Genomic DNA, 55,681 nt, shown 5'->3' with positions numbered 1-55,681 from the left:
TTGTAACATCAAGTGCCGTCGTCGGCTCGTCGGCGATCAGGAGCTTTGGTTTGCAAGACAATGCCATGGCAATCATCACGCGCTGGCGCATGCCACCGGACAAGCGGTGTGGATAATCCTTGAGGCGGGCTGCGGCTGAGGGAATGCGCACACGGTCCATCAAGCGCACGGCTTCGGCTTCTGCCTGCCGTTGGCTCATGCCATGATGGGTAATCAGCACTTCCGCCAATTGGCGGCCGATCGTCATGCTCGGATTGAGCGAAGTCATCGGCTCTTGAAAGATCATGGAGATCTCGTTGCCGCGAATGCGGCGCATGCCAGCGTCGCTCAAGGTGGTCAGGTCTTGGCCCGCGAACCGGATAGTGCCCTCGATCTTTGCGCTGCCGCTTTGCAGGAGACGCATGATCGCAAGCGAGGTGACGCTCTTGCCGGAGCCCGACTCGCCGACAATAGCAACCGTTTTGCCAGCTTCTATGTCGAAGGAGACATCGTGCACCACGGGTGCACAACCGTCGCTGCCCTTGAAGGAAACGCGAAGATTTTCGACGGAAAGAAGCGCGGTTGTCATCGGTACCTTTCCCCGGATCATTCGAAGAAGCTGAGAACGAAGCGCAGACAAATGAGCAGCAGGAAGAGACCGAAGGCAACTTCCAGCCTGCGCTTCGACAGACCATGCGCAAGCTTCACCCCAAGCGGGGCGGTGAGCATGCTGGTGGGAACAAAGAGCGCCAGGCCGATTAGCGATACGTAGCCCAAAGCCATCGGCGGCTGGAGGGCAGCGACATCGGGATATTCGGCGGCGCGTGGCCAGCCGGCATAGATGTAGCCCAGCATACCGGGAACGGAGATGAGAATGCCGAGCCCCGAGGAGGTCGCCACGGCCTGATGGATCGGCCGGTTGTAGAATGTCATGAACAGGTTGGACAGCTGGCCGCCGCCAATCCCCATCAGCGAGGACAGGACGCCAATTACGAGACCCGTGATGCGGATAGCCATCTTGCCGGGAAGGGTTTCGCCGAAGCGCCAATGATCCTTGCCGGACAAGAGCCGGATGGCGGAGATGCCGGCAACCACGACGAAAACCGTCTTGAACAGCTCCGCTGGTGCGTAACGAGCGACGAGACTGCCGATCAACACGCCCAGTACCACCGGCACGGCCCAGATTTTCAACAGGTCTGTATCGACCGCCCCACGCGCGAGATGCGCGCGGTAAGAACGGATCGAGGTCGGGATGATGATGGCGAGCGATGTGCCGACACAAAGAGGCATGCGAACATCGTCGGGCACGCCGAGATAGCGGAACAGCTCGTAGAGAATCGGCACGATCACCGCGCCGCCGCCGACCCCGAACAGACCCGCAAGAAGGCCTGTGATGCCGCCGGCTGCGAGCAATCCAAGCCCGAGCCAGACCATTTCCTGCAGGCTGATATCCATGCTCAGTGTTCTTTCTGGATGAGAGGCGTGTCAGCGACCAACCGCATAGGCCTGCATTAAGCGCGGTGTTGCGGCAGCGTGCAGCAGCCCGTTCGGTTCGCGCTCGGCAGCGGTCAAGCGGCCCACCGTCCATTCGTCCACCACTTCCACGTCGTGGCCGCGCTTTCGCAGATCCGCAATCACGCCTTCGCCAATGGTTTTCTCAATGACGAGGCGGCCTGGAATGGCTTCACGCGGATAGAAGGAAGACGGGAAGTGCATCGTGTGGAACAGCGGCAGATCGATGCTCTGCTGCAGGTTGAGGCCGTGATGCACGCGGCGCAGGAACATCAGCAACTGCCATTGATCCTGTTGATCGCCACCAGGTGTGCCGAACACCATGCGCGGCTTGCCCTCGAAATCGGCCAAGGATGGCGTCAGCGTTGTGCGCGGACGCTTGCGCGGAGCAAGGCTGGTCGGCAGACCTTCTTCCAGCCAGAACATCTGAGCGCGCGTGTTCAAGGCAAAGCCGAGTTCCGGAATGATCGGCGAGGATTGCAGCCAACCGCCGGATGGGGTGGCCGAAACCATGTTACCCCACCGATCGATAACGTCGATATGGACGGTATCACCGCGCTTTTCGGTTCGCAGATGCGCCATGGTCGGCTCGCCTGCACCAGGTCCTTCAACCTTGGTCTGGCCGGCATAGCGGAACTGACCAACGCCGCGCTGGCGCTGGTCCTCGTAGCCGGGAACCAAGCCGGGGTTAAGCACGGTGGACGCCTTGTCGCCGATCAACTTGCGCCGTTCGGCAGCGTAGCCGTCGGACAGAAGATGCTCCATCGGCACGGTGACGAAGTTCGGATCCCCGTAATAGATGTCGCGATCGGCAAAAGAGAGCTTCATCGCCTCGATCGTGGCATGCACGAAGTCCGGCCCTCGCGTATCCATGGACGCAAGATTGATGTCCTTGAGCAAGGATAGGCTTTGCAGGAAAGCCGGACCTTGGCCCCAAGGCTGCATCTTGGACACCGTCCAGCCATGATAGTCATAGGTCAGAGGCGCTTCGTAGGTGGCACTCCAACGCGCCATATCATCGGCGGTCAGGATACCCTTGTGCCGCTGGCCGCTGGTGTCCATCGCTTCGGTTTCGCGGCAAAAGCGTTCGATCGCTTCCGCAACAAAGCTGCGGTAAAACAGATCGCGCGCTTTGCCGATGATAGCCTCGCGCCCCCCGCCGGCTTGTTCCGCCTCATCGACGATGCGGGTGTAGGTGTTGGCAAGCGCCTCGTTGCGGAACAGTTCATGAGCCTGAGGCAAGTTGCCGTTGCGTGCCCAAAGGGCATAAGAGGTCGGCCATTCCTTCTCAAAGAAGCCGGCTTGATCACGAATGGTGTTGGCCACGCGCGGCAGCATGGGATGACCATTCGCCGCGTAATAGATGGCAGGTTCCAACACTTCGCGCAGGCTCAATGAGCCATGATCGCGCAGCATCAGCATCCAGGCGTCGAATGCGCCGGGCACCACCGTCGCCAGCAAACCGGAGCCCGGAACGAGATCGAGCCCCTCAGCCTTGTAGTGCTCGATCGTAGCCGCGTCGGGCGTCACGCCCTGGCCGCACAGAACCTCGGTTTTTCCGGTTTTGGTGGAATGGAAGATGATAGGCACTTCGCCGGAAGGGCCGACGAGATGGGGTTCGACGATCTGCAGCACGAAGCCCGCTGCCACGGCCGCATCGAAGGCATTGCCGCCACGTTCGAGCATCGCCATACCCGCCGACGATGCGAGCCAGTGGGTTGAGGTGACAACACCGAAGGTACCGAGAATTTCCGGTCGCGTCGTGAACATGCAAATTTCCTTCTTACCAATCAGTGTTCGCGCGGATCGATCGCGTCGCGCAGTCCGTCGCCGAGCAGATTGAAACCAAGCACGACCAGGAAGATCGCGGTGCCGGGCCAGATCGACATCCAGGGGGCCTGCGAGATGAAGTTCTTCGAACTGTTCAGCATCGATCCCCAGGACGGGTTTGGTGGCTGCTGCCCAAGACCGAGAAAGGACAGGCTCGCTTCGGCAATGATGGCAGCCGCAATGGTCAGCGTTGCCTGAACGATGATCGGCGCGACCGCATTGGGAACGATGTAGCGCAGGATGATGCGGGGATGACGCAGGCCGATGACCCGCGCGCCTTCCACATACTCCTCCGAGCGCACCGACATGACCTGACCACGGGTCAATCGAGCGAAGATCGGTGCCGCAGACAGGCCGATAGCAATCATCGCATTGGTGAGGCTCGCACCGAGAAACGCGGCAAGCGCGATCGCCAGGATCAAGAACGGGATCGCCAACATGGCATCGATAACCCGCGAGATGACGCTGTCGATCCAGCCGCCGAAATAGCCTGCTATGATGCCGAACGGCACACCAAACAGAAGGGCGATCAGCACGGAAACACCGCCGGCCAGCAACGACGTTCGCGCACCATAGGTTATGCGGGCGAACAGATCGCGGCCAAGCTCGTCCGTACCCAGCCAATGCGCCGCCGACGGCGCCTTGCGAACAGCCGTGAAGCTCGTCTTGAACGGGTCCTCCGTCGCGATTACCGGCGCGAAGATCGCGATCAGAACGAAGAAGCCCACCAGAATGGCACCAAGGACTGCGGCGCGGTTCTTGACAAATTTGCGAACGGCGCTGCTGCCAAGGCGCTTTGGCGCTGCCGGAAGAGGTACGGCGTTGCTCATGTTGCGTCCCGCAAACGTGGATTGACGAGGATGTAAAGGATGTCGGCCAGCAGGTTCATGAGGATGAAGCCGACCGCCGTGCAAAGGACCACGCCCTGCACCACGGCATAGTCACGCGTGAAGACGGCATCCACGATCAGCTTTCCGAAACCGGGGATCGTGAAAATCTGCTCGGTCAGCACCGCACCGGCCAGCAGTTCACCAAACAGCAGTGTAGATAGGGTGATGATCGGCACCAGCGCGTTGCGAAGCGCGTGGCGGATGATGACCGTGCGCTCGTTCAGCCCTTTGGCTCGGGCTGTGCGAACATAGTCGGAGCGCAGCACGCCGAGCATGGCGGAGCGCGTGTGACGCATCAATACGCCTGCCAGACCAGTGCCGAGAACCAGTGCCGGCATGATCATGGTGCGAATGTTTTGGCCGAGATCTTCCAGCGGCGAGGTGTAACCGGACGATGGCAGCAGTTGCCATTGAACGGAAACAACCAGGATCATCAGGATGCCCAGCCAAAAATTGGGAATCGAAAGCCCCGACAAGGCTGCAACGTTGATCGAATAGTCCGTCACTGTTCCTTTGTGCACGGCCGAGATGATGCCGGCGGGGACGCCGATCAAAAGCGCCACAACCATCGCGAAGGCTGCAAGCTGGATGGTTACCGGAAGCTTTTGAAAGATGAGATCGGCCACAGGCACATCGGTGCGCACGGATACGCCGAAGTCTCCGGTCACGATCTGCTTCAGCCAAACCGCATATTGCACCGGGATCGGATCGTTGAGCCGGTATTTTTCCTGCAGATACGCCATTGTCTGCGGATCGCGATCCTCGCCGGCCAAAGCCAGGATCGGATCCCCGGGCAACAGCTTCTGCATCCCGAACACCAGGATCGAAACGATAATCAAAGTCGGCAGCACCACAAGGCAGCGCCTGGCGAGCAATCCTAACATGGGCACTATCCCCATTGCCTGAACCAGCCAATTTCCGGCGGTCGTTCAAGCGTCCCAAAATAACTGCACGTGTAAGCGTGGGCGGGAAAGCACGGGGGCAACGTGCCCCCGGCCAAGCTTTGGTTCAGCCGCCGAGCGATACGCCCTTCAAGCGGATCATCCCATCTGGATAAGCGGTGAAGCCCTTCAGGTCAGCACGCGCCGCAAAGGGCCAAGGCTGATAGTAGAGGTAGACGATCGGCATTTCGTCCGCGAGGATAACCTGGACCTCGTCATACAGGGCCTTGCGCTCGGCCTGATCGGAAATGCCTCGTGCCTTGTTCAGGAGCTCGTCGACCTTTTCGTTGCAGTATTTCGCATCGTTGAGGTTGCCCTCGCAGGTGACATGCTGATGGATGTTACCATCTGGATCGGCACGGCCTGACCAGCCGCTCTGGCCGACTTCAAAGGCGTTTTCCTTCAAAGCGCTCTGCAGCGCAGCGAACTCGGTCGGCCGCAGCGATATGTCGAACCCTGTTTCGGATGCCATCGCCTGGATCAGCTCGTAGACCTGCTGCGAGGTCGAATTGTTGCCATAGGCGATCTCGAAGCTGACGCGCTCGACCCCAGCTTCGGCAAGAAGCGCTTTTGCTTTTTCCACGTCGCGCGTCGAGGTTTCGAACTTCTTGTCATAAGCGAAGCTGCTCGGTGGGAACGGCTGATATGCCGGTGTGAACACGCCCTGCCCGACCACTTCGTTGATCGCGTTGCGGTCGATCGACAGTTCCAGCGCCTGGCGGATTCGCTTGTCGTGGCCGATCGGGAAGCTGTCCTTGTCGCCCTTCTTCAGGTTGATCGTGAGGGCCTGGTAGCCGGTACCGGTCACTGGATAGAAGGCCAGCTTGTTGTCCGACTTGGCGGCCTCGATATCCGACGAAGCGATACGCTCGATCAGGTCAAGCGAACCGGAGCGAAGGTTGGCGAAGCGAACGGTGGTGTCCTGAATGGGCAGGAACGTCACCTTGTCGAATTTGTAATTGGCCGCGTCCCAGTACCCTGCGTACTTCTCCAACACGATGCGATCGTTCTGGACGCGGCTGACGAACTTGTAAGGGCCGGAGCAGATCGGGTTCTGGCCGAAATCGCCATCAGTAAAGGCTTTCGGCGAAAGGATCATACCCGCACGATCAGCCAACTGCGACAACAGTGACGCGTCCGGGCTTTTCACCTTGATATCGAGGGTCGTAGCGTCGATGGCGTCCACGGACTCAATCGATGCGACCTCGCTCTTGCGAAGCGAGTCCGGCAGCGACTTGGCCCGTTCCAGATTAGCTTTGACGTCAGCCGCGGTGATTGGCGTGTCGTCATGGAATTTCGCATCGTTTCGCAACTTAACATGCAGAGTCTTGCGGTCTTCCGACCAGTTCCATTCCCTGGCGAGCTGCGGCTGAATCTCCAGCTTCTCGTTGATGTCGAACAGCTTGTCGCACATCGACGTAAAAACGATGCGGCCGACAAAGGTTCGTGCACGATGTGGATCGAGGACGTCCGGATCATCCTGCAATCCGATCCGCAAATCGGCGGCGAATGCCGCTGTTGTACCGGCCACAGCGCAAAACAACGCTGCGCCGCCTAGTAGTTTCGAAACGAATTTCATGCTGAGTTCCCTTCTTTGCTTCTTATGTCTTGAGATGCTGCATCGACATTTGTCGGCCGCGCAGCAACCGACTTGCGTGATGCACCACCGATCTCCGCCAACACGGCATCTCGCAATGACAAAAGATGCGCTCGCATGGCATCTTCTGCGTCGAGCGCATCGAGGCGCCTGATTGCGTCTATGATCGCCGCGTGTTGTTCTACAGACAGCAGGGTGCGACCCGTAGCGCGGACCCTGGATCGAAATTCCTGCCATGGTGCATCGTGGCGGATCCCGTCGATCAACTCCATGATCGCGTTGAAGAGCCGATTGCCGGAAGCAGACGCGATTTTGGCGTGAAAAGCAGCATCCCACTGCTCCCATTCGGGCGTATCGGCAGCAAGAGCTGCCTTCTCTGCAATCGCTTCAAGCTGCTGAATCAGCTTGGGTGTCGCACGCGCCGCAGCCATCCGAGCAAGCGCAGGCTCGATCTCGATCCGGACGTCCATGACTTCAAGTGGGTTGGTATGCTCAGAAAGCAGGCGGGAGGTCGTGGAGCCAGGTCGACCACCAAAGGTGCCTTTACCTTGCTGACGCCAGATACGACCCTCGTCCTCGAGGGTGTTCAGCGCAGCACGAATTGCCCGGCGTCCGACGCCGAACCTTGCCGCAAGATCTCGCTCTGAAGGCAAGCGGTCAGTCTTTCTTGCGTCCAACAACTCACGCAACTGCTCAGCGATGTAATTCAGGCCCGCTTCAGACATGACTGTGAAGATCTACGAACCAGCAGGTAAATTGGTTCGGGCCTAATTTCTCAGCAGACTGCACAGATTTTGACACCGACTTTCCCCAGAAACAGCCTCTTTTCTCGAATTCTCGGCTCTTTCACAGCGGATACTAGACGCATGTTTCCGTAATCATCAAGTCGGAATTTCTGAACCAGATGGTTAAAGCCGGCCAGCTTGGTTCGTCGGCGGTTCGCGCGGTATGTTCGCAAGAACGAGCATTGTTAAAACTGAACATGTTATGCGCGACCTCTTGCGCGGCAGCGTGTTGGATGATCTGAGGCGGCTCCCTCCTCCCGTCGACCTGGAATTCCCGCATGATCCGCCTCGAAAGCATCGGCAAGCAAAACGGCAAGCAGATCGTCTTCATTGAGGCGTCGGCGGCACTCCAGCGCGGAGAGAAGATCGGTCTTGTTGGCCCAAACGGTGCAGGCAAGACGACGCTGTTTCGCATGATCACCGGTGAGGAACTGCCGGATGAGGGTCAGGTCTCCATCGATCGTGGCGTGACCATCGGCTATTTCAGCCAGGATGTGGGCGACATGGCGGGGCGCAGCGCAGTGGTCGAAGTGATCGACGGCGTTGGACCGGTCAGCGCGCTGGCAGCCGAAATGGCAGAACTGGAAGCGGCCATGGCCGATCCAGACCGCGCCGACGAGATGGACGAGATCATCACCCGCTACGGCGAAGTGCAGGGCCGCTACGACGAACTCGACGGCTATGCGCTGGACGGGCGCGCCCGCGAAGTGCTTGACGGCCTCGGCTTCAGCCAGTCGATGATGGATGGCGATGTCGGCAAGCTGTCGGGCGGCTGGAAGATGCGTGTGGCGTTGGCGAAGATCCTGCTGATGCGCCCCGACATCATGCTCCTCGACGAACCGTCAAACCATCTCGATATTGAAAGCCTAATCTGGCTCGAAACCTTCCTCAAGGGTTTCGACGGCGCCGTTCTGATGACGTCGCACGACCGTGAATTCATGAACCGGATCGTCAACAAGATCATCGAGATCGATGGCGGCGCGCTGACGTCCTATTCCGGCGACTACGAGTTTTATCGCCAGCAACGCGCCATCGCGGAGGTGCAGCAGCAGGCGCAGTTCGAGCGACAGCAGGCGATGCTGGCAAAGGAGGTTGCCTTCATCGAGCGCTTCAAGGCGCGCGCCAGCCATGCCGCGCAGGTGCAGAGCCGGGTCAAGAAGCTCGACAAGATCGAGCGCGTCGAGCCGCCCAAGCGCCAGCAGACGGTGCGCTTTGAGTTCCAGCCGGCGCCCCGCTAGGGCGAGGACGTTGCGACGGTCAAGGGCGTGCACAAGCGCTATGGCGAGCGCACCATCTATGACGGTCTCGACTTCCAGGTGCGCCGGCGCGAACGCTGGTGCGTCATGGGCATCAATGGTGCGGGCAAGTCGACGCTGCTCAAGCTGATCGCCGGTGCGTCGGAGCCGGATAGCGGCACGGTCACGCGCGGCCCAAGCGTCAAGATGGGCTATTTCGCCCAGCATGCCATGGAACTGCTCGAAGCCGAACGCACAGTGCTGCAGTCGCTGGAAGACAGTTTTCCGCAGGCAGGTCAGGCTGCTTTGCGCGCGCTGGCAGGCTGCTTCGGATTTTCCGGCGACGAGATCGAGAAGAAGTGCCGCGTGCTGTCAGGCGGCGAAAAGGCGCGGCTGGTCATGGCCAAAATGCTGTTCGATCCGCCGAACTTCCTCGTGCTCGACGAGCCCACCAACCATCTCGACATCGCCACCAAGCAGATGCTGGTTGAAGCCCTGTCGCGCTTCGAAGGCGCCATGCTCTTCGTCAGCCACGACCGTCATTTTCTGGCCGCGCTATCTAATCGCGTGCTGGAGCTGACACCGGAAGGCCCGCATCTCTATGGCGGCGGCTATACCGAATATGTCGAGCGCACAGGCCAGGAAGCGCCGGGACTGCGGACTTAAGCCGACGTCGGCATGAGCGGATCAGGAAGCAAGAGCTCGCAAGGTCATCGACCAGAACACAAAGCTCGGGTCCATTGTTGATGTGCCCTAACTCTTCCGGCTCGTGAACTGGAAGCTTGCACTAGTTGATGGTTAGACCAGAAAGCCTTGTCTAAGTTGAACTAGTGACGATAGATCTCGAAGCCCATAAGGCTCAAATTATTATAGCACGCCTCATTGCTGCGGCCCTATTTCAAGTAAGCTCAACATCAGCTCTCAGGCAACTTGGAGAGAAGAGCAAACAGGCGGCATCAACCCTGTCTTTTATAGCCAAAACGTTTCCACTGCCACTCAAACCGTATCGTGCGTTTGGATACACGTATGGTAGAGCTTGAGGGTTAGGCGCTGAGCCAATCTCACCGTCTAAGAGTTGTGTTGCGTAACCGACACACGCTGACGACTGGCTTCAAAGATGCCCTGGTCGAACCGCTTTTCAGGGCCCATCCAAACTTGATAACTTTTATCAAGTTCTCTAAGAGCCGAATTGTCGAAGGGTCGGATAGAGCCGCCTTCTACCCTCGCATGTCCAGGTAGCCACTGAGGTCTCGCGTCTCGGAAGCCAGTGTTTTGTCGCGCTATCTGAGAGATCTCCTATGCGTTCCCTTCCTCGTCGCTCTCTTCTCGCCTGCACATTTCTCGTTTCTCTTGCCAGTCTCGAGGCTTCTGCCCAGTCTCCAATCATTGCAGATGGCGCGGAAGGTAGCACCACTCAGTTGGGTACGGTCGTCGTCAGCGGGCGAGCCGCTTCGACGCCAGGCGGTGTCGCCGATACGCCTCAGGCCAGTACCGCCTCACGCCAGGAAATTGAGCAGAAGCAGATCACCCGCATCGAGGATCTGGGCCGCAGCCTTGAGCCGGGGGTCAACTTCAATCGTAACACCGGTGCCGTTAACATCCGCGGTCTTGAGGGGCCGCGTGTGCTCACCACGATCGACGGGATACCGGTTCCTTATCTCAACGACACCACGCGCGGGTCTTCCGGCGGCGTCGATCTGTTCGATTTTTCGTCATTGGCCGGCGTCGACATTGTGCGTGGAACGGATTCCAGCCGAGGCGGCAGCGGTGCGCTTGGCGGCGTGCTGGGTCTTCGCACACTGGAACCTGAGGACCTTTTCCGCAACGGACGTAACTGGGGTGCCTATACCGGGATCTTGTATGATGGATCGGACGACAGCATCCGTCCGAGCGGCGCATTCGCGCTTCGCCAGGGAAGCACCAGCGCCTTGTTCCAAGGCTCCTATGCCAAGGGCCATGAGCTGGATACCAAGGGCAGCTTAGACGTTTACGGTCCGCTCCGCACCAAGCCCAACCCGTCCGACTACGATCAGCATAATCTTTTGTTCAAGCTGAGGCACGATCTCGAAGGCGGACATCGGATCGGCGTGACGGCCGAGCGGTTTCGCCGCGATCGCGATACTGATGACAAACGCATGCAATCGCTTACGGGCAACTACCGCCCCGGCGATTACACGGGACGTAACGAAGGCGCGCGCGATCGTGTCTCGCTTGATTATTCCTATGATGGCGGCGGTTTCCTGAATTCCGCGACCGCATCGCTCTACTGGATCGATCAGATGCGGGGCACGGGCTATGACGGATACAGAACAACATCTGTGATCGGACCGGCCGCACGCTGGAACACCTATGATGAGACCACTTACGGGTTCATCGGGTCGGGCGAAAAGCTGTTTGATACCGGCACGCTCAACCATCGTGTCACCATGGGACTGGACGTGGCCGCGTCGACCTCGGAGCAGTATACCGGAGGTTACGACAACTGTTTGATCCGCTACGTGCCGGCATGCGCCAACCTGCATACGAACCAGGCCGACGAGCCGAAGGTTGATGGCAAGAGGTTCGGCCTGTTTGTCGATGATGAAATCGGCCTAGGAGAGAGCAACTTCTATATCACGCCGGGCGGTCGCTTCGACTGGGTGGATCGCAGTCCGAAGATGACCGATGCCTTTGGAGAGAACGCCTCCAATCCGGAGCTGCCTTCTTCCTTCACTGACAGCGCGTTTTCGCCGAAACTCCGCATTGCCTATCGTCCGTCGGACACGCTTGAAGTCTATGGGCAGTGGGCGATGGGCTTCCGCGCGCCGACGGCAGGCGAACTTTACAGCAGCTTCGGAGGCCCCGGCACCTATCTGCGGCAAGGCAATTCCGATCTCGAATCCGAAACCAGCCACGGGTTTGAACTCGGCGCACGTTTCGGCGACGATGATCTTGGGTTCCGCGCCAGCATCTTCCACAACCGCTATAAGAACTTTATCGAGGCAACCACAGCGGCCGTGCAGGACCCAAGGAACTACCCGTTCGGGATAACGCAATTTGACAACCTGGACAGGGTTCAGATTTCGGGCTTCGAGTTTGCAGCGCATAAGCGCTTCAACAACGGCTTCAATGTCGCAGGTTCGATCGCCTTCGCCCGCGGAGAAAACGACGAGACTGGCGCCTATCTCGGATCCGTTCCGCCGATCAAAGCCGTTGCCAGCGTCGGTTATGCTACCGAATATTGGGGCACCGACCTGACCTTCATCGGCGTCCAAGGCGTGTCTGACCAATCAGATGCGACCTTCAAGGCGCCCGGCTATGGGATCGTGGATGTCAGCGCATGGTGGAAGCCTGAACAGGTGGATGGCCTGACCATCCGTGGCGGTGTCTACAACCTGTTTGACCGGACTTATTACGATGCAATCAACGTTCGATCGACAACCGTGACGAGCGCGACCGACTCCTACTTCTCGGAGCCAGGCAGGCACTTCAAGCTGTCAGTTGCCAAGCAGTTCTGACACCAAACCGCGCCGGCTTCTCCGAGACCGGCGCGATCATTTCTTGCGTGTAGTCAAAACCCGTTTTGGTCCCGCACTGGCCGCAGGCCTTACCAGCAACGATTTAAGCTCGATGATCAGGACCAACAGATACCTTTGTTAAGAGCCGAGCTTAGTGTCTCAGGGATTTTCTGCAAAGGTTCGTACAGCCGATATCACCTGTATCGGGTCGATGGGCTTGGCGAAGAACTTGGCGCGAACGGGCAGTTGGATGCGTGCGCCATCGACTCTCGAAGCCGTTAGAACGATCTCGATAGGCGGCCATCGGTCTCTTATGGCTGCCGCGATCTTCACACCGTCGACGCCTCTTGGCATGTCGAGGTCCATGTAAACGATGCGGATGTCCAAGCGCGTTTCTAGGATCGCGATCGCGTTCTCGACGCTGGTGGCCTCAACCACCCCGAAACCGTCGTCCTCGAGCATGTCGACGATATCGATGCGGAGAACCGGCTCGTCCTCGATGACGAGAACGATCGGCTTATTGTCCACCGGCCTTGGTCTGAAACTGCTCGCCACTCGGGTCACGCCTGCTGCATCTGCGACAGCGATGCACTCATCGCAGCCTGGAAGCCCTCTGGTTCGTAACTGAGCTCGACGCCGCCTGTTCCAATCAAGCCCATACGAATGATGCGCGAGCCAAAACCGCGCCCGCTTGGTTGAGACGGCGCGGGGCCATCGCGCTCACGCCAAACAAGGTGAAACTCATCTTCTCCTTCCCGAGGGTAGATCTCCCATTCGATCTCCACCCGGCCATGCGGCACCGACAGGGATCCGTACTTGACCGCGTTGGTGCCAAGTTCATGCAGCAGCAGCGACAGAGAAAGTGTTGCTCTGGGCCCGATCTCGATGTTGCGTCCCGACAGAACGAAACGATTACCCGCCTCGAACACCTGAAGGACGGCATTTGCAACATCCTGCAAGCGAGCTGATGACCAGCTTTGCTGCATCAACACGTCGTGGGCGTGCGACAAGGCGCGCAAACGCAGATTAAGGGCATCAACAGCATCGCGCTCTGAAACAGACTTGAGCGTCTGGGTCGCGATTGCCTGAACCATCGCAAACGAGTTCTTCAAGCGGTGCGACAGCTCCCCATTGAGAACCCGCTGGGTCTCTTCGGCCCGAATGCGAGCAATGGCCGCATGAGCTCGGTCGCCGATTTGCCGCACGAACTGCAGTTCATCCATTGTCCAGCTGTGCGGCATACGGGCGTGCGCAAACACGATCAGAACGAGACGCCCGCCTTCCATGATAGGAAGGTTCAACAACGAACGCGTTTCGATCGCCGCGAAAGAAGTCAGGTTGTCGCGCGTTCTCGGATCGGTTCGGACATCCTCGATCTCGACCGTTTCGCCGCGTTTCAGGTTGGCGATGTATGAACCGAACGAGCGGAAGTCGTGCTTGCCAGCCACGCTTGTGATGCCCGGCGCGCACCAGTCTACAGGTACGTCAATAGTCTCAGATAGTTCATCGACCGGGCCAAAGCCGACACGGTCGACGGCAAGCCCAGAAGCCACGCATTGGGCTGCTGCAAGCGTGATGTCAGGCACGTTGCGGACGTCCCTGAGCTTGTCACCGAGTTGCAGAAGCGCGGCTTGCCGCCGCTCATGTGCAATACGGTTAGTAACTTCCAGAAAGATCACCGTGAAGCGGTCGGAGCCGATTGGCTGCGCCACACCATCGTACCACCGATCAAGAATGCCGACCTGCCGAGTAAAACGGACCGCCTTGCCAGTTTCTACGACATCGGCAAACTCGTTGACCCATTCATCCTCAATACCGGGAAAGACTTCGCGGATGGTACGCCCGACCGCAGTTCCCGCCGGCACGCTGACGAGATCATACCAAGCGGCGTTGACCTCCTCGTAGCGCCAGTCGATGATCTGTCCCGCAGCATCCCGGACGACTCGACCGAGTACGAATCCTTCCTGCAAACTGGCAAAGAGCGTCCGCCACCGGCTCTCGGAGATACGAACTTCCATTTCCTTCTCGACCGTACGTGCGATCGAGCGCAGGCGGCGCATGTCTGCGTCGGACCAGGCACGGGCTTCGCTGTCGATGGCTGCCAGTGCACCGACCACCTCTCCGTCTGGCAGGGTCAGCGGCACGCCAAGATAGGCAATGACGCCAATATCACCAATGGCTTGATTGTGCTTCAGCAGATGGTCGAGACGAGCATCGGGCACGACAAGCGGCGCCGCTCGGTCAACAACGTGCTGGCAGAACGAATGGGTCATCGGGGTCTCGCCCCGTTCGGCCCAGGGAGAGGGCAATCCACTATGTCCGGCGAAGACCTGCCTGTCCTCATCGACCAATGTCACAATGGCGACGGGAACGTCCAAGACGTCACGGACGTGGTCGGTCAAATGACCAAACTGCTCTTGCGCGGTTCGGTCAAGAAGACCGCTTTGGCGAAGCGCGCGAATGCGAGCGGACTTTTCTAGAACAACATCTGAATGAAGCATGCGGATGCACCGGGTAACGACTTCGCGCCGGCTCCCTCGGAAGCAAGGGCGCCAGCTTCTCTAGCGGATCAAACCAAGCTCGTCACGATGACAGACAATGACAAAGCGACGAGATTTGACCTCGCAGGTGCTGCGGACGACGAGGTCGTCGAGGCAGCAGAGCTACAGTCTTTCAGTCACGAGGGTAAACGTGATGAGACTGTAAGCCCTTCCGGGCGAGATCTGCTGCCCATCCGACACAGGCCGATCTTTCGAAAACATCGTACGAACCGCTACCTTGAGCAAACGCATGTGTTCGGCAGTTAATGCAAGCGGTGCACTCTGAAAGGTTCGCTCAACAATGTTACCCAAAGTATCAGTGCGCAAATAGCATGCGGGAGACTTTTCAGATCCTGTATTGAAGGCACAAAGAAGCAGGTGGAAGTGCCTGCATCCGGCAAGACAAAAACATTCGAATGTAGGAACAGAAAACCTCGGAACAGTTCGGAGGATCCACGGTTGGGTTGACGGTCAGCCAGCGAGGTCGAGATGTCATCCAACCCTGCCAGCCCGCCGAACGGTGTCAGTCGACGCGGTTTTTTGAGCGGAAGCGCAACACTTGCAGTCGCAACACCTTTTGTCGCCCATGCCGCGGAACAGGCGGCGCCTGGGGCTGCGGCGAAAGATCCTCATGCCAAAGTCGCGGTTTCCTTCAACATCAACGGCAAGCCCTATCAGTTGGGGCTTGATGCGCGCACGTCTCTGCTTGATGCGCTGCGTGACCATGCTGGGCTGACCGGCACCAAGAAGGGCTGCGACCACGGTCAATGTGGCGCCTGCAGCGTGCTCGTGGATGGACGTCGCGTTCTATCCTGCATGAGCTTTGCCGTCATGCAGGAGGGCGCCGAGATCACGACGATCGAAGGCCTGGCATCGACCGACGGCGCCTTGCATCCCATGCAGCAAGCCTTTGTCGATCATGATGCGTTTCAATGCGGTTATTGCACGCCCGGCCAGATCATGTCGGCGGTGGGCTGTGTTCAAGAAGGCCACGCGGAAAACGACGATGACATCCGCGAATATATGAGCGGTAATCTTTGCCGCTGCGCCGCCTATCCCAACATCGTCGCAGCCATTCGTCAGGCCCGCGACGACATGAAGGAGGGCTGAGATGCGCGCGTTTTCTTATGAACGTCCGTCCGATCTCCAGGCAGCGATCAAGGCAGCCGGCACGAGCCCCGATAACCAGCCGCCGACGCAGGCAGCCGCCCAATTCATTGCCGGCGGTACCAACATGTCGGATTACATGAAGCTGAACGTCAATCGGCCGGAGCGGCTGATCGACCTGAACAAGCTGTCTGAACCGGCGATGACGGCGATCCGTGTGGACGATGCCGGGCTTCACCTGGGCGCCCTGGTGCGGATGGCCGATGCCCAGGAGCACGAGGACGTCGTCCGAATGTTTCCGGTGATCTGCGACAGTTTGCGGCTCGCCGCGAGTGGCCAGATACGCAACATGGCGAGCCTCGGCGGCAATCTTCTCCAGCGCACCCGCTGTGAGTATTTCCGCGAAGTTTCTTGGCCGTGCAACAAGCGCGAACCCGGCGCGGGCTGTTCGGCGCTCGACGGCGTCAACCGACAGCATGCCGTGCTCGGCGGAAGCGAGGCCTGCATCGCGACCTATCACGGTGATTTCGCCCAGGCGCTGATTGCGCTCGATGCGGAAGTGGAAATTGCCAGTGCCAAAGGCAGCCACCGTATGCCGTTTGCCGATCTGCACAAGCGGCCGCAGGATACGCCGCAGATCGAAACCGCACTATCGCCCAGCGACATCATCGTGGCAATTCATGTGCCCGCCGGCCCGTGGAGGCGGTCACGCTATCTCAAGGTACGCGACCGTGAATCTTATGCCTTCGCACTGGCATCCGCTGCCGTCGCGCTGGACATGGATGGCGATACCGTGCGCGGCGCGCGCATCGCGCTCGGCGGCGTTGCGACCGTACCTTGGCGAGCGAAATCGGCCGAAGAGATGCTCACCGGTCGAAAGCTCGACGAGGCTGCTGCGAAGGAAGCCGCAGACACCGCTTTCGCCGAAGCCAGTGGGCGCAAGCACAACGCCTACAAGATACCGCTCGGCAAGCAAACGCTGGTGCGTGCGCTGCTGGAAACTCAGGACATGAAGGTCTGACCATGAGCGATGCCGCCCCTCGGCCCAATGAAAACATGGGCGAACCGTTCCCGCGCATCGATGCGCGCCTCAAGGTCACGGGCCAAGCGCCCTACCCTGCCGATGCGCCGATCGCCAACCTCGCTTACGGCACATTCGCCGTCAGTTCGATCGCGCGCGGCAAGATCAACGCCATCGACATCGAGCCTGCCAAAGCTGTGCCAGGCGTGCTTGCGGTGTTCACGCATCGCGAAATGGCCGGTCAGCTTGAACATCCGAAGTTCGGCAACGCGGCCGCGTCCTCCATCGCGCCGCTCGACACGACGGATATTCTCCATGATGGCCAGCCGCTTGCGCTGGTGATCGCCGAGACCTTCGAGGCGTCGCAGGAAGCCGCGCAGGCAATCCGCGTTGATTATGCCGCCGAACAGCCCAGCGCCACCTTCGACGCACAAGGGACTGAAACGGTCGCTGCCAAGGAAGCGAGCGAGCAGTTCGAGGAAGATGTGGCCGCCGGCGATTTCGAAGCAGCCTTCGCGGCAGCACCCGTAACCATCGACCAGCGCTACTCCACGCCCACGCAGCACCACAACCCGATCGAGCTGTTTTCGACGACCGCAGTCTGGGACGGCGACGGGCTGACCGTTCATGAACCCAGCCAGAACGTGACCGGTTGGAAGGTGGAACTTGCACATCAACTGCGCATGGAGCCGGAAAAAGTCCGGATTGTCAGCCGCTATATCGGCGGCGCCTTCGGCTCCAAAGGGCCGATGACGTCGCGAACCGCCATCGTAGCCTGGGCTGCGAAAAAGGTGGGCCGGCCGGTGCGCTGCGTGGTCAGCCGCGAACAGTCCTGCATGACGCAGACCTACCGCGCTGAAACCCGCCACCACATCCGCATGGGCGCGGACCGCGATGGTCGCATCACCGCTTTTGCCCATGAAGGCTGGGAGGTCACTTCACGGCCGGACCCTTACGTGGTCGGCGGCACCTCCACTACCGGTCGCATGTATGATTACGGCTCGGTGCTGACCAAGGTGTCGATCGTGAAAGCTGATCGCAACACGCCCGGCTATATGCGGTCGCCGCCGGAAACGCCCTACGTCTATGCGCTGGAAAATGCCATGGACGAGATGGCGGTCGCGCTCAACATGGACCCTGTCGAGTTCCGGCGCGTGAACGATACGCAGGTCGAGCCCATCGGCAAGAAGCCGTTTTCCAGCCGTTCGCTGATGACGTGCTATGACCAGGCTGCCGAAGCCTTCGGCTGGAAGGAGCGCAATGCCGCGGTCGGGTCGATGCGCGACGGCGATTGGCTGATCGGCATGGGCTGCGCCACCGCTATCTATCCTACCAATGTCGCGCCGTGTACGGTGCGGTTGCGGCTCAACGCGGATGGCGGTCTTCGCCTTCAGTGTGGCTCCCATGAAATCGGCACAGGCGTGCGTACGATCGCGGCTCAGATGGCGTCCGAGCGGCTGGGCATCCCCATGGACAAGATCGAGGTGGAAATGGGCGACTCCAGCCTGCCGCCTGCACCTGTTTCCGGCGGATCCGTTTCCACGGCCAGCGTTTGTTCCGCAGTGATCAAAGGATGCGCCTCCATCCGCGGCAAGCTGTTCAGCGCGGTGGTGTCGGCAGATGGTCCGTTGAAGGGAGCCGAGCCGGCCACTCTCGACATGAAGGACGGTGCCATTACGTCAAGCGACGGGCGCTCGATGCCCATGAAAGAAGCCTTTGTCGCCATGAAGACCGGCGTGATCGAGGACTATGCCGAGTTCGCGCCGGATGGAGCGACACCGGAAGCTGTGTCCAAGCTTTATGGCGGGCAATCTGAGATGAAGGGCGGTGAGAAGGGCGAGAAGGTGAAATACGCCTTTGGTGCCGAGTTCGTGGAAGTGCGCATCAACACGCGCACGAGGGAAGTGCGCGTGCCACGCATCGTCGGCGCCTTTGCCGCCGGGCGCATCATGAACACGCGCACAGCCCGCAGTCAGCTTATGGGCGGCATGATCTGGGGCATCAGTTCAGCGCTGCATGAGGTGACCGAGATCGACCCCCGCGCCGCTCGCTACGTCAATCGCGATTTGCAGGATTATCTGGTGCCGGTGAACGCCGACATTCGCGACCTGCAGGTGATCCTCGTGCCGGAAGTCGACATGGACGTGAATCCTGCCGGGGTAAAAGGCCTAGGCGAATTGGGAAATGTCGGCACGGCCGCCGCCATCGCCAGCGCAGTGTACCACGCCACCGGCAAACGCATCCGTGACCTTCCCATACGGCTGGAGACCCTTCTTACATAAAGCCAACCAGCTTGCGTGATCGGCCATTAACGCTGCCGTCGCGTCTTTCTTCAGATGCAGAACCGGAACAACGCACAGCGTTTGTCCGGAACAATCGGGCGGCGCACAGGTTAGCAAAGCAGGTCGGTTCCTTCTGACCGACCCACCAAAAGACATGATATGGAGGAAACATCATGGCTAGGGATTGGGATGATCGCGGCCGCTACGGTCGTGGCGGCAGTGACTACGGACGCGGTGATACCGGCCGCAGCTCCTATCGCGGCGGTGACCGAGATCGCGATTGGTCGGATCGAGCGGGAGACGAAGTTCGCTCCTGGTTCGGCGACGATGATGCGGAACGACGCCGCATGCAGGACGACCGCGCAGCCGGGCGTGATTATTCAAGCAGCTACGGCAACCGCGGCAGCTACCGCGACGATGATTATGCACGAGGCGGATCTTCCGGCAATTACGGAAGCGAACGCTCGCGCAATTTCGGCGGCGGATATGGCGACTACGGATCGTCTGGGTCTGCTTTCGGCCGAAACGAAGGCTCGAACTACGGCTACGACAATCGCGGCTCCAACCGAGCTGACTACAGAAATCAGTCTGGAACCGGCGAGCGCTACGGAAGCGGCCGTGGATACGAAAACAACCGGTATGGCCGGAACGAAGAGCGCGGCTTCTTCGAGCGCGCCGGTGATGAAGTGTCTTCCTGGTTCGGCGACGAAGACGCAGAACGACGCCGCGAAATGGATGCGCGTCATCGCGGGCGTGGTCCCAAGAACTACACGCGTTCGGACGACCGCATTCGTGAGGACGTCAATGACCGCCTGTCAGACGATCAGCACCTCGATGCATCCGACATCGATGTGACGGTCAAGGACGGCGAGGTCACGTTGGGCGGCACCGTGCAGGAGCGTTTTGCCAAGCGTCACGCCGAGGATCTGGTGGAGCGTGTATCCGGCGTGAAGCATGTGCAGAACAACTTGCGTGTGAGCTCACAGCAACAGGGCTACGGATCGACTGACACCTCCGGTCGAGCCGGCACAACCGGTAGTTCTACAACGGGTTCCACCACATCCGGTGTCGGCACCACCGGGACAACCGGATCAACGCGTACCTGATCCAACGCGCAGCCAGAAAGATCCGTCGCCCACACAGGGGACGGATCTTTCCAATCCTTTGCTTCGCCACTCCACCTACCGCGGTGAGCGATGCCCAGTCCGCCAGAAGATTGACGGGCCGCGGGCATCAGGTGCCGAAATGCGGCATCAGCCAGTTGCGGGTCAGAAGATCGAGCAGGGTCAGCGACAAGAGGATCGTCAGCCAGACGAGCCCTGCCAGAACTGCGAGCCGCACGGCCCAGCCTTCGCGGCGGAAGCCCATGAAGAACCAGACGATCAGCAGCGCCTTGGCCATGGCGATGCCGAAGCTCACCGCCGGGCTGGCATGGCCGAGCGGCAGGAAACTGCCCGCGACGGTCAGCGCCAGAAGCGCGAGCAGGCCGAGGTAAACCAGAGCAAGCGGGCGCAGTTCGCTTCTCATCTCAGCGCACCAGATACAATGCTGGAAACAGAAACACCCAGATCACGTCGATCAGGTGCCAGTACAGCGTTGAAACCTCGATCGTGGTTGCCTGTTCGGGCATTCGCGTCGCGCGGGTGGCGATCCGCGCTGCGATAAACAGCAGAAGGCAGACGCCGATCGTCACGTGAACGGCATGAAGCCCGGTCGCCATTAGATACAGGTCCATGAACAGGCGCTTGCCCGGTTCGCCGAGCTTCGCATCGCCACCGGCCAGCGGCAAAAGGCCTTCGCCGTATTCCAGCGCATATTCCCATCCCTTGAGGCCGAGAAAGGCAAGGCCCAGCGCGGCGGTGACCCCGAGCAGCCAGCCTGTCGCCTTCCCGTTGCCGGCCTTTGCGGCGGCAACCGCCAGCGCGGCGAACAGCGAAGAGGTCAGCAGCACCACCGTATTACCGGTCGCGATCCAGATGTGGAGTTCGCGCGAGGTCTCGACAAAGATCTCCCGATGCGCCGCCTGATAAAAGATCAACGCCGCGAAGATACCGCCGAACAGCAAGATTTCGGTGGCGAGGAAGATCGTCATGCCGAACAGTGCGGCGCGGCGCTGCTGCTCCGGATCGGAAAACGGCTCCTCGACCAAGCCTGAGCGCGTCATGCCCCGCCCTCCTTCTCGACCTCATAGTCGTAGGGCTCGCGCGTCACGACCGGGATCTCATCGAAATTGTGCTTGGGCGGCGGCGAAGGCACGGTCCATTCCAGTCCCGTCGCTTCCCATGGATTGTCGCCGGAAGGCTTGCCGTAGCGCAGGGCATAGAGGAGGTAGGCGAAGGGAAACAGATAGGCGAAGCCGAGGATCGTCGAACCGGCCGAGGACAACACATGCAGGACCTGAAACTGCGGGTCATACACATGGTAGCGGCGCGGCATGCCGAGATAGCCGAGGATGAACTGCGGGAAGAAGGTCATGTTAAAGCCGAAGAAGATGAACAACGCCGTCAAGCGGCCCCAGCCGATCGAGAACATGCGGCCCGTCATCTTCGGCCACCAGAAATGCAGCGCTCCGAAGAACGCCGAAACCGTGCCGCCCACCATGATGTAATGGAAATGCGCGACCACGAAATAGGTGTCGTGGACATGCACGTCGAGGGCCAGCATCGCCAGGATCAGGCCGGTCAAACCGCCCACCACGAACAGGCCGATGAAACCCATCGCGAACAGGAAGGGCGGATCGAGCGAGATGTGGCCTTTCCAGAGCGTCGCGGTCCAATTGTAGACCTTGATGCCGGAAGGCACGGCAACAACGAGGCTCAAGAAGGAAAACACCGCGCCGACATACATCGACATACCCGACACGAACATGTGGTGGGCCCAAACGAGAAAGCCGACAGCCGCGATGCCGAGCGACGAAAACACGATAAACCAGTAACCGAACACCGGCTTGCGCGCTGCCGCCGCGACCAGTTCGCTGACCACCGCCATCGCCGGCAGCACCATGATGTAAACGGCCGGATGGCTGTAGAACCAGAACAGGTGCTGATACAGCAGCGGATCGCCGCCCAGCGCGGGGTCGAAGATGCCGAGCCCGAACAGGCGCTCGGCCACGATCAGCGCCAGCGTCACCGTCAGCACGGGTGTCGCCAGAACCAGGATCACGGAGGTCGCGTAATGCGACCATACGAACAGCGGCAAGCGCCCCCAGGTCATGCCCGGCGCGCGCAGCGTGTGGATCGTCACGATGAAGTTGAGCCCGGTCAGGATGGAGGAAAACCCGACCACGAAAACGGCTGCGGCGGCCATCACGACATTGCCGTTGGCGAACATGGACGACAGCGGCGTGTAAAAGGTCCAGCCTGTATCGACGCCGCCGGCCAGCAGCACCCAGAGCGTGAACAGCCCGCCGATCCAGTAGATGTACCAGCTTAAGAGGTTGAGGCGTGGAAAAGCGAGATCGCGCGCGCCGATCATCAGCGGGATCAGGAAATTGCCGAACACGTTCGGGATCGACGGGATCAGGAAGAACCACACCATGATCACGCCGTGCAGCGTAAAGGCGCGGTTATAGCCCTCATTGCTCAGCACGTCGCCTTGCGGGGTCAGGAGGTCGGTGCGCATCAGCCCCGCCGCCATGCCGCCGATAAAGAAAAAGAAGGTGACGGAGATCAGGTACAAAAGCGCGATGCGCTTGTGGTCGGTGGTGAAGAACCAGGAGCGCAGCGTGTGGCCGGCGCGCAGATAGGACACGCGCTCCGACTGCGTTTCGTTGACGGTTTCCTCGCGCGACGCTTCTTCCGAACCACCGCGTCCCGTGACTGTTTCGCTCATGGCGCGGTGCCCTCTGGTGCGAGATTTTGCGGCGCCAGTGTACCGGCGGCGACCCCCTGCGGCAGAACGGGCGATGCGCTTCCCAGCGACTGGATATAGGCGACGAGCCGCACCAGCCCTTCCTCGTCCACGACATCCTTGAAGGTCGGCATGATCGGCGGATAGCCGGCTGTCACCTGCGCGTTCGGCAGCAGGATGGAGTCGCGGATATATTGCGCATCGGCCACCACCGTGGACCCATCCGACAAGGCGACAGGCCGCCCGTACAAACCATGAATCGATGGAGCGCGCCGGGTCGAGCCGCTTTCATGACAGCCGGAACAGCCCAGCGTGCGAAACAACCCCGCGCCCTGCGCGGCCAGCGTGTTGTCGGTGGCGAACTGCTCGAGCCATGCGGCGTAGTCCGCCTGCGTCTGCACAACCAGGCTGCCGCCCATCAGCGAATGGTCGGTGCCGCAGAATTCCGCGCACGCAAGACGATAGGTTCCGGGCTTGTCGGCCGAAAACCAAAGGCTCGTATAGCGCTCGGGCAGCACGTCCTGCTTGATGCGCAGGGCCGGCAGGAACAGTGAATGGATCACGTCCTGCGAAATCATGTTCAGCCTGATTGGCTCCCCGACCGGCACATGCAATTCGTTGATCTCGCCCTGCCCGCCGGGATGCTGGAACTTCCACATCCAGCGCTTGGCGACCACCTGCACTTCCATCGCATTGGCGGGCGGCTGATGCAGATCGAAGTAAAGGCCGGTAGACCAGACATAGAAAACGAGGATCAGGAAGAACGGGATCAGCGCCCAGGACGTTTCCAGCCAGACATTGCGGTTCATCGGGTGCTGACGGTCGGCCTTGTGGCCGCGCCGGTATTTCACCGCGAAGTACACGATCAGGATGAAGACCGGCGCCGAAAGCGCGATGATCAGCCCTGTTAAGGCAAGGATCAGAAGGTCCACGGAATGAGCATAATCCGACGCCTGCCCCGGCCAGATCTGGATGAAGTCGCTCACTGGCCACCATCCGTCTGCCGCCGGCGCTCGCGCAGCACGGCGATGCCGATAAAGCCGGCCAGGGCCACGACCATGCCGCTGCCGCCGATCCGCAGCATGGACCAGATCAGGGTGCCATAACGGCCGGTTACAGGGTCATAATGATAGCAAAGCAACCGAACCGCGTCGGTCCAGTCGCCGATCTTGCCTTGGCCCGCTTCGGTGAGCGCCAGCCGCAGATCAGTCGGACTTGGCGCCAGTCCGTAAAGCCAGCGCGACAGCTTGCCGTCAGCCGTCAAAACGGCGGTGGCGGCGAGATGGGCGTATTGATTGACGTCCGGGTTGAAGCTGTAGCGATAACCCAGTGCCTCGGTGACGGCATGGATGTCCGCTTCGCTTCCGGTAAGGCCGTAAACGCCGCCGGTTGCAGCCAGTTCGGGAAAGGCCTTGCTCCATTCCGCCAGCGAGCGCGCCGCCGCTTGCCGGTTTTCGCGCGGGTCGATGCCGAAGGCCACCAAAGTAAAGTCGCGTCCGGGGCGAAAGCCCTGTGCCTTGATCGCCTGCGCCACGCCTTCCAGCGTCACGCCGCAGATGTTCGGGCAATCATGCAGAACCGGAATGAGTATCAGGGGCTTACCCGCACCGAGCTCGGCAAGCGTCACGGTGCGGCCCGCCTGATCCACGAAGGGCGCATCATCAGGGATCTGCGTGCCGGAGCGGTTGTCGATGCCGGTTTCGGCGAAGGGGTCATAGGCCCATGCCGGCGATGCGGCGATCAGGAGCAGAAGGAGAGCCAGCATTTTCATCGGCCGCCCTCCTCGCCATCAGGCCAGCCCTGATCCGCGACCATCTCCATGGCACGGCTGATCGGCACCTGCGCGCGTTCATGCTCCACATCGAGCCAGCGATAGCGCGTGAGTTCGGCTGCCGCACGCGCATCAAGCGCGGGACGCTCACCCAAGGCCGATATTTCCAGTTGCGGTCCAGCCGGCTTGGGCTGCGCCGCCACCAAAGGCGGTACGTCCGGCTGCGTGCGGTTGCCGGCGAAATAGAACAATAGGCCCATCACCAGCAGCGCGGAAACGCCGATGCCGGCAAGCAGGCCGAACATCGTGGCGAGAACGCCCCGCGCGGGGATCTGGTCGGGCTGCGCTGCCGGCACCGGCGTTTGTGCCTTCGATCCGTCTTGCGCCCGGTTCTGCATTTCCGCCTTGGCCGTGCTCATCGCGCGACTTCCTTCGCCCTGGCGGCGCGGCTTGCGAGACGCGGAGCGGCAAGCAGGGTCAGGCCGAACAGCGACAGCAGCGCCCAGGGCAGAACGGCGGTGCCATGTCCGCCGGCCGGCGCGATCAGCCACAGCGTTTCCAACGCATTGCCGAATAGAACGGCTGCCGACAGCCAGAACAGCCAGCGGCGGCTTTGCCGGATCGGCGTGGCCAAGAGCAACAGAAGCGGCGCCAGCCGCAGGGCGGTGAATGCGACTTCCAGAAGGCCCCACAGGCCCGCGCCACGCTCCCCATACCAGCGCACACCGAAGGGCAGATTGTCAGACCAGGTGATGAAATACTGCATAAAGGCGAAATAGGCCCAGGCCAGCAGCGCGGCCATGAGCAGGCTGCCGAGGATCTCCGGCCGCTTCAGTTTGGCCGCCGAGCTGACGGCCATCATGATCGACACACACAGCGCCCCAAGGAATTGCACGGACATGCGGGTCAGCGAAAAGCCGGAAAAATGCGCTTCCGGATCAAGAAACAAATACCAGTCGACCGCGATCACCATGAAACCCGCGGTGTAAATAACCAGCGCCGTGATCGGCAAAGCCGGTTTATCCGTCTGACGCCGCACCATAAGAAGCGCTGACACAGACGCGAAAAGCAGGAACAGAATTGCGCGGACCGTCCAGAACGGCAGCGTCATCCAGAGTTCGCGGAATACGCCTTTGTCGGCGGATGCCTGCCAGTCATACAGCCACGCAGCACCGATCAAAATGGGCAAAAAGGCGAGTGCCGCGAACGGCAGAAGAGCTGCGACAGCATCCGAAAAGCGCTCCAGCTCGTCATCCCACAGGCCCGGGATCAGCCGCATCATGGAAGCGAGAATAAGGCCACCGAAGGCGATGTCGGACAAGAAGCAGAAGCCGGTGAGCCAGCCCTGCAGCGCAGCTTCCGGCTGCAAGACCATGCTCACCAAGGCTACGGCCAGGCAGATCAGCCCGGTCAACAGGCCAAGGCGGCTGCGGGTTGTAACGGGGAATGCCGTGATGCTAGCCGCCACGATCGCCCCCCAAGGCTTCGCGATCGATAGTGCTCAGCTGCGCGGCCGAAGCGTTCCGGCTCGTTTGCAAGGCGCGGATATAGGCGGCAATCGCCCAGCGATCCGCCGGCTCGACGCGGTCGGCATAGGAATACATCACGCCATGGCCGTGGGTGATGACATCAACGAAATAGCGGCTCGGCGCCTCCACCAGACGCTGCTCATGAAAGCTCGGCGGCTGCGGAAAGCCGCGTGCTGGAACGGTGCCGTGACCATCGCCCGCCGCATCATGGCAGGGCACGCAGTTGATTGCATAGCGCTCCTGCCCCCGCTTCAGAAGCGCAGCACTCATTGCAGGACGATTGCTCAGCGCTCGGTCGCGCTGCGGCTGATCCTGCGCCACCGTGCCTTCGGGCGGCGCCTGCAGTACCTTGCCATCGGCAAACAGCGCGCTCGGCTCCGCATTGTCATAGCGCGGCTGGCTGCCCATTTCGTTGCAGCCGGCGAGCAGGGCAAGCGTCAAGCAAAGAAGAAGCGGCCAGCTCATTCCGGCTCCTCCGTATTGCGCAGCGTCTCGACCTTGGTCGCTCCAAGTGTCTTCATAAAGCCGCTCGTTTCCTCCTCATGGAAACGCGCATCATTGCCGAACACGACCAGGAAAAATCGGTCCTCGGCATGAAAACCGAAGCGCTCGGCCTCGAACACCGGATGATGCAAACGCGGCAGGCGGTTCAGCAAAAGCATGCCCAGAATACCCGCCAGCACCGCGCCCAGAACCATCATTTCGAAGGTAATCAGCATGAAAGCCTGCGGCGCCACCAGCGGCCGGTTGCCGACCGGAATTGGATAAGCGTGATTGGTATAAACCTGCATGAGATAGCCCGCGGCCGCGCCGACGATGCCGCCGCCCAGCGTCAGCCAGGGAACGCGATTGTCGTTGAGCTCCAGCGCTTCGGTCAAACCGAGCATGGGAAAGGGCGTATAAGCGTCGAGACTGCGATAGCCTTCCTTCCGCGCCGTCTTGGCAGCTTCGATCAGGTCCTCGCCGGACGCGAACTCGGCCAAAACGCCGAAGGTCTCGATATGGGCGCCCGGCTCAATCACCCTGGCGCTCCCCTTGATCCTCGAACTGCGATTCCTTGATCTCGAACGCCGAAATGGCCGGGAAAAAGCGGATGAACAGAAGGAAAGGCAGGAGGAAAACGCCGCCGATCATGCCAATAAACAGCGACCATTCCCAGAAACTTGGCGCATAGGAGCCGTAGGAAGACACGAGATAATCGCGATACAGCGTGGTCACGAGCAGCATATACCGCTCCAGCCACATGCCGACCGTCACCGATAGGCCGATCAGGAAAAGCGTCACCGGAAAGATCCGCATCCGCTTCCACCACAAAAGCTGCAAGGGCAGGAAGTTGAGGATCACAGCGCCCCAATAGCTCCAGGCATTCTCGCCTGTGAAGCGATCGAACAGGGTTTGCAGATCCTGTTTCTCGCCGGCGTAAAGCGCGTCGAAGATTTCCGCGACATAGCCGAATGCCGTCATCATTCCGCAGGCAAGCAGGAGCTGGCCAAGAAGATCGAGATGACGGTCGGTGACGATCTCCTCCAGCCGGAAGGCAAAGCGCAGCACCACCGCGATCATCGACACGACGGCGAAACCGGAGAAAGCCGCACCCAGCACGAAATACGGAGGGAAAACGGTGGAGGTCCAGCCGGGAATCGGGCCGGCCGCAAACAGGAGCGAGATTTCCGAATGGACGGACACCACCAGCGGCACGGCGATCGCGGCCGTGATCCGGTAGCTCTGGTTCCATCGTGCCCAATGCCGCGCCGAGCCGCGCCATCCCAGCGCCAGAACGCCGTAAAACACCTGCCCGCCCCGTTTCTTGGCGCGGTCGCGCATCGTGGCGAGGTCCGGCACGAGGCCGATATACCAGAACAAGAAGGACACGATGAGATAGGTCAGGACGGCAAAGAAGTCCCAGGTCAGGGGGCTCTTGAATTGCGGCCACAGATCCATCGTATTCGGATAGGGCGCCATCCAGTAGAAGCGCCAGAAGCGGCCGAGATGCAGGATCGGGTACAGGCCCGCGCAGATCACGGCCACCAGCGTCATCGCTTCGGCAAAGCGGTTCAGCGCATTGCGCCAATGCTCGTTGAGCAAAAGCAGCATGGCCGAAATCAGCGTTCCGGCATGGCCGATGCCGACAAAGAAGATGTAGTTGGAGATCGCCAATCCCCAGTTCACCGGGATCGTGTTGCCCCAAACACCGACGCCGTTGCGAAACAGAATGACGACGGAAACCAGGAACAAGACGAGGAAGCACAGGCAGATGAGGAAGCACAGGTCCCACACCCATTTGCCGGGATAGCGCGTGGGAATGCGCATGATCTGGCGGGTGACACGCGAACCCTCCGCGCGTCGCTGGCTGCCGGGATGATCGACCGCCTCGCTCATATGCGCTGCGCCTCGTCATCCAGGATGCGCGCCAGATAGGTCGTGCGTGGCCGTGTGTTCACCTCTTCCAGAAGCGCATAATCGCGCGCCTCAGCCTTGCGCCGCGACACTGCGGACTGGTTATCCATGACATTACCGAAGGTGATCGCGGTGGTCGGACACGCCGCCTGGCAGGCGGTGACGACCTCGCCCTCGGCGATTTCGCGACCTTCCTTCTTGGCCTGAATGCGCGCGCCTTCGATGCGCTGGATGCAATAGGTGCATTTTTCCATCACACCGCGCTGGCGCACCGTCACTTCGGGATTGCGCATCGCCTTCACCGATTCCGCATCACCTTGCGTGAAGTCGAACCAGTTGAAGCGCCGCACCTTGTAAGGGCAATAAGACGAGCAGGTGCGCGTGCCGATGCAGCGATTGTAGACCTGAAGATTGAGGCCGTCATAGCTATGCACGGCGGCATTCACCGGGCAGCCCATTTCGCAGGGCGCTTGTTCGCAATGCATGCAGGGCACCGGCTGGAAAGCCATGTCGGGATCGTCCGGATCACCCTCGTAATAATGATCGACCCGCAGCCAGTGCATTTCCCGGCCTTGCGCAACAAGATCCTTGCCGACAACCGGAATGTTGTTTTCGGACTGGCACGCGGTCACGCAGGCATTGCAGCCGATGCAAAGGTCGAGATCGATCGACATGCCCCAAGACGGCGACGAAGCTTCCGCGGCAGGATAAAAGCTCGGCTGCTTCGTCTTCAGGGGCTCCAGCGCAGCCAGCTCCGCGCGCTGCACCTTGCGCACGAAGTCGAAGCCATCCATCGCGTGCTGCGGCTGGGTGGTGACAATCGTCTGCTTCTCACCGGTGGCCTCCAGCGTCACACCGGCTATCTGACAAAGCGCATCCACGCGGCGCAGTTGGTAAGCGTCGAAGCCCAGCTTGCCGGCCAGCCCACTCTGCTTGCCATAGCCGAGGTGAACAACAACCGTGTCGCGCGCCTGACCCGGCACGATCCAGATCGCGCCCTCGACACTCGCATCGCCCGCCGACACCCGCACCCCGTCGCCATTCGTCCATTGCCGCTCAGCCGCAAGCGCCGGACTGACCAGCACGGCATTGCCCCAGCAGATCTTGGTGATCGGTTTCGGCAGTTCCTGCAGCCAGGCATTTTTCGAGAAACGGCCGTCGAAGATCGTGGGATCGGGCTGGATCAAGAGGGTCAAGCCCCCGCCTTGCCCCTGCGCAACACCAAGATTAACCGCGCGATTGACGACCGGCGGCACCTCCGGGCGCGGCGCACTGCCGGCGACAAAGCCCTCCAGCAGCGCCGATCTCCAGTTTGCGTCGAAGGCGATGCCCCAGTCCGGCAGCCAGGTCTTGCGCACGACGTCCTGATCGCCGACGCCGTTGAGCCGGCCGCCGAGATTTTCCAGCACGGTGTGGATCGAGCGCACCGACCAGAACGGCTTCACCAGCGGCTGGACGATCGACACCGTGCCATCCACGGCGCGCAGATCGGTCCAGCTTTCCAACTCATGCTGCAAGGGCGCGTGCCAATGGCAGCGATTGGCCGTGGCGTCGACATGCAGGCCGGCATGGATGCGCAGCTCGACCCGGTCGAGCGCTTCGGCAAAGGACAGATCGCTCGGTGCGGTTGCCACGGGATCAGTGCCGAGGATTGCCAGCGTCGACACGCGCCCACCGCGCATATCCTCCACCAGCGCCTCCAACGAGCGGTCGCCGTCCGGCGGAAAGGCCGCGATCGGAGTCGTGAAGGCAAGCGTCTGGCCGAGATTGCCGAGCCGCTCGTTGATGAGCAGCGCCAGCGCCTGCATCTCGGGCGAGAGATGCGTGCCGACACTCACCAAAGCGCGGCCGCGATACGCCTGCAGCCGCTCAGCCGCAGTCTGGACCCAGCGCCGTTCCTGTTCCGAAAGATCGGACACGGAGCCTGCTTCGACACCCAGCGCATTCGCCAGGTTGGCGACAAGCACCGAAAAGCGCGCCGGCGCTGCAATCAAGCGATCACCAGCCGCAATGCCGGTCAGGCTCGGCGTGGGCTCCGCCACAAAGAGAAGGCTTGCGCCCTCGCCGCGCTGCGCCGCCATACGCCGGTCCGACCAGCCTTTCGCTTGGCGGACCTGACGCGGCCCCGGCCCCAGCAGATCGTCATCGAAGGAAACGATGACCTCCGCTCGATCCAACCGCAGATGCCTGTCGAGCGGACGTCCGAACACAAGCCGTGTGGCGGCGTGCAGGGCACGGTCATCGACCGGCTCATGGCTGTGCCAGCGTGCTTGCGGCCAGCGCGCCATCATTTCGCTGATCTGCCGCTGCAGGGTCGGCGAGGTCAAGCGGCCCGTGAGCAGCCGGAAACCTTCGCCGCCGGTGCGGTCGAGCATAGAGGCTCGTTCAACGGTTGCGCGCTCCCAGGCGGACCAAGACGAGACCTCTCCAACCAAGCGCGGAGCCTGGCTGCGACTGGGATCATAAAGGCCAAGAAGTGCCGCCTGCGTGAAAGCGTCGATTGCCCCTCGGCTTGCCGGGTGGCTCGCATTGCCTTCCAGCTTCACCGGCCGGCCGGAATAGGTCTTGCCGAAAACGGGCTGCGCATAGCCGGCCAGCGAAACGGCCGTCGCATAAAAGCGCGCGATGCCCTGCGTTTCGCCTTCCGGCATTTCCACGTAAGGCAGCGCGGTTTCATCGGCTGTGGAACTGCATCCAGTCAGACCGGCAAGCGCCAGCGACGCGCCCATGGCCTGCAAAAGCGAACGGCGATTGATGCCGTCGGCTGCCGGCGCGATCGAAGGGAACTCTGCTTCGAGCAGCGCCTTGAAGCTCTTGGTGCCCAGCCATTCGTCCAGGCTGCGCCATACGCTTGCGTTCCGTTCGCGGGCTTCAGCACCTTGCGTTTTGTCGGCTGGCTGGCTTCTGGACAAAGCTTGCTCGCTTGTCATCACCGGCGCGTCAGCGATGACACGTGTTGCATTGAACGAGCTTGTCAGGCTCGATGCCGTAAGCCTGCACCATCAGGGCACCGTAGTCCTTATGGGCTTGCGGGTCACGCTCCCAATCCGACCAGTCCATCTGCGTCACCTGCTCGGGCGGACGAAGATGCGGCGCGGGATCGCGATGGCAACTCAGACACCATTGCATCTGGAAAGGCTGCGCACGCGCCGTCAGCGGCATCTCGTCGATGCGGCCGTGACATTCCACGCAGGGCACGCCGCGCGTCACATGAATGGAGTGGTTGAAGTAAACGTAATCCGGCACTTTCGCGACGCGGTTCCATTCGAGCGGCGTGCCGCTTGCAAAGCTCTGCCGCACCAGAGCCAGTAAGGGCGCGCCGGTCCACACCTGGGAATGGCAGGTCATGCAGACATGCGTTGCTGGCAGCCCCGCCTGCGCGCTGGTTTCCACGCCGGTGTGGCAGTAACGGCAATCGATGCCGAGACCCTGCACATGATGCTGATGGCTGAACGGCACGGGCTGGTCGCGAAACCATCCGACCATCGTAACATAGGTGGAGTCCGCAAGCCCGCCCGCAAAGGCTGCCACCCCGAGCACCACCAGCAGCATGATCAGAAAAAAAGCTCGCAGCCGCGTGTCGGCCGACGCGGTGAAAATCTGCGCCATGCTCCTCCCGCACCTTCAAAATGTTCTCGGCGAGCCGCGTGAAAAGAAACTAGCATGCGGTTGTGGCCGCCACCATCGACCTTTTTGCGGTGGAAGCGGAATTAGAACGGCTCCACCTGAGAAGCCACAGCCAATATCTGACTGAGCAGCTATGCTGGCCTAGAATCAGCCCGCCGAACGGTACTGCAGGGCCTAGTTCATCTGCCGCCGCAATCGGCGGTAACCCCGGTCGCCAGCTCGTCGAGAGCGTCGAGCAGGCCTGCGAAGCCAGTGTTCTCCTTCCTTCTGATCCGCGTGGCGGTGCGCTCCGCATACTCCCGGGCGTCCGCGTCCAGTCTTTCCCTGAGGAACGGCATGCCGCGGAGGAGCTCCTCGTTTGACGGAAGGTGGACTCCTTACACGGCAGCGCGCTGGCGGCGCTCGAAAGGCCGCCTGACCTTTTCCTGCGAAGACATCGCGCTGTCAGCCTGCTGAAGCGCGCTGCGGAACCAGGGCGCTGCCGAACTTGACCCGGAAAGCCTGTTCCAGGGCGGCGAAGCCCGTCACCGACCGCGATGCGCTACGCTGCTGGGCTTCTCGGCAAAGCGCCATCCAGGCCAAAGCTGTCGCCATCAGCTCGCAGCTTCTGGCGGGCGCCTGCGAGAGGCTGAGCATCGCCAGCTCCGCGGCAACGTAGGCCATGTGCCGGGGCACCCGGTAACGGGCGAGGTAAATGCGCGCCCGCAGCAGGCTCGGCCGCGTCTCGCTCTCGTACCACGCAAGCTCGGGATCGTCTGCCGCCAGCAGCCTTTCGACGGCGCCTTCGCCAGGATTCATGACGAGGCCGTCGAGCAGCCGCAGGTGACGCCTGACAATGTCGCTGTCGGCCATCTCCCTTAGCGTCTCGGCGCCCGTGCGGCCTCAGGCGGCGATATCGCTGTTGATGGCTCCTTCGAAGAAGGGCATTCCCGTCATCAGCTCGGCGTCGTCCGGAAGGTAGTCGCCCACCAGCGAAGCCGCTGACTTCTTGAAGAACTCCGGGACAAGATCCGTGTCATGCATGAGGCGCTCCAACCTTCGCTAAGAGTTCGGCGAATCACCCCATGACCGCCGTTGCGAACCTGGATATGGCGTCTTTCACGAAGGCGTCTAGAGCGCATGTTGAGACGTCGTAGACGCCTTAACATGAAAGAGCCCGGGGATATCGTTCTTCCAAGGATTCGTTCAGTGGAGCAAGCCTTGCCCGCGCAGTACGAGGAGCCATGGACGTACCTGGCGAACTCCTGCGCACGGCCGGCGTCGCACTCGACATGAAGCAGAGCGAACTCGCCCGTATGTCGGGCGTGGCGCAGCGCACGATCCTGCGCGCCGAGCGCTGCGATCTCACGGTCTCGCTGGAGAGCCGCAGGCGCCTTCAGGAAGCCTTCAGGACAGCCGGGGTCGCGTTCGTGCCGGATGACGGGACGTCGGGACCGGGCCTGCGGGTCAGGCGCGACCTCCTCGTTCAGGAAAACCTGAGGTTCTAGCGACGATTCTGGAAGTCCATGTTGGAGGCTTCCCGCCGTAACAGGCCGACCGCAGCAATGCAGGTCCCTAGCAGAAGGCTGCATTCACGCGAATCGGCAAAGCTATGTCAAAGATCGCCGATCTCAGATTGCGGCCTTGTGTGGTGGCGGAGCTGGCCAAATTGGGTTTCGTCACGCCTGCTGACCTGGATCATCTCTCCAATGCCGAGATCCTGCGCATGCCAGGCGTGAGCGGAAAAGACTGGAGAGCGCTGGCCGCCGCCATGGGACGCGATCCCTGTTCCGGCGCTTCGGCAAAGTCCTGACCGCCTCGACCCAAAGTCAGCCGCTCAACCGCACATGGCAGTCATAGGCCTGCTGCTTCGCTAGATAGCAAAAAGCCCCGCGAGGCTTCCGCCTGCGGGGCTGTATAAGCCGGACATTCAAGCTGGCTGGTTACGCCATCCCAAGTGCATTCATATAAAGATCAAGCAGCGCCTCGGCTTCCTCGCGCTCAGCCTGGTCCTGCTTACGCAAGCGTATGATCTGTCGCACTGCCTTCGTGTCGAAGCCTGTGCCCTTGCACTCCGCGTAAACATCCTTGATGTCGTCCGAAATGGTCTTCTTTTCCTCTTCGAGGCGCTCGATGCGCTCGATGAAGGCGCGCAGCTGGCCAGCCGCTACGGTTTGCGAGGAATCGGTGACTTCATCGGCCATGCTGATCTCCAGAAATTCGGGAAGCGACTCGGAGGCGTTACCGGGGGGTCGCGGGGCGGTTCGATGCCAAAGCCGGGCGAATGGGTCAACCCCGTTAGGCCAGGCAAGGGGAACCAGCCCATCAATGATCGTGCGGACGTGCAGCCTCGAAGGCGGCTTTCTGCTCAGGCGAGGCTTCGGTCTGGTTCCGCGCCTGCCAGACTGCGTAAGGCATGCCGTAAACGATTTCGCGCGCCTCATCCTTCGACAGCACCTGCCCCGCGCTTTCGGCGGCATCACGATACCAGTTGGCGAGGCAGTTGCGGCAAAAGCCCGCAAGGTTCATCAGGTCGATGTTCTGCACGTCGCTACGATCAGACAGATGCGCAAGCAAACGACGGAATGCAGCCGCTTCGAAGTCGCGCTGCTGCTCAGGTGACAAATCAGGCGTCATAATCAACCTTTCCGATGATCCACTGACCCGGTGCGGGAGCCGAAATGCTGGACGTCGTGGATATCGGGGCGGGCATTGATCGCGTCAAGGATCGGCACGAGCCGCTCCACCCAGCCATCGACACCCTCTTGATCGGCAATGAGATCCTGGCGGATTTCTATCAGCGCATGCGCAAAGCCTTGGGTAATCGCATGGCTGTACATCGTGTCACCGCGCAAGGCGCCGTCATAAGGCTCGTTGTCGCCGACACGCAAAGCAGGGTCGGCAGCTAGCATCTCGATCAGCGGCCAGGCCACGCGGTGATCCATGTCCCAAAGCACGCCAACATGCCACGGACGCACGATACCCTGCATCACCGGCGTGAACGAATGAACGGAAAAGATGAACGGTGCCCGACCGCTGGCCTGGGAAACGCGTTCTACGGCCTCAGCCACTGCCTGGTGGTAGGGGCGATAGAAGCTGTTCAGCCGTGATTCGCGCTCAGCAGCGCTCATCGGGTAATTACCGGGAATGACGGTGCCATCATAAAGCTGGCGGATCAGCGTCGGATCATCGTCACCGCGATTGGGATCGATCAGCAGGCGGGAAAAATGGCACAGCACCGCGGGCACGCCCAGCACTCTTGCCAAACCGCGCGTGGTGGCTTCCACCCCAATGTCATAGGCAATATGGCGCTCGAACTCCGAAGGTGGCAAGCCGAGGCTATTATAGCGCGAAGGCAGCTTTCGCCCGGCATGATCCGCCACAAGCAGCAGACCCTTGCTCCAATCACCGTCGATCACTTCAAAAGGCTGGAAATCCGGATCGGTCATCATGCGGCCAAAGCAGAGAGATGGAACAGCCTGCATCCCATGCAAGCTTGCTCGGAGCAATGCCGTGGTTTCGACATTGTTGCAGCCCAATCCACCGAACTTCCAGTGAGAAGAGATTCAAGCGATTAGATCGAGGGCTTCCTTTCGTTGACACATGCGCCGACTTCTTCGAAAAGGAACGTGAACCACGACGATTTGGCTGGGGCTGGAAAATTGACGCTGAGGCGCTTCGCATCGTTGCTGTCGGCGCTGGGGTCTCTGCCGCGCGGTTTGCGTGTCAGCCTGGCCATGATCCTGCTTTCACCGCTGGTGCTGGCTGCGGGAACGCAGGCGGCCAAGGCGGATTTCCGGGTCTGCAATGCCACGCAGAACCTGGTGGGCGTGGCGATCGGTTATCGCGCCAATGCCGGCTGGGTGACGGAGGGCTGGTGGCATGTGGAGGGATCGACCTGCAAGACGCTGATCGAGGGTCCGCTCTCGTCGCGTTACTACTATCTTTATGCGGAGGATGCCGAGCGTGGAGGACGCTGGGACGGCCAGATCAATATGTGTGTGGCCGAACGAGAGTTCAAAATAGCCGGCGTTAACGACTGCTTCGCTCGCGGTTTCCAGCGCTCCGGCTTTCAAGAATATGACACCGGTGATCAGGGAAGCTGGATGGTTCAGCTGACCGATGAGCCGGGAGCCGACGGCGCCAACGCCGTCACCGGAACAGGTACGCCATGAGACGCAGCCGCAAAGTCAAAATTCTCGCAACGCTCGGACCCGCATCGTCCGACGAAGCCATGATCCGCAGGCTCTTTGAAGCGGGGGCTGACGTCTTCCGCATCAATATGAGCCATACCGATCATCCATCGATGCAGGAACTGGTGCGCCGCATCCGTTCGGTCGAAAAAGAAGTCGGCCGCCCGATCGGCATTCTTGCGGACCTACAGGGCCCGAAGCTGCGTGTCGGCAAGTTCGCCGACAAGTCGGTTGCGCTGGAAGTCGGCCAGACCTTCACGCTCGACGATGATCCGACGCCGGGCGACGCCACGCGTGTGCATCTGCCGCATCCCGAGATCCTCGCATCCGTGCAGGCTGGTCACCGCCTCCTGATCGACGACGGCAAGCTCCAGCTTCTGGCTGAAGAGGCCGATGGCAAGAGTATCATCTGCCGTGTGGTCGCCGGCACCAAGATTTCCGACAAGAAGGGCGTCAGCCTGCCCGATACCGACCTGCCGGTTGGTGCGCTGACCGAGAAAGACCGGCTCGACCTCGATGCCGTTCTAACCACGGGGGTCGACTGGATCGCGCTGTCCTTCATCCAGCGTCCGGAAGATCTCGCCGAAGCGCGCAAGGTGGCGCGCGGACGCGCTCTGCTGATGTCCAAGATCGAAAAGCCGCAGGCTGTCACGCGGCTGGCCGAGATCATCGAACTGTCCGACGCCTTGATGGTGGCGCGTGGCGATCTGGGCGTGGAAATGCCGATCGAAGCGGTCCCCGGCATCCAGAAGCAGATCACGCGTGCAGCACGCCGAGCTGGCAAGCCGGTGGTGGTCGCCACTCAGATGCTGGAATCGATGATCGAAGCACCGGTGCCTACGCGCGCCGAAGTGTCCGATGTCTCGATCGCGGTGTTTGAAGGCGCGGACGCGATCATGCTTTCTGCCGAATCGGCCGCGGGCAAATATCCCGTCGAAGCGGTCAGCATGATGAACAAGATCGCCGAGCGCGTGGAGCGTGATCCGACTTACTCCGGCATCATCAACGCCCAGCGTTCGGAACCCGAAGCCACCGGTGCCGACGCTATTTCGCTGGCATCGCGCCAGATTGCCGAAACGCTGAAGCTGGCCGCGATCGTCACCTACACCGCATCGGGCACCACCGGTCTGCGAGCGGCCCGTGAGCGTCCGCAAGTGCCGATTATCGCTTTGTCGCCAGTCGTGGAAACGGCCCGCCGCTTGTCGCTGGTCTGGGGCACGCATTGCGTCGTAACGCCGGATGCCGCGGATCTCGACGACATGGTGAACCGCGCTTGCCGGATCGCGCATTCGGAAGCGTTTGGATCGCCGGGGGATCGGGTGATCGTCACGGCCGGTGTACCCTTGCGTACACCGGGTGCGACCAACATGCTGCGCATTGCTTATATCGGCTCCGACGGGCTTCGCGGTCTCTGACCGGGGAAGCTCATTCATCCGGCTGAAAAGCGTTAAGCGCCATCGCCGGCTAGTTTGTCGGCGAGGCGACCGACTTCATCCTGCGCACTACGTAGCGCGGGATACACATCCAGAACACGCTCATAGGCCCGCAAAGCCAGTTCTTCGCGTCCCGTATTGTCCATGATCTGCGCTAGTCCGCTCAAAGCGCCGAAGTGACGCGGTTCAAGCGTGATGGTCCGTTCGATGTCCGCCATCGACTTGGAATAGTTCTGCATGGCGAAGTGAACGGTCGCGCGGCGATTATAGGCTTCCGCATAGCCTGGCTTCAAAGCGATGACCTGGTCGAGGTAATCGAGCGCAAGGTCGAACTTCTTGTCGGTCAGAGCCTTGGAAGCCCAGCCCATCATCAAATCGATGCTGGCGCTGCCGGATTGTCCAAAAGCTGCGCCGATATGCGCCGCAGTTCGCTCGGCCTCGACCTGATTGCGCTGCCGTTTCAGCGAATCGAACAGCTCATCCAGGGCTTTCTTCTGCCGCTCCGCTTCGCGTGCGGAGGGCTCGAGAACAAGGCGCGCGCTGACTGTCTGCGCACTTGCAGGCACGATGCTGAAAACGGATGCGCCAAGCGCGAGACAAACGAAAACGTTCCGCATGATGCCAATTCTAGCGGCAGCATGCGGAACGTCAAACTGATATCTATGTGAGCCGGCCAAAAGCCAGCTCAACATCAACCCTGACGAGCCTTGTAGCGCGGCGCCGTCTTGTTGATGATGTAGATACGACCCTTGCGACGGACCAGCTGGTTGTCGCGGTGACGGGCCTTGAGAGCCTTGAGCGAGTTCTTGATCTTCATCGATTCAATCCGTCAGATGCGGCCTTGAGGCCGAAATGAAAGACGCGCCCGAAGACGCGCCGAAACTGTGGGGGTTCCTTAGCCGAGGCTTCCCCGACGTGTCAACCGCCACTTGACCTTGTGGATGAGGAACCCCATTGCACCGACAGGTGAGAAAAGGAAATGCGATGCCGAAGCTTCGAGCCACACTGCCGATCATGGCAATTCTGATGATTGCAGGCGCGACAGGCACTGCCACGGCGCAAGATTGCAATGACGCACCCACCCAAGCTGAAATGACGGAATGCGTGGCGAAGGCTTATGAAGAAGCCGATCGCAAGCTCAACGAGAGTTACGGCAAGGTGACAAGCCGCCTTTCCGATCTGCCTGAGGTCAAGACCAGGCTGACCAAGGCGCAACGCGCTTGGATCAGCTTCCGCGATGCGGAATGCGAGTTCTCCAACGCTCAGGCAGGCGGTGGCACCTTGTATGCAACGCTGATCAATCAGTGCCTGACGGATATGACCAATCAACGCATTGAGGCGCTTGAAGGCTTTCTTCAGTGCGAAGAGGGCGACATCAGCTGCCCCGTACCGCGCGACTAACCGTCAGCCGCGCTTGAGCCTGGTCGCATGCCCCATCTTGCGGCCGGGTCGGGACTCGGCCTTGCCATAAAGATGCACGAGCGTATCGGGTTCAGCCAACAAGTCCGGCACCCTCAGCACGTCGTCGCCGATCAGGTTCTCCATCAAGCAATCGGAGTGGCGGGCAGTCGATCCCAGCGCCTGACCGGCGATGGCACGAATGTGCAGCTCGAACTGAGACAAGACGCAGGCAGCTTCCGTCCAATGACCGGAGTTGTGCACGCGTGGCGCGATCTCGTTGACCTTGAGCGTGCCATCGGCGAGCGCAAAGAACTCAACTCCGATGACGCCGACATAATCCAACGCCTCAAGAATTTGGCCAGCAATGGCCTTCGCAGCTTCCACGACATAAGCGGAGACATGAGCCGGCACCGTCGACGTCCTTAAAATCCCGTCGCGGTGAACATTTCCTGCCGGATCAAAGGCGACGATTGCGCCGTCCTGGCCGCGACCGGCAATGACCGAGATTTCCCGTTCGAAGGGCACCAGCGCTTCCAGGATCAGCGGAACACTGCCCATATTCGCATAGGTACCAACAGCGTCAGCGGCTTCCGCATTGCGGAACAGCCGTTGCCCTTTGCCGTCATAACCAAGCCGCCGCGTCTTCAGGATGCCGCTGCCGCCGAAGCGCTCGAGCGCGGCAGCAAGCCCGGCATCGTCGTCGACAGCCACGAACTCAGCCGTATCGATGCCGATCCCGTTCAGAAACTGCTTTTCCGTCAGACGATCCTGAGCCACTTCCAGCGCTCGTGCTGGCGGAAACAGCGAACCGTGAGCGGCCAGCCGCTCACCCGCTGGCAAGGGCACGTTCTCGAACTCGTAGGTGACAACGTCCGAAGCCTGCGCGAGCTCGTCCAAGGCCGCTGGATCGTCATAGGCCGCCACGATCTGGCGATTGGCGACCTGCGCGGCCGGGCAGTCTGCGGCAGGCTCAAGAATGATCGTTTTGTAGGATAGCCGTGCCGCAGCCATGGCCAGCATGCGGCCAAGCTGCCCGCCGCCGACGATGCCGATGGTTGATCCGGCCGGCAGCGCGCTCATGCGTCATCCGAAGGGGCTGCGGCCACTTTCGCGGTCTGTTCGGCGCGGTAGGTATCCAGCCGTTCAGCCAGAGCCGGATTGGTCAAGGCGAGAACGGCCGCGGCCAGCAATGCTGCGTTCACCGCTCCCGCACGGCCGATCGCCAGCGTGCCGACCGGGATACCCGCCGGCATCTGCACGATCGACAAAAGCGAGTCCTGCCCTGACAAAGCCTTGGATTCCACCGGTACGCCGAACACCGGCAAGGGTGTCATGGCCGCCGTCATGCCCGGCAGATGCGCAGCGCCCCCTGCCCCGGCGATCACCACCTTGAAGCCGGCCGCTTTCGCGCCGTGAGCGAATTCAACAAGGCGATCGGGCGTGCGATGTGCCGACACGATCCGGTCGTCATGCGAGATACCGAGTTGATCCAGCGTTTCGGCTGCGTGCTTCATGGTCGCCCAGTCGGACTGGCTTCCCATGATAACAGCGACATCGGCGGGCTTCCCGTCCATGCGGCGTCCTGTTCCTGTTCGCCTGAAGTCAGGCGATGATATCGGGGATGATCTTGTCGTTGGCCTGAGACAGGCGATCCTTCAGCGCAAGCTTTTTCTTTTTCATGCGCTGGATCTGAAGCGGATCGCATCCGGTGGCCATCATGGCATTGATGGCCGCGTCGAAATCAGCGTGTTCCTGCTTTATGCGGGCATACTCCAGGCGGTTTTCGGCCTGATCCTGATCGGGCATAAAGAAACAACTCCGATATCCATACGCGGGCGAACATGGCTCAAGCCACTACCCGGCTGCTTGCTCGCGCATAGCATACCTCAACCGCGGATAAAATCCGTCTCCCTCAAGAACTACACGACACACGCTAGCAAATAGACCGGGCTTATCCGGCATCGCTCGGCTTTTTAGAAAAAGATTCCGATCACATTCAGCATCGTGAGAATCTGACGTTCGACATCCCGGTTCTTTGGTGGCAAACTGTCATCGAGCTGTCACGGAGCCTGTTCCGCGGTGGAACGGGCCTGGATGGTTCAGAGGAACCAGAAGGGAGACTAGTTGATGTCTTTGACTTCCCATCTTGAGGTATTGGAACGCAAGCATGGCGATCTCGAGCGCGAGATCGATCAGGCGCAGGCAAGCCCCTCAGTTGACGACCTCCAAGTTCTGACGTTGAAGCGGCGCAAGCTCGCGCTGAAGGATGAGATCACGAAACTCAAGGTGGCGCACACGACCCATTGATCGTGCGCAGCGGCCCTTAGGGCCCAACGAAGCAGACGTCTTCAACGCTCCGCGCCGCCCTCCGGGTGGCGCGGTTTTCGTTTCAGCTAGTCTCCAAGTTCCCAGAACTGATCCACCCAGACATTGAGCTTGAGAAAGCCCGGACCGCCGGCGGCATAGATGCGCTTGGTACCCTCTGCCTTGACGGTTGCCAGACCCGCATCCAGCAGGACCCTAAGATGCTGCGACACTGCGGGCCGCGAAACGGTGAGACCCGCCGCTAGCTGACCGACCGTCTTGGGTCCGCGTCGTAGATCTTCGAGCAACCGGCGCCGATTGGGATCGGCCACCGCAAGGAAGGGATCATTGTCCGCCATTCAGGCAGAAGACACGAGTTCCCGCTCGTTTTCAACGTCCGATACCGTGCTATCCGATGTCTCCGGCTCCGGCTCTGGTTCCGGGTCGTCCGGCCCACGAGGATCAAGCAGACCGGCCTGGGGTGTTACGGCACGCTCGGCCGGCAAGGCGTTGAAGGCTTCCTTGTTTTCGGGCGGCACGGCCGCGCGTTGCGAGACACGGACTAGCGTGTAACAGCCAAGCAGGAAGTGCGGCAGCGCGGTGGCTAGAAACAAAGCTTCCGGGCGCAGGCGCGCCATCAGAAACGAGCCGAGCAGCGGCCCGATCATCGTACCGAAACCATACAGCAGCAGCAGCCCGCCGGATATTTTGACGAAATTGCTGGAGTCTGCGTGGTCGTTGGCATGCGCTACGGCCAGGGAATAAAGAATATAGGCCATCGCTCCGTAACAAGCGGCCAAGGCGATCACCACACTGCCGGATCGCGCTTCGACGGAAAAGGCAAGTACGCCAATGAGTGCGGCCAGAAAGCCGGCGCCCGCCAGGATATAGCGGCGGTCGGTTTTGTCCGACAGCCTTCCTGCCGGCATCTGCATCGCGGCACCGGCAATGACCACAAGGCTCATCATCAGCGCGATCTGTGCCGTGGAAATGCCGATCCGCGCACCATAAACTGGTCCCAGCGTTCCCCAGGCGCCGTTCGCGACGCCGATCAAGAGGCAGGCCATGAACGAAACCGGGGAGTTCGCGAACAGCCCACGCAGATCGAGCGAAACTTCCTGCAAGGGGCGCGGCGTCACGGCCGTGGAAATCGCTGTCGGGATCAGCGAGCAGCAAAACAGGATGCCAGACACCATGAACAGCGAGCTTTGCCGGACATCGAAGGCCGCCACCGCCATCTGCCCCGCCATGATCGAAGCATAGGTCACCATCATGTAAAGGCCGAACACCGTGCCGCGGTTCTCGTTGGTCGCCTTCTCGTTCAGCCAGCTTTCAACGACCATGAAGGCGCCGGCCATGACGAAGCCGGTGCAGACCCGCGACAGGATCCAGGCGGCCTCGTTGATGAACAGGCCGGTAATTAGAACGATGATCGCAGCCGAAGCCGCGAAGGTACCGAAAGCGCGTACATGGCCAACGCGACGCACCAGGCGCGGCGCAAAGATGCAGCCGGTAACAAAGCCCCCTGCCCAGGCCGTGCCGAGAAGACCCAGCGCGAAGGTCGAAAACCCCTCCGCCTGCCCGCGCAGAGGCAACAGGAGGTTATGAAGACCGGACGCAGCCAGGAGAAAGGCTGTGCCGCGCAGCAGCGAAAAGATCGGGCGGTAAGTAGCAAGCATCAGAGAACCGTCGGCACCGCTTATCAGACATCGCTTATGCGATTCGGTTTGAGCGAAAGCGACAGGTCGCGCCTAACTGCGGCGGAAAAGCGCCTCGGCGGCAGATTTCGTTTCGCCCTTTGCGTCGATTGCGCTCTGCAACCGTTCAATTTCAGCCTTCAGCGTGCCGATGCGCTCGTTCAACTCGCCAATCGACAAGAGGCGGAGATCTTGTCCGATCTCGTGGGTCTTGGCGCGCTTTGTCGGTTCGTCGTCGAAGATGCTCATGGGTTCCTCCGATTGCCCCCGCTTGTTCCAGGGATAGATAATCGGAACACAAGAAAGACAACCGGCAAGAACCAAGCTTGGAGAAACAAGATGGACGACACGGCGACACAAACGGATTTGCCTGAGGTCATGACGGCAATTGCCATCACCGAACCCGGCGAGCCATCGGTGCTCAAGCCCGAACAGCGTCCTCTCCCCGAACTCCGTCCCGGCGAAGTCCTGATCCGCGTTCGCGCTGCTGGCGTCAATCGGCCGGATGTGGCGCAACGACAGGGCACCTATCCCGCTCCGAAGGATGCGTCCGATCTGCCAGGCCTAGAAGTTTCCGGCGAGATTGCGGCGCTCGGCCCGGACACGCCGCGCTGGCGGGTGGGCGATGCCGTCGTGGCCCTGACGCCGGGCGGCGGCTATGCCGAATATTGCCGCGTCCACGGCTCCAATGTTCTGCCGCTGCCCGAAGGATTCACCTTCATCGAAGGTGCCGCGGTGCCGGAAACCTTTTTCACCGTCTGGCATAATGTTTTCGAGCGGGGCGGCTTGCAACCGGGCGAGACGTTTCTGGTGCATGGAGGCACATCGGGCATCGGCACCACCGCGATCCAACTCGCCAAGGCTTTTGGCGCCAGGGTGATCACGACGGCGGGTTCGGCCGAGAAATGCGCCGCTTGCGAAAAGCTCGGTGCCGAACGCGCGATCAACTACCGCGACGAAGACTTCGTCGAAGCCGTGAAAGAGTTTACGGGCGGGAACGGCGTCGACCTCATCCTCGATATGGTCGGCGGCGATTATGTCGGCCGCAACTACGATGCGGCAGCGGTCGATGGGCGCATCGTGCAGATCGCCGTGCTGCAAGGCGCCAAGGTCGAGATCAACGTCGCCAAGCTTATGATGAAACGGCTGACCCATACCGGCTCAACCTTGCGGCCTCGCACGGTCGAGTTCAAGGCCGCCGTCGCCGGAGCGCTGGAAGCCCATGTCTGGCCTTTACTCGGCTCACGCCAGGTCGCGCCCGTCATGGACCAGGTCTTTCCGCTCAGAGAGGCTTGGCGCGCGCATGAGCGGATGGAAGAAGGCAACCATATCGGCAAGATCATTCTCGATGTTGCGTAGTTAGGCATCGGAGCACAAGGAGACACCAATGGACTATCGCCTACTCGGCCGTTCCGGCCTGAAGATTTCAACCCTGACCATGGGCACGATGACCTTTGGCGGCAGCGGCACTTTTGCCAAAGTCGGCAGTACCGGCCTTGATGAAGCGAGGCGCCAAATCGACCAATGCCTCGATGCCGGTATCAACCTGATCGACACCGCAAACATCTATTCGGCCGGCCAGTCCGAAGAGATCGTCGGCGAAGCGCTCGGCGGAAAGCGCAAGAACGATGTGCTCATTTCCACCAAAGTGCGCTTCCGTACGGGTGAAGGGCCCAACGAAGAAGGTTTGTCGCGCTACCACATCATCAGGGAATGCGAGAAAAGCCTCAAGCGGCTGAAGACCGATGTGATCGACATCTACTTCCTGCATCAGTGGGACGGCCTCACGCCGCTGGAGGAAACGCTGGCTGCGCTCGACACCTTGGTTGAGCAAGGCAAGATCCGCTACATCGGCTGCTCCAACTATTCTGGCTGGCACATCATGAAAGCGCTCGGCATTTCAGAGCGCGAAGGTCACCCCCGCTTCATCACGCAGCAGATCCACTACACGGTGGAAGCGCGCGAAGCCGAATACGAGCTTCTGCCGATCTCAGTCGATCAGGGCCTGGGCATCATGGTGTGGAGCCCTATCGCGGGCGGTCTGCTATCGGGCAAATATAGCCGCGACACGGAAAGCGCACGGCGGTTGGCCGGCTGGAGCGAGCCGCCGATCCGCGATGCCGACAGGCTGTGGCGTATCGTCGATGTGTTGAAGACGATTGGCGGGGAACACAATGTTTCGGCCGCGCAGGTCGCACTTGCCTGGCTTCTTACCCGGCCGGTCGTGACGACCCTGGTGGTCGGCGCCCGCAACCAGGAGCAGTTCGCCGACAATATCGCGGCCGCATCCCTGAAGCTAAGCGATGAAGACCTACGCCGCCTCGACGAGGTCAGCCGCCCGCCAGTGCTCTACCCCTATTGGCATCAGGGGCAAACGGCGAGCGGTCGTTTCGGCGAGGCCGACCGGGTTCTGGCGCGCGATTGATCCCGCGCCAGAACGATCGGTTTTACTTGGACTTGGATGCCGGCTTGCCGGCATCCTTGCTTTGCGAACCCAAAATCGGCGCAGACGGCTTTGCGACGACCTTTTCCTTCTTGGGTTTGCGGACTTCCTTGTTGCTGCGAACTTGACCCTTGGCCATGTGAACTCCTCCTGGCAGATGGTCAGCATGAACGATGTTCGAAGGACCTGTCCAGCTTTATCGCACAGGCTTGTCACTCGGCCGGCAGCCATTTCCGTTGCGACTTTGCTCCGGCTTCGCTATATTGAACGCGATTTCCCAAATCCGGTGGCTTAAACCACCGCCCGCGAGAGAAGCGCGGGCGAACGAGAGGATGCACCTTATGGCCAATACCCTCCTGATGCCGAAGGCGACCGCCGTTTGGCTCGTCGACAACACTGCTCTGTCCTTCGACCAGATCGCGCAGTTCTGCTCGTTGCATCCGCTCGAAGTGAAGGCAATTGCCGATGGCGAGGCCGCGCAGGGCATCAAGGGCATGGACCCGATGATCAGCGGCCAGCTGACCCGCGACGAGATCGCCAAGGCCGAAGCTGACCAGAACCATCGCCTCAAGCTCTCCGAACCCAAGGTTCGCGTGCCAGAAACGAAGCGCAAAGGCCCGCGCTACACGCCTTTGTCGAAGCGCCAGGATCGTCCCAATGCCATTCTCTGGCTGGTACGCAACCATCCAGAGCTGAAGGACGCGCAGGTTTCGCGCCTCGTCGGCACCACCAAGGCGACGATCGAGCAGATCCGTGACCGCAAGCACTGGAATGCCGCAAACCTGACGCCGATGGATCCGGTCACGCTGGGTCTGTGCTCGCAGATCGATCTCGACCTCGAAGTCAGCCGCGCATCGCGCGACAAGCCGGCTGCGCCGTCGACCGGCGAAACGCTGCTGCCGGCTTCGATGACCGAACGGCTCGAGGTCAACCAGGAGCAGAACGAGGAAGATCGCGAGCTCGATGCAAACGCAGTGTTCGCAAAGCTGTCGTCCTTGAAGAACCGCAACCAGGACGAAGACGAAGAATAAGCGCTGATCAGAGCGCAACAAAAAAGGCGGCCCCGGGCCGCCTTTTTCATGTCTGCATGGTTCAACTCAGGCGGTGTAGCGTAGCCCCATACCGCCCTGCTCGATCTTGCGCTTTTCCATCGCGCGGTAGAAGTCGCTGAGCAGCTTGCCCTTTTCCGGTTTGAAACGACGCCCAGCCTGGCCGATGATCTTGATGCGGTCGATCCGGAACGTGCGGAAATCACCGCGCAGCTCGCACCAGCAGGCCAAAGTCCAGACGCGACCCCAGAACCAAAGGCCGAGAGCGCGCACTTCGCGCTGCGAATGCTGGCCCTGTTCATCCTGATAATCGACTGTCAGCACGTCGTGCGATTCCACGGCCCGTTCGATGACGTCGATCGCCGTACGATCTGCATCAGACACGACCCACATAGGAGAGTGAATTTCGGTACGGTCGATGCGCATGCGCTCCGCTTCCGGCAGCACGGCGCCGATCTTGACCAAAGCCTCTTCCGCCGCCCGCGCCATGGTCGATCCACCAAACGCGCGCACCATGCGAGCACCCGCCACCAGCGCCACGATCTCATCGCGCGTGAACATCAGTGGCGGCAGGTCGAAACCCTCGCGCATCATGTAGCCGACACCGGCTTCACCTTCGATGGGAACGCCGGTGGACTGCAGGTCTGCGATGTCTCGATAGATCGTCCGTTCGGACACTTCGAGCCACTGCGCCAGCTTCTGCGCTGTCACCAGCCGACTGCCACGCATATGCTGCACAATCTGAAATAAACGGTCTGCCCGGCGCATGCTGATCCTCCTTACGCGCCGATTAATCGGTGGTAGCCAGCAAAATGGTGGCTCACTCCTCGAACGGCAAGATGATCATGCCACACGGCTCCTGACAGCCCTCTGTCAGGATTGTCAGGAGGTTGACGGAGGGATCAGCTTTTTACGGGTACAGTGTAGTTCAGCGGCAGGCGACCGCCGTCGGCGTAGATGGTCTGGCCCGTGATGTAGCTCGCTTCGTTTGAGGCCAGGAACGCCGCAATAGCAGCAATCTCCGAGGCCTCACCCACCCGTCCCATCGGCGTGCGTGACAGGATGCGCTGCCGCGCGTCAGGATCACTGTTGACAGCATCCAGCATCGCGGTGGCAATCGAGCCCGGCCCGATCGCGTTCACCCGGATGCCGTAGGGTGCCAGCGAGATGGCCATCACTTTCGTGAGTTGGCTCACACCACCCTTCGAGATGGAATAGGGTCCCTGATCCGGCAGACCGAAAATCGCGTTGATCGAAGACATGTTGATGATGACGCCGGCCGCACCGCCATTTTTGATCTTGTCGACCATGAAGCGTGCGGCGGCTTGACCAGCCAGAAACGACCCCTTGAGATTGACCGCCAGCACGCGGTCGAAGTCTTCTTCCGTGACATCCAGAAAGTCGGCGCCGCGCACGATGCCGGCATTGTTCACGAGGATGTCGACATCACCATAAGTGTCGATGGTGGCCGCTAAGAGATTGTGGATGTCGAGCCGTTTCGAAACATCGGCGCGCACGAAGGTCGCGTCGCCCAGCCGGCGAAAATCATCCACCGCTTTCTCGCCCGCAACCGTGTCGACATCGGCGACGATCACCTTGACGCGATCTCGCACGAACCGTTCGGCAATGGCATAGCCGATACCGGTCGCGGCTCCTGTGACGATCGCGACCCTGCCGTCGAGTGCCATTCCGTTGCTCCAGAGTTGGCGGCCCACCCCGGGCCGCCGCCGACAATGGTTGGAGCGCGTTGCGAAATCAACCTTTCGCGGTTTGAGCACCCTCGCCAAGCCCATGCCGGGACATCGCCTCGCCGATCTCATCCATGATCAGGGGATCGTCGATTGTGGCCGGCATGGTCCATTCCTGATGATCCGCGAGCTTCTGCATGGTGGCGCGCAGGATCTTGCCGGAGCGCGTTTTCGGCAGGCGCTTGATGACGATCACCTGCTTCAAGGCAGCCACCGCCCCAATCCGCTCGCGGACAAGCTGGACAACCTCACGCTCCACCTCGGCCGCATCGCGGTCAACGCCGGAATTCAGCACCACAAGCCCAAGCGGCACCTGTCCCTTTAAGGGATCGGCAATGCCGATCACCGCGCATTCCGCGACATTTGGATGGGCGGCAACAACCTCTTCCATGGCGCCGGTGGACAGACGATGGCCCGCGACATTGATGATGTCGTCCGTACGCGACATGATGAAGATATAGCCGTCATCGTCGATGATGCCGGCATCGGCCGTCTTGTAGTAGCCGGGGAACTCTTCCAGGTAGGCTTCGCAAAACCGCTCATCGGCCTGCCACAAGGTGGGCAAGGCACCGGGCGGCAAGGGCAAGCGGATCACGACATTGCCAAGCGTTCCCGCTTCCACTGGGTCGCAATTGTCATCCACCACCTGCACGTCATAGCCGGGCATGGGAACGCCCGGTGACCCGTATTTCACTGGTAGCATGCCGAGCCCAACGGGATTGTGGCTGATCGGCGAGCCGCTTTCGGTCTGCCACCAGTGATCGATTACCGGCACACCGAGCTTGTTTTCCGCCCATTTGATGGTTTCCGGATCGCCGCGTTCGCCCGCAAGGAACAGGTTCCTGAACTTGGACAGATCGAAGTTCTTGATCAGCAGACCTTCCGGATCCTCCTTCTTGATCGCCCGGAAAGCCGTCGGTGCGGTGAACAGACCGACGGCGCCATGCTCGGCAATCACGCGCCAGTAAGCCCCGGCATCCGGCGTGCCGACCGGCTTGCCTTCGTAAAGGATGGAGGTCGCGCCATGCAGCAACGGGCCATAGACGATGTAATGATGCCCGACGATCCAGCCGACATCGGAGGAGCAGAAGAAAACCTCGCCCGGCTTCACGCCGAACTCATGCCACATGGTCCATTTCAACATAACCATGAGGCCGCCGGTGTCATGCACCACGCCCTTGGGCTTGCCGGTCGTGCCTGAGGTGTAAAGGATGTAGAGTGGATCAGGTGCGTGCACCGGCACACAGTCGACCTGCGTTCCCGCGGCGCGCGCCTCGCCAACAGCCTTGGTATAATCGATGTCGCGTCCTTCAACGAGGGAACACGGCTTCTGCGGCCGCTGCAGGATGATGCAGGCCGGCGGTTTGGCGGACGAGAACGCGATCGCCTGGTCGAGCAGCGGCTTGTAGTCGATGATCCGCGTGGTCTCGATGCCGCAGGACGCTGACACGATCACCTTGGGTTGTGCATCGTCGATGCGGGCCGCCAACTCCTTGGCCGCAAAGCCACCGAACACCACGGAGTGAATGGCGCCGAGCCGCGCACAGGCCAGCATGGCGAAGCCCGCTTCCGGCACCATCGGCATATAGATGATGACGCGGTCGCCTTTCTCCACACCCTGCGCGCGCAACACGGCAGCCAGCGCCACCACCTCGTCCAGGATCTCGCGATAGGTGTAGTGCTTCTTGGTTGACGTGACCGGGCTGTCATAGATCAGCGCGGTTTGATCGGCGCGGTCACCCGCGACATGGCGGTCAAGTGCATTGTAGCACATGTTGCAGGTCGCGCCGGTGAACCAGTGGCCGTAAACGCCGGCTTGGGGGTCGAACACCGTCTCCCAAGGCGTGAACCAGTCGATTTCCTTGGCGACGTCCCCGAAGAACGCTTCCGGATTTTTGCGCCACGCGGCCATGGTTTCATGATACTGCGATGTCATAGATGCCTCCCTGCAGCCGGCAGATTAGCAAGCCGTCACCAAAGGTCCATCCAACCATTGAACGAGACGGCGAGCGAGCGGCAGGCATGACTTTGCAGAGGTTTGGAAATGGCCAGCGGACCGGCGCGGGCGGATCGAGACCGCGCCCGTGAGCAAGGCACTATCCCTCCTCATCCTGGCGATGATGGCGCTGCATCTTTGGCGTCCGCTCGGGCTTCCAGGCCTGCGCGCGCGGCGCGATGTCTGGAAGATCGCAGTTTTCGCACTCGCCGCGATCGCCGTGACGGTTCTCCTGTCCCATCACGGCTGAGCCTGCCTTTCAGCCCTGCGCTTCGCCAGCCGCTTTCAGCCTGGCTACATAGTCCTTCTGCAACGCGCCCGCGCCCCAGCCTTGCCCTTCGTTCTGCTGCGCAAGCGTTCCCATGATCGCCACGAGGTTGTCGTCGCGGATCTTCTCCAGTTCGCGGATCGTGTAGTGGCCTGATTGTTCGTCGGATTGGCCTGCAATGAGATCGACAAGCTCGTCGTTGAACTCGGGCACATCGGTCAGCTTGGTCCAGGGCCATGACAGACAGGGGCCGAACTGTTCCATGAAGTGACGCATGCCCGCCTCTCCGCCGGCAATGCGATAGGTCTGGAACAAGCCCATTTGCGCCCAACGCAAGCCGAAGGAATAGCGGATGATGTCGTCCAGCTCTTCAACAGTCGTGATGCCGTCCTTGATCAGCCACAAGGATTCGCGCCAGATCGCTTCCAGCAAACGATCACCGACAAACGCCTCGATCTCCTTGCGGATCACCACCGGCTTCATGCCGATCGACGCGTAAACGGCTTTCGCCTTGTCGATGAATTCCGGTGCCGTCTTTTCCCCGCCGACGATCTCCACCAGCGGCAGAAGGTAAACCGGGTTGAAGGGATGCGCGACGACCAGCCGCTCGGGATGCTGAAGCGCGCTGGCCATTTCCGTCGGCTTGATGCCGGAGGTCGATGAACCGATCAACGCGTCGGGACGTGCATGAGCGTCGATCTCGGCCAGCACCTTGTGCTTGAGGTCGAGACGTTCCGGCACGCTTTCCTGGATGAAGTCCGCATCCCCGACCGCTTCTGCAACCGTGCTGACATAGGTGACGCGGCCTTCCTTCGGCAGGCCTGACGGCACCATCTGCAAGTAGGCGCGTCGCGCACCGGCGAGAACTTCATCGACCTTGCGGCTCGCCTGAGGATCAGGATCATAAAGCGCAACGTCGATGCCGTTGAGCACCAGCCGCGCCACCCATCCTGCTCCAATAACGCCACCGCCGATGCAGGCTGCCTTGGTGATCTGCATGGTCATCTCCTTCACACCGCCTGCGCCAGCGGTGCACGCTTGGTCAGGTTGAGCTTCTTGCGGACCTCGTCCGGTCCAAGCACCCGCGCGCCCATATTGGTGACGATCGTCCCGGCGCGCTCCACCAGTTGCGCGTTCGTGGCCAATACCCCCTTGTCGAGCCACAGATTGTCTTCGAGCCCGACACGCACATTGCCGCCGGCAAGCACAGCCGCCGCCGCGTAGGCCATCTGGTTGCGGCCCAACGCAAAGGCCGACCATGTCCAATCATCAGGCACGTTGTTGACCATCGCCATGAAGGTGTTGAGGTCATCCGGTGCACCCCAGGGCACCCCCATGCAGAGCTGCACCAACGCATCAGGAGCCAGCACACCTTCACTGACCAACTGCTTGGCAAACCAGAGATGGCCCGTGTCGAACGCCTCGATCTCCGGCTTCACGCCCATTTCCGTCATCTTGGCGCCCATCGCGCGCAACATGCCGGGCGTGTTGGTCATGACGTAATCGGCTTCGTTGAAGTTCATCGTGCCGCAATCCAGCGTGCAGATCTCCGGCAGGCATTGGCGGATATGCTCGACGCGATCGCTCGCGCCGCCCATGTCGGTGCCCTGCTCCTTCAAAGGCAGCGGCTGCTCGACACTGCCGAACACCATGTCGCCGCCCATGCCGGCGGTCAGGTTCAACACCACATCGACATCAGCGTCCCGAATGCGCTCGGTGACTTCGCGATAAAGAGCGATATCGCGACGCGGTTTGCCTGTTTCAGGATCCCGAACATGGCAATGCACGATCGCAGCACCTGCCTTTGCGGCATCGATTGCCGATGCGGCGATCTGCTCAGGCGAACGTGGCACATGCGGGCTGCGATCCTGCGTGCCGCCTGAGCCCGTCACGGCACAGGTGATGAAAACCTCGCGGTTCATTTCGAGCGGCATGAAACATCTCCCCTTTGTTGGCCGCTATCATTGCCGCCGTTGCGAGATGTCGTTTCACACTTTACGAAACTGATTTGATGAAGCACGCAAGGCTGTCCATCTTTCAACCTGAAACAACGCCCCTTCGCCTCACTTTCCTCGTGGTGCCAGGCGCCTCGATTCTGTGTGTCGCATCGGCCATCGACCCGCTGCGGGCAGCAAACCGGATCGCCGGTGAAAGACTGTTCGATTTCCGTCTGGTTTCAGCCGACGGGCTACCGGCTTTAACGAGTTGCGGCCTGCCCATCGCCGTGGAAGGCGCATTCGATGCCGCAGCCGCAACAGATACGCTGATCGTCATCGGTGGCTTTGGCGCACGCAGCGAAACGGCGCGGCCCGTTCTCGCCGGCATCCGCAAAATTGCCCGCACTGCCCGGGCCATCGGCGGTGTCGAAGCCGGAACCTGGGTGCTGGGTCATGCCGGCCTTCTGGAAGGCCGCGCGGCAACCACGCATTGGGAAGACCTGGAGGATTTCGCCGCAGCTTTTCCGCACACCGACATCCGCCCGGACCGCTATGTCATCGACGAGCCGATCTTCACCGCCGGCGGTGCTTCCCCCACCTTCGACCTCATGCTGCATCTCGTGCGCTCGCGCCTCGGCATGGCTGTGGCGCTCGATGTCGCATCCGTCTTCATCTACGACCAGACCCGGGCTGCGAGCGACGCCCAGCCTTTGGTGTCGCTCGGCCGTCTCGACGGCTACGATCCGCGTTTGGCCAAGGCGATCCGCCTCATGGAAAGCCACATCGAGCACCCTCTGACGACCGCAGCGATCGCGCGACGCACCGGCATCAGCACGCGCACCCTGGAAACGCTGTTTCAACGCAGGATCGGCGAAACGCCCGGCGCCTATGCCTTGCGCCTGCGCCTCAACGCGGCACGCCGGCTGGTTTTGGATACGTCCGAGCCAATGGCTGGCATCGCGACCCGCACCGGCTTTGCAAGCGCTGCCAGTTTCTCCCGCGCCTTCGCAGCCGCCTTCGGACAACCACCTACGCGGATGCGGCGTGCTTGACACACCCCAACCTGACACCCCCAACCTGACACAAGAGCGTAACGCAGCACTGGCATGGTCTTAGATGCACCATACCTAAGGGCTACGGCGCAAACGGGACTGCGGGGCCTCAAATGGAAGTCGAACTCAAGCTTCAGATTGCGCCGGATGCAGTGGAAACACTGGCATCATCGCCTCTGCTCGCAGGTGAGCCGGAAGCCCTCGCGCTGCAAGCGACCTATTTCGACACGCCTGACCAGCACCTGCGCAAGAACGGCTTTTCTCTTCGGATACGTCGCGAAAACGAACGGCTGATCCAGACACTAAAGGGCACGTCCAAGAGCGCCGTCGGGTTGTTTGCGCGCCCGGAATGGGAGCAAGGCGTCGACGACATGACGCTCGTGATCGACGACAAGACGCCGTTGACCATGCTGCTCGGCGACCATGTGCGTGACCTCGCCCCCGCTTTCCGCGTGGTGGTGGAGCGTCGCGTCTGGAAGCTGGTCGACGGCGATGACGTTGTCGAATGCGCACTGGACCTCGGAGACATCGTTGCCACCGACCGGCGCTCGCCCTTGTGCGAGCTGGAGTTGGAGTTGAAAGGCGGCAGCCTCGCCTACCTCTTCCGCCTGGCACGGCAGCTGGATGAAGTAACGCCTGTGCGCTTGAGCGTGAACAGTAAATCGGAGCGAGGCTTTCTTTGCCTCGAAGCGCAGCCTGACAGCTTCAAAACGGCCCCCGTGGAACTCGTTCCCAGCATGACCGCTCAGTCTGCTTTTGAGACAATCATCGCCGCCTGCCTGAAGCAGTACAGGCTGAACGAAACCCTGTTGCTCGACACGCGCAGCCCGCTCGCGCTCCATCAGGCGCGTGTTGCCTTGCGACGTCTTCGTGCCGCCTTCACCATTTTCAAGCCGCTCTACACCGACGAACAGGCCGAAACCATTCGGCAGGACCTGAAATGGCTTGCCGCTCTGCTCGGCGAAGGCCGGGATCTCGACGTTCTCGTCAAACGCAACGAAGCCGAAGCCCTTCACGAACGACTGCAATCGGCCCGCGACGAAGCCTACGACCGGATCATTGCTGCTCTCGAAGGCAAGCGCGTGCGCATGCTGATGCTGGATGTCGTGGAGTGGGCAGCAATGGGCGCCTGGCTGAGTGATGAAGACACGCGCTCGAACCGCAACCGGCTCGCTCCGCTTTTTGCAGCCAAGCCGCTTCGCAAGTTCCGCAAGAAGGTCAAGAAAAACGGCGAGGATCTCGACAAGCTCGACGAGACAACACGCCACGAAGTGCGCAAGGATGCCAAGAAACTCCGTTATGCCTCGGAGTTCTTTGCCGGCCTGTTCCCCGACAAGCGCGAGCGGCGCCGTCACGGCGCGTTTGTGGCCGCCCTGGAAGGGCTTCAGGAAGAGCTGGGTTCACTGAACGACATCGCGGCCGCGCCGGCGCTGATCGAAACCTTGGGGCTTACCGACCATCCGGACGCACAATCGCTCTTGGCCGGCGCCAAGAAAAAGAAACGGCTCGCGGCCGCTGTTGAAGCACATGGCACCTTCGTCGATGCCAAGCGCTTCTGGGACTAAAACCGCTTAGACGTAGCGGTTGACAACGTTTTCCAGCCATTCCTGCTTGCCGGAACGTGGCTGCGGTTGGAGGTTGTCCTTCGTGACACGGGCAGCCACCTCTTCCAGGCTGCGGCTGCCTGACAGGATCGCCTGCCCTTCCGCTTTGTCCCAACCTTGGTAGCGCTGCTTGATGAAGTCGGTAATGACGCCGTCCTCGATCATCTTCGCCGCAGCCTTCAAGCCGC

At 61.0% G+C, this 55,681-nt stretch carries 58 protein-coding genes and 2 pseudogenes (1 of these 60 cut by a window edge); 18 read left to right on the top strand and 42 right to left on the bottom strand.

Annotated elements, in window-relative coordinates:
- From IE166_RS00295 to IE166_RS00265, 7 genes are all read right to left on the bottom strand, one after another.
- On the bottom strand, positions 1-568 hold the 5' portion of the coding sequence (locus IE166_RS00295; protein WP_189500781.1) for an ABC transporter ATP-binding protein. 1,268 nt of this gene lie to the left of the window's left edge; 568 of the gene's 1,836 nt are visible here — the first part of the coding sequence; it begins with the start codon at positions 566-568; the stop codon falls past the left edge of the window.
- 17 nt (positions 569-585) lie between these two features.
- Positions 586-1,440, bottom strand: a complete 855-nt coding sequence (locus IE166_RS00290; protein ID WP_385965068.1) for a sulfite exporter TauE/SafE family protein — start codon at positions 1,438-1,440, stop codon at positions 586-588.
- 24 nt (positions 1,441-1,464) lie between these two features.
- The gene (locus IE166_RS00285; RefSeq protein ID WP_189503148.1) at positions 1,465-3,267 is read right to left on the bottom strand and encodes a gamma-glutamyltransferase family protein; all 1,803 of its coding nucleotides are present in this window, start codon (positions 3,265-3,267) and stop codon (positions 1,465-1,467) included.
- Positions 3,268-3,281: 14 nt separating this feature from the next.
- Positions 3,282-4,151 (bottom strand): ABC transporter permease, encoded by an 870-nt coding sequence (locus IE166_RS00280; RefSeq protein ID WP_189500777.1) that lies wholly within the window; start codon positions 4,149-4,151, stop codon positions 3,282-3,284.
- Positions 4,148-5,095: an ABC transporter permease gene (locus tag IE166_RS00275; RefSeq protein ID WP_189500775.1), complete on the bottom strand. Its 948-nt coding sequence runs from the start codon at positions 5,093-5,095 to the stop codon at positions 4,148-4,150. The genes IE166_RS00280 and IE166_RS00275 overlap by 4 nt, the downstream gene beginning before the upstream one ends.
- A gap of 124 nt (positions 5,096-5,219) precedes the next feature.
- Positions 5,220-6,731, bottom strand: a complete 1,512-nt coding sequence (locus IE166_RS00270) for an ABC transporter substrate-binding protein (protein ID WP_189500773.1) — start codon at positions 6,729-6,731, stop codon at positions 5,220-5,222.
- Positions 6,728-7,474, bottom strand: a complete 747-nt coding sequence (locus IE166_RS00265) for a FadR/GntR family transcriptional regulator (RefSeq protein WP_189500771.1) — start codon at positions 7,472-7,474, stop codon at positions 6,728-6,730. The genes IE166_RS00270 and IE166_RS00265 overlap by 4 nt, the downstream gene beginning before the upstream one ends.
- Positions 7,475-7,812: 338 nt before the next feature.
- Here IE166_RS00265 and IE166_RS00260 point away from each other — a divergent pair.
- A pseudogene (locus tag IE166_RS00260) lies at positions 7,813-9,435 on the top strand (ABC-F family ATP-binding cassette domain-containing protein).
- Positions 9,436-10,187: 752 nt separating this feature from the next.
- Positions 10,188-12,266, top strand: coding sequence for a TonB-dependent hemoglobin/transferrin/lactoferrin family receptor (locus IE166_RS00255; protein WP_308430505.1), 2,079 nt, complete (start codon positions 10,188-10,190; stop codon positions 12,264-12,266).
- A gap of 159 nt (positions 12,267-12,425) precedes the next feature.
- Here the strand turns inward: IE166_RS00255 and IE166_RS00250 are convergent, their stop codons facing one another.
- Together IE166_RS00250 and IE166_RS00245 are read right to left on the bottom strand one after the other, a co-directional pair.
- On the bottom strand, positions 12,426-12,794 hold the full coding sequence (locus IE166_RS00250) for a response regulator (protein ID WP_189500767.1): 369 nt from the start codon (positions 12,792-12,794) through the stop codon (positions 12,426-12,428).
- Between the two features lie 32 nt (positions 12,795-12,826).
- Positions 12,827-14,767 carry a GAF domain-containing protein gene (locus IE166_RS00245; RefSeq protein ID WP_189500765.1) on the bottom strand — a complete coding sequence of 647 codons (1,941 nt, stop codon included), beginning with the start codon at positions 14,765-14,767 and terminating at the stop codon, positions 12,827-12,829.
- 579 nt (positions 14,768-15,346) lie between these two features.
- Here IE166_RS00245 and IE166_RS00240 point away from each other — a divergent pair.
- The 4 genes from IE166_RS00240 (at position 15,347) to IE166_RS00225 (ending at position 20,322) form a co-directional block, all read left to right on the top strand.
- The gene (locus tag IE166_RS00240) at positions 15,347-15,916 is read left to right on the top strand and encodes a (2Fe-2S)-binding protein (RefSeq protein ID WP_385964008.1); all 570 of its coding nucleotides are present in this window, start codon (positions 15,347-15,349) and stop codon (positions 15,914-15,916) included.
- Position 15,917: 1 nt separating this feature from the next.
- On the top strand, positions 15,918-16,934 hold the full coding sequence (locus tag IE166_RS00235; protein ID WP_189500761.1) for an FAD binding domain-containing protein: 1,017 nt from the start codon (positions 15,918-15,920) through the stop codon (positions 16,932-16,934).
- 2 nt (positions 16,935-16,936) lie between these two features.
- Complete coding sequence (locus tag IE166_RS00230) at positions 16,937-19,216, top strand: xanthine dehydrogenase family protein molybdopterin-binding subunit (RefSeq protein WP_189500759.1); 2,280 nt, start codon at positions 16,937-16,939, stop codon at positions 19,214-19,216.
- 173 nt (positions 19,217-19,389) lie between these two features.
- Complete coding sequence (locus IE166_RS00225) at positions 19,390-20,322, top strand: SWFGD domain-containing protein (protein WP_189500757.1); 933 nt, start codon at positions 19,390-19,392, stop codon at positions 20,320-20,322.
- 127 nt (positions 20,323-20,449) lie between these two features.
- Here the strand turns inward: IE166_RS00225 and IE166_RS00220 are convergent, their stop codons facing one another.
- The 15 genes from IE166_RS00220 to IE166_RS00150 form a co-directional block, all read right to left on the bottom strand.
- A complete protein-coding gene (locus IE166_RS00220) occupies positions 20,450-20,743 on the bottom strand; it encodes a cytochrome C oxidase subunit IV family protein (RefSeq protein WP_189500755.1) in 294 nt (97 codons plus the stop codon).
- 1 nt (position 20,744) lies between these two features.
- A complete protein-coding gene (locus IE166_RS00215) occupies positions 20,745-21,380 on the bottom strand; it encodes a cytochrome c oxidase subunit 3 (protein ID WP_189500752.1) in 636 nt (211 codons plus the stop codon).
- On the bottom strand, positions 21,377-23,047 hold the full coding sequence (locus tag IE166_RS00210) for a cytochrome c oxidase subunit I (RefSeq protein ID WP_189500750.1): 1,671 nt from the start codon (positions 23,045-23,047) through the stop codon (positions 21,377-21,379). The genes IE166_RS00215 and IE166_RS00210 overlap by 4 nt, the downstream gene beginning before the upstream one ends.
- Entirely contained in the window at positions 23,044-24,051 is a 1,008-nt protein-coding gene (gene coxB / locus IE166_RS00205; RefSeq protein ID WP_189500749.1) for a cytochrome c oxidase subunit II, read from the bottom strand. The genes IE166_RS00210 and coxB overlap by 4 nt, the downstream gene beginning before the upstream one ends.
- A complete protein-coding gene (locus IE166_RS00200; protein ID WP_189500746.1) occupies positions 24,048-24,836 on the bottom strand; it encodes an SCO family protein in 789 nt (262 codons plus the stop codon). Before IE166_RS00200 ends, coxB begins: the two co-directional genes overlap by 4 nt.
- Positions 24,833-25,255 carry a hypothetical protein gene (locus tag IE166_RS00195; protein WP_189500744.1) on the bottom strand — a complete coding sequence of 141 codons (423 nt, stop codon included), beginning with the start codon at positions 25,253-25,255 and terminating at the stop codon, positions 24,833-24,835. The genes IE166_RS00200 and IE166_RS00195 overlap by 4 nt, the downstream gene beginning before the upstream one ends.
- The gene (locus IE166_RS00190) at positions 25,252-26,304 is read right to left on the bottom strand and encodes a hypothetical protein (protein WP_189500742.1); all 1,053 of its coding nucleotides are present in this window, start codon (positions 26,302-26,304) and stop codon (positions 25,252-25,254) included. Before IE166_RS00190 ends, IE166_RS00195 begins: the two co-directional genes overlap by 4 nt.
- The gene (locus IE166_RS00185; protein WP_189500740.1) at positions 26,294-26,830 is read right to left on the bottom strand and encodes a c-type cytochrome; all 537 of its coding nucleotides are present in this window, start codon (positions 26,828-26,830) and stop codon (positions 26,294-26,296) included. Before IE166_RS00185 ends, IE166_RS00190 begins: the two co-directional genes overlap by 11 nt.
- Positions 26,827-27,387, bottom strand: a complete 561-nt coding sequence (locus IE166_RS00180; RefSeq protein WP_189500738.1) for a DUF3341 domain-containing protein — start codon at positions 27,385-27,387, stop codon at positions 26,827-26,829. The genes IE166_RS00185 and IE166_RS00180 overlap by 4 nt, the downstream gene beginning before the upstream one ends.
- Positions 27,380-28,744, bottom strand: a complete 1,365-nt coding sequence (gene nrfD, locus IE166_RS00175; protein WP_189500736.1) for an NrfD/PsrC family molybdoenzyme membrane anchor subunit — start codon at positions 28,742-28,744, stop codon at positions 27,380-27,382. Before nrfD ends, IE166_RS00180 begins: the two co-directional genes overlap by 8 nt.
- Positions 28,741-31,692, bottom strand: coding sequence for a TAT-variant-translocated molybdopterin oxidoreductase (locus IE166_RS00170; RefSeq protein WP_189500734.1), 2,952 nt, complete (start codon positions 31,690-31,692; stop codon positions 28,741-28,743). Before IE166_RS00170 ends, nrfD begins: the two co-directional genes overlap by 4 nt.
- Before the next feature lie 10 nt (positions 31,693-31,702).
- Positions 31,703-32,371: a cytochrome c3 family protein gene (locus tag IE166_RS00165; protein WP_189500725.1), complete on the bottom strand. Its 669-nt coding sequence runs from the start codon at positions 32,369-32,371 to the stop codon at positions 31,703-31,705.
- Between the two features lie 197 nt (positions 32,372-32,568).
- Entirely contained in the window at positions 32,569-32,727 is a 159-nt protein-coding gene (locus IE166_RS00160) for a hypothetical protein (protein WP_189500723.1), read from the bottom strand.
- 106 nt (positions 32,728-32,833) lie between these two features.
- Complete coding sequence (locus IE166_RS00155; RefSeq protein WP_189500721.1) at positions 32,834-33,241, bottom strand: hypothetical protein; 408 nt, start codon at positions 33,239-33,241, stop codon at positions 32,834-32,836.
- Positions 33,242-33,271: 30 nt separating this feature from the next.
- Positions 33,272-33,412 (bottom strand): hypothetical protein, encoded by a 141-nt coding sequence (locus IE166_RS00150; protein ID WP_189500719.1) that lies wholly within the window; start codon positions 33,410-33,412, stop codon positions 33,272-33,274.
- Positions 33,413-33,612: 200 nt separating this feature from the next.
- Here IE166_RS00150 and IE166_RS00145 point away from each other — a divergent pair, with 200 nt between their 5' ends.
- The gene (locus tag IE166_RS00145) at positions 33,613-33,876 is read left to right on the top strand and encodes a helix-turn-helix domain-containing protein (protein ID WP_189500717.1); all 264 of its coding nucleotides are present in this window, start codon (positions 33,613-33,615) and stop codon (positions 33,874-33,876) included.
- Between the two features lie 104 nt (positions 33,877-33,980).
- Positions 33,981-34,181 (top strand): hypothetical protein, encoded by a 201-nt coding sequence (locus IE166_RS00140; protein ID WP_189500715.1) that lies wholly within the window; start codon positions 33,981-33,983, stop codon positions 34,179-34,181.
- Positions 34,182-34,311: 130 nt separating this feature from the next.
- On the opposite strand, the gene IE166_RS00135 is transcribed toward IE166_RS00140, so the two are convergent.
- The 3 genes from IE166_RS00135 to IE166_RS00125 all read right to left on the bottom strand — a co-directional run bounded on the left by IE166_RS00135 (position 34,312) and on the right by IE166_RS00125 (position 35,820).
- On the bottom strand, positions 34,312-34,572 hold the full coding sequence (locus IE166_RS00135; protein WP_189500713.1) for a DUF2312 domain-containing protein: 261 nt from the start codon (positions 34,570-34,572) through the stop codon (positions 34,312-34,314).
- 121 nt (positions 34,573-34,693) lie between these two features.
- A complete protein-coding gene (locus tag IE166_RS00130; protein ID WP_189500711.1) occupies positions 34,694-35,005 on the bottom strand; it encodes a DUF1244 domain-containing protein in 312 nt (103 codons plus the stop codon).
- Between the two features lie 2 nt (positions 35,006-35,007).
- Positions 35,008-35,820, bottom strand: coding sequence for an N-formylglutamate amidohydrolase (locus IE166_RS00125; RefSeq protein WP_244641270.1), 813 nt, complete (start codon positions 35,818-35,820; stop codon positions 35,008-35,010).
- A 267-nt stretch (positions 35,821-36,087) separates the two neighbouring features.
- Here IE166_RS00125 and IE166_RS00120 point away from each other — a divergent pair, with 267 nt between their 5' ends.
- Positions 36,088-36,543 (top strand): DUF1036 domain-containing protein, encoded by a 456-nt coding sequence (locus IE166_RS00120; RefSeq protein WP_385965065.1) that lies wholly within the window; start codon positions 36,088-36,090, stop codon positions 36,541-36,543.
- Positions 36,540-37,976, top strand: coding sequence for a pyruvate kinase (pyk, locus tag IE166_RS00115; protein ID WP_189500708.1), 1,437 nt, complete (start codon positions 36,540-36,542; stop codon positions 37,974-37,976). The genes IE166_RS00120 and pyk overlap by 4 nt, the downstream gene beginning before the upstream one ends.
- A gap of 32 nt (positions 37,977-38,008) precedes the next feature.
- Here the strand turns inward: pyk and IE166_RS00110 are convergent, their stop codons facing one another.
- Positions 38,009-38,611: a tetratricopeptide repeat protein gene (locus tag IE166_RS00110; protein ID WP_189500706.1), complete on the bottom strand. Its 603-nt coding sequence runs from the start codon at positions 38,609-38,611 to the stop codon at positions 38,009-38,011.
- A gap of 74 nt (positions 38,612-38,685) precedes the next feature.
- Entirely contained in the window at positions 38,686-38,811 is a 126-nt protein-coding gene (gene ykgO / locus IE166_RS00105; protein WP_006203764.1) for a type B 50S ribosomal protein L36, read from the bottom strand.
- Positions 38,812-38,978: 167 nt separating this feature from the next.
- On the opposite strand from ykgO, the gene IE166_RS00100 reads away from it, so the two are divergent.
- Entirely contained in the window at positions 38,979-39,395 is a 417-nt protein-coding gene (locus tag IE166_RS00100) for a lysozyme inhibitor LprI family protein (protein WP_210312928.1), read from the top strand.
- A 3-nt stretch (positions 39,396-39,398) separates the two neighbouring features.
- Here the strand turns inward: IE166_RS00100 and IE166_RS00095 are convergent, their stop codons facing one another.
- The 3 genes from IE166_RS00095 to IE166_RS00085 are packed head-to-tail and all read right to left on the bottom strand — an operon-like array spanning position 39,399 to position 41,201.
- On the bottom strand, positions 39,399-40,475 hold the full coding sequence (locus IE166_RS00095; RefSeq protein ID WP_189500704.1) for a 5-(carboxyamino)imidazole ribonucleotide synthase: 1,077 nt from the start codon (positions 40,473-40,475) through the stop codon (positions 39,399-39,401).
- Positions 40,472-40,969, bottom strand: coding sequence for a 5-(carboxyamino)imidazole ribonucleotide mutase (purE, locus tag IE166_RS00090; RefSeq protein ID WP_189500702.1), 498 nt, complete (start codon positions 40,967-40,969; stop codon positions 40,472-40,474). Before purE ends, IE166_RS00095 begins: the two co-directional genes overlap by 4 nt.
- Before the next feature lie 28 nt (positions 40,970-40,997).
- Positions 40,998-41,201, bottom strand: coding sequence for a YdcH family protein (locus IE166_RS00085; RefSeq protein ID WP_189500699.1), 204 nt, complete (start codon positions 41,199-41,201; stop codon positions 40,998-41,000).
- 321 nt (positions 41,202-41,522) lie between these two features.
- Between IE166_RS00085 and IE166_RS00080 the strand changes: the two genes are divergently transcribed.
- Positions 41,523-41,702 carry a YdcH family protein gene (locus tag IE166_RS00080; RefSeq protein WP_189500697.1) on the top strand — a complete coding sequence of 60 codons (180 nt, stop codon included), beginning with the start codon at positions 41,523-41,525 and terminating at the stop codon, positions 41,700-41,702.
- An 86-nt stretch (positions 41,703-41,788) separates the two neighbouring features.
- Here the strand turns inward: IE166_RS00080 and IE166_RS00075 are convergent, their stop codons facing one another.
- The 3 genes from IE166_RS00075 to IE166_RS00065 all read right to left on the bottom strand — a co-directional run bounded on the left by IE166_RS00075 (position 41,789) and on the right by IE166_RS00065 (position 43,645).
- Positions 41,789-42,058, bottom strand: a complete 270-nt coding sequence (locus IE166_RS00075) for an ArsR/SmtB family transcription factor (RefSeq protein ID WP_189500695.1) — start codon at positions 42,056-42,058, stop codon at positions 41,789-41,791.
- Positions 42,059-43,378, bottom strand: coding sequence for an MFS transporter (locus IE166_RS00070; protein WP_189500694.1), 1,320 nt, complete (start codon positions 43,376-43,378; stop codon positions 42,059-42,061).
- Between the two features lie 72 nt (positions 43,379-43,450).
- The gene (locus IE166_RS00065) at positions 43,451-43,645 is read right to left on the bottom strand and encodes a DUF1192 domain-containing protein (RefSeq protein WP_189500692.1); all 195 of its coding nucleotides are present in this window, start codon (positions 43,643-43,645) and stop codon (positions 43,451-43,453) included.
- A gap of 90 nt (positions 43,646-43,735) precedes the next feature.
- On the opposite strand from IE166_RS00065, the gene IE166_RS00060 reads away from it, so the two are divergent.
- Positions 43,736-44,755: an NAD(P)H-quinone oxidoreductase gene (locus IE166_RS00060; protein ID WP_244641269.1), complete on the top strand. Its 1,020-nt coding sequence runs from the start codon at positions 43,736-43,738 to the stop codon at positions 44,753-44,755.
- A gap of 28 nt (positions 44,756-44,783) precedes the next feature.
- The gene (locus IE166_RS00055; protein ID WP_189500690.1) at positions 44,784-45,821 is read left to right on the top strand and encodes an aldo/keto reductase; all 1,038 of its coding nucleotides are present in this window, start codon (positions 44,784-44,786) and stop codon (positions 45,819-45,821) included.
- A 22-nt stretch (positions 45,822-45,843) separates the two neighbouring features.
- Here the strand turns inward: IE166_RS00055 and IE166_RS20770 are convergent, their stop codons facing one another.
- Complete coding sequence (locus tag IE166_RS20770; RefSeq protein WP_280514850.1) at positions 45,844-45,978, bottom strand: hypothetical protein; 135 nt, start codon at positions 45,976-45,978, stop codon at positions 45,844-45,846.
- A gap of 202 nt (positions 45,979-46,180) precedes the next feature.
- Between IE166_RS20770 and IE166_RS00050 the strand changes: the two genes are divergently transcribed.
- Positions 46,181-46,870 (top strand): DUF1013 domain-containing protein, encoded by a 690-nt coding sequence (locus IE166_RS00050; protein ID WP_189500688.1) that lies wholly within the window; start codon positions 46,181-46,183, stop codon positions 46,868-46,870.
- Positions 46,871-46,936: 66 nt separating this feature from the next.
- Here IE166_RS00050 and IE166_RS00045 read toward each other — a convergent pair whose 3' ends face one another.
- The 3 genes from IE166_RS00045 to IE166_RS00035 form a co-directional block, all read right to left on the bottom strand.
- Positions 46,937-47,656, bottom strand: coding sequence for a helix-turn-helix transcriptional regulator (locus IE166_RS00045; protein ID WP_189500686.1), 720 nt, complete (start codon positions 47,654-47,656; stop codon positions 46,937-46,939).
- Between the two features lie 134 nt (positions 47,657-47,790).
- Positions 47,791-48,576 carry an SDR family NAD(P)-dependent oxidoreductase gene (locus tag IE166_RS00040; RefSeq protein ID WP_189500684.1) on the bottom strand — a complete coding sequence of 262 codons (786 nt, stop codon included), beginning with the start codon at positions 48,574-48,576 and terminating at the stop codon, positions 47,791-47,793.
- A gap of 67 nt (positions 48,577-48,643) precedes the next feature.
- Positions 48,644-50,572: a propionyl-CoA synthetase gene (locus IE166_RS00035; protein ID WP_189500682.1), complete on the bottom strand. Its 1,929-nt coding sequence runs from the start codon at positions 50,570-50,572 to the stop codon at positions 48,644-48,646.
- Between the two features lie 148 nt (positions 50,573-50,720).
- On the opposite strand from IE166_RS00035, the gene IE166_RS00030 reads away from it, so the two are divergent.
- The gene (locus IE166_RS00030) at positions 50,721-50,882 is read left to right on the top strand and encodes a hypothetical protein (protein ID WP_189500680.1); all 162 of its coding nucleotides are present in this window, start codon (positions 50,721-50,723) and stop codon (positions 50,880-50,882) included.
- A gap of 9 nt (positions 50,883-50,891) precedes the next feature.
- Here the strand turns inward: IE166_RS00030 and IE166_RS00025 are convergent, their stop codons facing one another.
- Together IE166_RS00025 and IE166_RS00020 are read right to left on the bottom strand one after the other, a co-directional pair.
- Complete coding sequence (locus IE166_RS00025; protein ID WP_385963974.1) at positions 50,892-51,899, bottom strand: carnitine 3-dehydrogenase; 1,008 nt, start codon at positions 51,897-51,899, stop codon at positions 50,892-50,894.
- 11 nt (positions 51,900-51,910) lie between these two features.
- Positions 51,911-52,834, bottom strand: coding sequence for a BKACE family enzyme (locus IE166_RS00020; protein WP_189500676.1), 924 nt, complete (start codon positions 52,832-52,834; stop codon positions 51,911-51,913).
- Between the two features lie 77 nt (positions 52,835-52,911).
- On the opposite strand from IE166_RS00020, the gene IE166_RS00015 reads away from it, so the two are divergent.
- Together IE166_RS00015 and IE166_RS00010 are read left to right on the top strand one after the other, a co-directional pair.
- Positions 52,912-53,889 carry a GlxA family transcriptional regulator gene (locus IE166_RS00015; protein ID WP_385963970.1) on the top strand — a complete coding sequence of 326 codons (978 nt, stop codon included), beginning with the start codon at positions 52,912-52,914 and terminating at the stop codon, positions 53,887-53,889.
- A 113-nt stretch (positions 53,890-54,002) separates the two neighbouring features.
- Complete coding sequence (locus tag IE166_RS00010) at positions 54,003-55,454, top strand: CYTH and CHAD domain-containing protein (RefSeq protein WP_189500671.1); 1,452 nt, start codon at positions 54,003-54,005, stop codon at positions 55,452-55,454.
- Between the two features lie 6 nt (positions 55,455-55,460).
- Here the strand turns inward: IE166_RS00010 and IE166_RS00005 are convergent.
- A pseudogene (locus IE166_RS00005) lies at positions 55,461-55,681 on the bottom strand (xylose isomerase); the annotation flags it as partial.

It is taken from the genome of Tianweitania populi (assembly GCF_014652875.1).
Lineage (GTDB): Bacteria > Pseudomonadota > Alphaproteobacteria > Rhizobiales > Rhizobiaceae > Tianweitania > Tianweitania populi.
This window is presented reverse-complemented; position numbering and strand designations above follow the sequence as displayed.

What these genes read in the sequence shown, in the direction of transcription:
- IE166_RS00280 (WP_189500777.1), bottom strand. Translation starts at nt 4,151, where the DNA reads ATGAGCAACGCCGTACCTCTTCCGGCAGCGCCAAAGCGCCTTGGCAGC.
- IE166_RS00275 (WP_189500775.1), bottom strand. Translation starts at nt 5,095, where the DNA reads ATGTTAGGATTGCTCGCCAGGCGCTGCCTTGTGGTGCTGCCGACTTTG.
- IE166_RS00270 (WP_189500773.1), bottom strand. Translation starts at nt 6,731, where the DNA reads ATGAAATTCGTTTCGAAACTACTAGGCGGCGCAGCGTTGTTTTGCGCT.
- IE166_RS00265 (WP_189500771.1), bottom strand. Translation starts at nt 7,474, where the DNA reads ATGTCTGAAGCGGGCCTGAATTACATCGCTGAGCAGTTGCGTGAGTTG.
- IE166_RS00245 (WP_189500765.1), bottom strand. Translation starts at nt 14,767, where the DNA reads ATGCTTCATTCAGATGTTGTTCTAGAAAAGTCCGCTCGCATTCGCGCG.
- IE166_RS00235 (WP_189500761.1), top strand. Translation starts at nt 15,918, where the DNA reads ATGCGCGCGTTTTCTTATGAACGTCCGTCCGATCTCCAGGCAGCGATC.
- IE166_RS00230 (WP_189500759.1), top strand. Translation starts at nt 16,937, where the DNA reads ATGAGCGATGCCGCCCCTCGGCCCAATGAAAACATGGGCGAACCGTTC.
- IE166_RS00225 (WP_189500757.1), top strand. Translation starts at nt 19,390, where the DNA reads ATGGCTAGGGATTGGGATGATCGCGGCCGCTACGGTCGTGGCGGCAGT.
- IE166_RS00220 (WP_189500755.1), bottom strand. Translation starts at nt 20,743, where the DNA reads ATGAGAAGCGAACTGCGCCCGCTTGCTCTGGTTTACCTCGGCCTGCTC.
- IE166_RS00215 (WP_189500752.1), bottom strand. Translation starts at nt 21,380, where the DNA reads ATGACGCGCTCAGGCTTGGTCGAGGAGCCGTTTTCCGATCCGGAGCAG.
- IE166_RS00210 (WP_189500750.1), bottom strand. Translation starts at nt 23,047, where the DNA reads ATGAGCGAAACAGTCACGGGACGCGGTGGTTCGGAAGAAGCGTCGCGC.
- IE166_RS00200 (WP_189500746.1), bottom strand. Translation starts at nt 24,836, where the DNA reads ATGAAAATGCTGGCTCTCCTTCTGCTCCTGATCGCCGCATCGCCGGCA.
- IE166_RS00195 (WP_189500744.1), bottom strand. Translation starts at nt 25,255, where the DNA reads ATGAGCACGGCCAAGGCGGAAATGCAGAACCGGGCGCAAGACGGATCG.
- IE166_RS00185 (WP_189500740.1), bottom strand. Translation starts at nt 26,830, where the DNA reads ATGAGCTGGCCGCTTCTTCTTTGCTTGACGCTTGCCCTGCTCGCCGGC.
- nrfD (WP_189500736.1), bottom strand. Translation starts at nt 28,744, where the DNA reads ATGAGCGAGGCGGTCGATCATCCCGGCAGCCAGCGACGCGCGGAGGGT.
- IE166_RS00170 (WP_189500734.1), bottom strand. Translation starts at nt 31,692, where the DNA reads ATGACAAGCGAGCAAGCTTTGTCCAGAAGCCAGCCAGCCGACAAAACG.
- IE166_RS00165 (WP_189500725.1), bottom strand. Translation starts at nt 32,371, where the DNA reads ATGGCGCAGATTTTCACCGCGTCGGCCGACACGCGGCTGCGAGCTTTT.
- IE166_RS00160 (WP_189500723.1), bottom strand. Translation starts at nt 32,727, where the DNA reads ATGCCGTTCCTCAGGGAAAGACTGGACGCGGACGCCCGGGAGTATGCG.
- IE166_RS00155 (WP_189500721.1), bottom strand. Translation starts at nt 33,241, where the DNA reads ATGGCCGACAGCGACATTGTCAGGCGTCACCTGCGGCTGCTCGACGGC.
- IE166_RS00150 (WP_189500719.1), bottom strand. Translation starts at nt 33,412, where the DNA reads ATGCATGACACGGATCTTGTCCCGGAGTTCTTCAAGAAGTCAGCGGCT.
- IE166_RS00145 (WP_189500717.1), top strand. Translation starts at nt 33,613, where the DNA reads ATGGACGTACCTGGCGAACTCCTGCGCACGGCCGGCGTCGCACTCGAC.
- IE166_RS00140 (WP_189500715.1), top strand. Translation starts at nt 33,981, where the DNA reads ATGTCAAAGATCGCCGATCTCAGATTGCGGCCTTGTGTGGTGGCGGAG.
- IE166_RS00135 (WP_189500713.1), bottom strand. Translation starts at nt 34,572, where the DNA reads ATGGCCGATGAAGTCACCGATTCCTCGCAAACCGTAGCGGCTGGCCAG.
- IE166_RS00130 (WP_189500711.1), bottom strand. Translation starts at nt 35,005, where the DNA reads ATGACGCCTGATTTGTCACCTGAGCAGCAGCGCGACTTCGAAGCGGCT.
- IE166_RS00125 (WP_244641270.1), bottom strand. Translation starts at nt 35,820, where the DNA reads ATGATGACCGATCCGGATTTCCAGCCTTTTGAAGTGATCGACGGTGAT.
- pyk (WP_189500708.1), top strand. Translation starts at nt 36,540, where the DNA reads ATGAGACGCAGCCGCAAAGTCAAAATTCTCGCAACGCTCGGACCCGCA.
- IE166_RS00110 (WP_189500706.1), bottom strand. Translation starts at nt 38,611, where the DNA reads ATGCGGAACGTTTTCGTTTGTCTCGCGCTTGGCGCATCCGTTTTCAGC.
- ykgO (WP_006203764.1), bottom strand. Translation starts at nt 38,811, where the DNA reads ATGAAGATCAAGAACTCGCTCAAGGCTCTCAAGGCCCGTCACCGCGAC.
- IE166_RS00100 (WP_210312928.1), top strand. Translation starts at nt 38,979, where the DNA reads ATGCCGAAGCTTCGAGCCACACTGCCGATCATGGCAATTCTGATGATT.
- IE166_RS00095 (WP_189500704.1), bottom strand. Translation starts at nt 40,475, where the DNA reads ATGAGCGCGCTGCCGGCCGGATCAACCATCGGCATCGTCGGCGGCGGG.
- purE (WP_189500702.1), bottom strand. Translation starts at nt 40,969, where the DNA reads ATGGACGGGAAGCCCGCCGATGTCGCTGTTATCATGGGAAGCCAGTCC.
- IE166_RS00085 (WP_189500699.1), bottom strand. Translation starts at nt 41,201, where the DNA reads ATGCCCGATCAGGATCAGGCCGAAAACCGCCTGGAGTATGCCCGCATA.
- IE166_RS00080 (WP_189500697.1), top strand. Translation starts at nt 41,523, where the DNA reads ATGTCTTTGACTTCCCATCTTGAGGTATTGGAACGCAAGCATGGCGAT.
- IE166_RS00075 (WP_189500695.1), bottom strand. Translation starts at nt 42,058, where the DNA reads ATGGCGGACAATGATCCCTTCCTTGCGGTGGCCGATCCCAATCGGCGC.
- IE166_RS00070 (WP_189500694.1), bottom strand. Translation starts at nt 43,378, where the DNA reads ATGCTTGCTACTTACCGCCCGATCTTTTCGCTGCTGCGCGGCACAGCC.
- IE166_RS00065 (WP_189500692.1), bottom strand. Translation starts at nt 43,645, where the DNA reads ATGAGCATCTTCGACGACGAACCGACAAAGCGCGCCAAGACCCACGAG.
- IE166_RS00060 (WP_244641269.1), top strand. Translation starts at nt 43,736, where the DNA reads ATGGACGACACGGCGACACAAACGGATTTGCCTGAGGTCATGACGGCA.
- IE166_RS00055 (WP_189500690.1), top strand. Translation starts at nt 44,784, where the DNA reads ATGGACTATCGCCTACTCGGCCGTTCCGGCCTGAAGATTTCAACCCTG.
- IE166_RS20770 (WP_280514850.1), bottom strand. Translation starts at nt 45,978, where the DNA reads ATGGCCAAGGGTCAAGTTCGCAGCAACAAGGAAGTCCGCAAACCCAAG.
- IE166_RS00050 (WP_189500688.1), top strand. Translation starts at nt 46,181, where the DNA reads ATGGCCAATACCCTCCTGATGCCGAAGGCGACCGCCGTTTGGCTCGTC.
- IE166_RS00045 (WP_189500686.1), bottom strand. Translation starts at nt 47,656, where the DNA reads ATGCGCCGGGCAGACCGTTTATTTCAGATTGTGCAGCATATGCGTGGC.
- IE166_RS00040 (WP_189500684.1), bottom strand. Translation starts at nt 48,576, where the DNA reads ATGGCACTCGACGGCAGGGTCGCGATCGTCACAGGAGCCGCGACCGGT.
- IE166_RS00035 (WP_189500682.1), bottom strand. Translation starts at nt 50,572, where the DNA reads ATGACATCGCAGTATCATGAAACCATGGCCGCGTGGCGCAAAAATCCG.
- IE166_RS00025 (WP_385963974.1), bottom strand. Translation starts at nt 51,899, where the DNA reads ATGCAGATCACCAAGGCAGCCTGCATCGGCGGTGGCGTTATTGGAGCA.
- IE166_RS00020 (WP_189500676.1), bottom strand. Translation starts at nt 52,834, where the DNA reads ATGCCGCTCGAAATGAACCGCGAGGTTTTCATCACCTGTGCCGTGACG.
- IE166_RS00015 (WP_385963970.1), top strand. Translation starts at nt 52,912, where the DNA reads ATGAAGCACGCAAGGCTGTCCATCTTTCAACCTGAAACAACGCCCCTT.
- IE166_RS00010 (WP_189500671.1), top strand. Translation starts at nt 54,003, where the DNA reads ATGGAAGTCGAACTCAAGCTTCAGATTGCGCCGGATGCAGTGGAAACA.